Raw genomic sequence first — 54,639 nt, forward strand, 5'->3', positions numbered from 1 at the left:
GTGCTTGGCCTTCCTCGGACTGAAGCCGGTGCGCATCCAATGCACATCGCGCCCGCTTTCGTAGGTCGTGCGGTAATCGCCGTAGCCGATAATGCTCGGCCCCCACATCTTGGGCGCTTCGCCCGTCACCCGACGGAACATCGCGTCCAGCACGCGGGCCTCTTCGCGCTTGGCCGGCGGTTCGACCGCGGCGAGAAAAGCCTCGACCGGCGTTTCGGTCATCTGTGTCTTGGCCTCAGTCATGTTCTTCCCCCTAACCGGCCCTTTTGCTGCACCGCGATATTGCGAAAGCTGTCAGGTGCGGTAACCCGGCAGGATTGAACCACGAAAGGAACGCCATGAGCAAGCCACTCCTCGACCGGTTTTTGTCGCGCGCTGTCAAGCTGGGCCACCTCGGCATAGTGTTCGCCGATGGCAGCGCCAGCACCTATGGCACGAGCGCGCCCGGCTTTCCCGAGATCGTGTTGCGCTTTACTGATGCCCGCGTGCCGCGCGACATCGTGCTCGACCCCCGCCTCGGTGCGGCGGAGGCCTTTATCGACGGGCGGCTGCTGATCGAGGAAGGCGACGTGATGGGCCTCGTCAGCCTGCTGCGCGCCAACAATCCGTGGGACAGAGGCGGCGATATCGGCAAGCCAAGCCGGCTGAAGCGCTGGATCAACCGCGCGAGCTTTGCCGCCGAACAGATCAACAACCGCGTCGGCTCCAAGCAGAATGTCGCGCACCACTATGACATCGGCAATCCGCTCTATGCCCTGATGCTGGACGCGGAGCATTGGCAGTATTCCTGCGCCTATTGGCCTGAGGGCGTCACCACGCTGGCCGAAGCGCAAGGCGCGAAGCTGGCGCATATCGCGAAGAAGCTGGCGCTGAAGCCGGGGCAGGAGGTGCTCGATATCGGCTGCGGCTGGGGCGGGATGGCGATCCATCTGGCCAAGCACCACGATGTGCGGGTGACCGGCATCACGCTGTCCGAGGAACAGGCTGCGCTCGCCCGCGACCGGGTGCGCGCCGCAGGCGTCGCCGACAAGGTGACAATCCCGCTGGAGGACTACCGCGACACCGCCGCCAGCGGGCGCCGGTTCGACCGGATCGTCTCGGTCGGCATGTTCGAACACGTGGGCCGCGCGCAGTTCGAAACCTTCTTTGCCGATTGCGCGCGGATGCTGGCGGATGACGGGGTGATGCTGCTCCACACCATCGGCCGCTTCGGCGGGCCGGGCACCACCGATGCTTTCACCCGCAAGTATGTCTTCCCCGGCGGCTATATCCCCGCCCTGTCCGAGACGCTGGCGGCGAGCGAAAAGGTCCGCCTGATCGCCGCCGATGTCGAGACGCTGCGGCTCCACTACGCCAAGACAATCCGCGCCTGGTATGCCAACTGCATCGCCAATCGCGAGGCGATCATCGCGCTGCATGATGAGCGATTCTTCCGGATGTGGACCTTCTACCTGGCCGGCGCGGCGACCGTCTTCGAGAATGGCGGGATGTGCAATTACCAGATCCAGTACATCCGCAGCCGCCATGCTCTGCCGATCACGCGGGATTATCTGATCGGGAGTTCGGGCGGCTCGCCCGATGATCCCGGACGGTTGCGCGGGCGATAGACAGGGCCAAAGCCCATCAGCGCCGCGCCCACCAGCGGCAGCGCGATTACCCACCAGCGAACACCGGATACGCCTTCAGGGCTGGCAATCGTCAGCCCTGCCGTCGCTCCGAGCCCTGCGCAGATTGCCACTACGCCTAGCACTGCCCGCAGACGCGGCACGGTGCGACCGCCGCGGATCGGGCCGAAGCTGCGCTCATGCCGCGCGAAGATGGCGATCATGGGGAGCAGCGCGAGGATATAGACCGCGATCCAAAGCGGACGGCTCGCCCACCATGCGCCCGTGCCCGGAACAGTATCGAGGCCCACCCCGCCCAGTACCAGCCAAGCGACGGTCATCACCAGCACAAAGGCGGTAAGGTGCCACAGGAACACGGTCATGATCATCCCGTTCATGAGCACCGTCGCAGTCCAAATGCCGACGTGGTCGAGCATACGCCGCCCCGCCGGCTCCAGCGCCAGCACCAGCCCGATCTGCACCGCTCCCAGCGCAAACAGCGCCAAGGTCGGCGGAAGCGAGTTGGAAAAGCCGCCCGGCGCGGACACCATGGAGACGGGGTAGAAGCCAAAGACCGTGATCGATACGAGGATCGCCAGCGACACCGCGAACCACACCCATGCAAACCACGTCGCTGCAAACTTGCCCGCGCGCCAGGCAAAACCGAGCTGGTGGATACCGAGGAACACCCAGAGGAAATTGGTGAAGTTGACCCACGGCACCTTGGCCGTGAAAGTCAGCCAGTCGGTCAGCATTGCGGCAGGGATGAAGACGGCAAAGCTCAGCCACCCGAACCGCTGCCACGCGCGGTAGGCGATCGGCGTGAAGGCCGTCACCAGCAGATAGACCGCAAGGAACCACACCGGGATCAGGGCCGCCTCGGTCGCCATTCGGATCTGTTCGCGCGGCAGGCCGGCCTGCGTCAGGATCAGCGCCAGCGCAGCCCACAGCAGCAGCACCGGGAACGTCGGCGTGATCAGGCGCTGCACCCGGCTCGCGAGCCAATCGCGATAGACGCCGTCCTGGTCGCGCGGCGCCTTCGCGGTGGTCGCCGCCCAGCTCACCGAATTGGAATAGCCGCCGACCAGGAAGAACACCGGCATCACCTGAAAGCCCCAGGTCAGCCAGTGGGTCCATTCGGCCACTGACAGCAGGTCACCGCGCCGCAGTTCGCCGGAGGCATCGACATAGAGACCAGCCATCAGCCAGTGGCCGATAACCACCGCCATGATCGACACGGCGCGCAGAAAATCGACCCAGCGGTTACGCTCGGGCGGGGTCAGTTCCGCCAGTTCGCGCGCCTTGCTCCACATAGTCAGCATGCAATCCCCTGTCTGGCCGCGCTAATGACGCCATCCTTCGGGGACTTAGCAGCAAATTCTGAAAGGAGGATTGCTGCCACGGCGTCCATCCCCAGCCACGAAAGGCCGATTGCCCCCGCGCCTGCGCGCTGATAGGGGCGCGCGCACGTCATTTCCAAGGAAACCACCCATGGCCCAGCCCCAGAAAGTCGTCCTCGCCTATTCCGGCGGTCTCGATACCAGCGTGATCGCCAAGTGGCTGAGCGTGGTGCGCGGATTGGAGGTCGTGACCTTCACCGCCGATCTCGGCCAAGGTGAAGAAATCGAGCCAGCGCGAGCCAAGGCCAAGGCTATGGGCATCCCGGACGATCACATCTTCATCGAGGATGTGCGCGAAGAATTCGTGCGCGATTTCGTCTTTCCGATGATGCGCGCCAATGCGCGCTATGAAGGCGATTACCTGCTCGGCACCAGCATCGCCCGCCCTCTGATCTCCAAGCGCCTCGTCGAAATCGCGCACCAGACCGGCGCCGATTTCATCGCTCACGGTGCGACCGGCAAGGGCAATGATCAGGTGCGCTTCGAGCTTTCGGCCTATGCGCTTGATCCCGACATCAAGGTGATCGCTCCGTGGCGCGAATGGGATCTCACCAGCCGCACCGCGCTGATCGCGTGGGCGGAGAAGCACCAGATCCAGGTGCCCAAGGACAAGCGCGGCGACAGCCCGTTCTCGACCGATGCAAACCTCCTCCACACCTCCTCGGAGGGCAAGGTGCTGGAAGACCCGTGGGAGGAAACCCCCGACTACGTCTATTCGCGTACGGTCAATCCCGAGGACGCGCCGGACGTGCCGGAATACATCACAGTCGATTTCGAGCGCGGTGACGGCGTGGGGCTAAATGGTGAGGCGATGTCGCCTGCGACCTTGCTGACGGCGCTAAACGAGCTTGGCCGCAAGCACGGCATCGGGCGGCTCGATCTGGTCGAGAACCGTTTCGTCGGCATGAAGAGCCGCGGGATGTACGAAACGCCCGGCGGCGAAATCTACGCCCGCGCGCATCGCGGCATCGAGCAGATCACGCTGGATCGCGGCGCAGCGCATCTCAAGGACGAGCTGATGCCGAAGTATGCAGAGCTGATCTACAACGGCTTCTGGTTCTCGCCCGAGCGAGAAATGCTGCAAGCCGCGATCGACCACAGCCAAGACAAGGTCACCGGCACGGTGCGGCTCAAGCTCTACAAGGGGATGGCCAGCGTGGTGGGCCGCAAGTCGCCCTATTCGCTCTACTCCGAAGCGCACGTGACCTTCGAGGACGACGCCGGGGCTTACGATCAGAAGGACGCCGAGGGCTTCATCAAGCTCAACGGTCTGCGCCTGCGCCTGCTCTCGCGCCGCAACCGCGACGCCTGATCGCACTTCAGAACGGGGAAAACCGAGTCGGGCCGCTGGGTGCAGCGGCCTGAAGCCCCTATTCTGACAGCTTGGCGGCGGTTTCGTTTCCGCTCTTTGCATCGCTTCGTGACTATTGCGACGAAGCGTTGAGTTATCCACTAGTGTCCACAGGACAAATCGCGCGAAGTGGAAAAGTCGCCGGTTGGAATGTTGTCAGATCGCCGATTCAGGCGCACCTTCAGCTTGTCTTCGGGACACGAAGCAACCGGAACGGAAAGCCGCAAGGCCTTGAAGTTACCGGGGTTTTGATCCCAAGGATGGCGGTGGCATCTGTCCACGCGCTCAGCTGGAGACGGCATGCAGGAGGCTTCGGCCAAAGGCAAGTCAGCTCATTATCGGGTGAGAGCGACGCGATGTCACCGGACAGGCCAAGAACCTGGCCGAACGGAAGAGCAGCGGAAACGGCGAAAGCCCCCAAGCCGCCGCGCTTCAGATCGGTAAAGGAACGCGGTCTCGGCCGAGCAAATGCGCAAGGCGGCGAAAATCGACAGGCTTCGGCCGGACGATGGACGCAGCTGGCAGGAGCAAAGCCGGATGCCGGCGCGAGCGCCGGTGACGAAGCTCTGGCAACGCCAGTCGCAAGACCGGGCAGCGAGAGGTTAGACATCGGGCGCCAAGTATGGCCCGGAGCGAAAGGATGCCGAAGGTTCGCCGGACGCATCATGAGCGAGGGTCATCCACACGCCGGTGAGAGTGGGGTCGGCAGCAATGCCGGCCCCATTTGCATTGTACGGCGCCGCCAGATCCGTCCCCTGGCATCGCCGTTCGCCCGAGTCGCTGGGCACCAAAGTCGCGCGGGAATGGCAGCTGGCTGACCTTGGCGCCAACGGTTCATCGCATTTCCGGGGCAACTCACTCCCCACCGGAACCCTCCCGGCGACGAAATGCTAACCTGGTTTGCTTTTGGGAAGGCCGCCGCCTTAACGGCCCGATCATGCGGACGGGAAATCGCATACATGGCCTCGATGCCCGCAGCGCCGCTACGCGGAGCCTGCAAGCCCTTGCAGTAGCCGGCTTGCTCGGGCTTGCTCCGCTTGCTGCGTCCTCGGCCGCCACGCCGGATGGCGGCGCTTCGGGGATCGAGCCTGCCACCAGCGCTGCGATCATTGAACTCGTGCCGCTCCAGCCCACCGCTGACGTCGCCGCACCCGCATCCGTGATCGAAGAGCCCGCTCCCTCGGCGCCGCAGGAAACTGTCCTCGGCCGCGGCAGCGCATCTTACTACGCGTCCAAGTTCAACGGCCGCCGCACCGCCAGCGGCGAGCGGTTCGACAACTCCGACCTGACCGCCGCCCACCGCAGCCTGCCGTTCGGCAGCCGCGTGCGCGTCACCAACCCAGCCAATGGCCGCAGCGTCGTGGTCCGCGTGAATGATCGCGGCCCCTTCACGCGTGGTCGCCTGATCGATGTCAGCCGCGCCGCTGCCGAAGAACTTGGCATGGTCGCACGCGGCCACGCTGATGTGGAACTGGCGCTGATCGCCGACTGATCGGCCTAGGGATTATCGGCGTAGCCCATCCCGAGGCTCGAAGTATCGCCGGTAACCTTCAGCTTCAGCCGCGCCGTCTTTTGGCTGGACGTGTTGCGCAGCAACGCCATCTCGCCCGGCGCAATCTGCGCATCGACCGCTCCGCCCGGCGCGACAGTCCCGCGCTCCACGGCTGCGGCGCCATCGGCCTTGCTCAGCACCACCACAGCGACCGGCCCGGTGTTTGTGCCGGTCACGACAAAGCCGCCCTCCTGCCCGCCGCCCAGCTCGAAGGTCTGGCCCGGATCGATCTGGAGGTTAGAGTTGATCGTCCCCGCGTGCACCGCCGCGCCCAGCGCTACTAGGGTCAGAGCAGCAGCCATCACCGAGGCGGGACGGACAATCTTGAACGGCATCATGCGGCACTCCTTTGCGCTGTTCCACATCCTCCTCCAGTAACGCGCACACCTTCACGCCGGATGCAGGCAGCCGACGATTGCGCCCCTTCGCCTCTTGCGTTCCGTTTCTGCCCGATTAGGACGTCGCTCGGTTTGCAGGGGGAACGCCGCCATCACGCTCACGCTGATCGTGCTCTATGTCGCTGCCCAGATCGCACTTGCGGTGTGGGCCGGGCGCGGGGCGAAGTCCGATGCCGACTATCTCGTGGCCGGCCGCAGCCTCGGCCCCTTCGCGGTCGGCATGAGCCTGTTCGCCACCTGGTTCGCCTCCGAAAGCCTGATCGCCACCTCGGGCGAGGTCGCGCGTGACGGGATCGCGGGCGCCCGGGCCGAGCCGTTCGCCTACGCCATCGGCATCCTCGCGATCGCGCTGTTCTTCGCCTACCGGCTGCGCGCGGGCGGCTTCATCACCATCGCCGACTTCCTCAGGAGCCGCTTCGGCCCCGCGACCGAGAGCCTCGCCGCGGTCGTCATCGCGCTCTCCGCCACGACCTGGTCCGCGGCGCAGCTGTTCGCCTTCGCCACCATCATCGCGAGCGCATCGGGGCTCGACTTCACCACCGGCCTCATCGGCGCGACGCTGCTGGTGATGACCTACACCCTGTTTGGCGGGCTCGCCGGAGACGTTGTCACCGACATCGTGCAGGGCATCGTCATCGTCATCGCGATCCTCATCCTGTTCGCGCTGATGGCGGACGCATCGGGGGGCCTGCCTGCCATGTGGGCCGCTGCCCCGCCCACCATCTGGAGCTTCACCGCGCCCGGCGAGAGCTGGACCCAACGCATCGAGCTATGGCTCATCCCCATCGCCGGCACCATGGTCAGTCAGGAGGCGCTGTCCCGCACGCTCGCCGCCAAGTCGCCCGAGGTCGCGCGGCGGGGCGCCTTGTGGGGAGCGGCGATCTACCTCACCGTCGGGCTGATCCCGGTCAGCTTCGGCCTGTTCGGCCCGCAGCTCGCCCCCATTCTCGGCGTCACCTTCGGCGCGGATGAGGCGTACCTCCCCAGCCTTGCCACCGCCCTGTTCCCGCCGTGGCTACACATCGTCTTCACCGGAGCGCTGGTGTCCGCGATCCTCTCCTCGGTCGACTCCGCCCTGCTCGCGGTCTCGGCCGTGGTGACCGAGAGCGGGTATCGCCGCCTCCGCCCGGAGGCCTCCCCCCTTGCCATGCTGCGCGCCGCGCGGTTCGCGACGGTGGCTGCGGCGGCGGTCGCGGCGCTGCTGGCAATGCAGGGGGAGAGCCTGCGCAACCTCGTGCTCGATGCCGGAGCCATCGCGGCGGTGCTGGCGGTGCCGATCATCGCCGGGCTCGCCGGCTCCACCGCCCGCCACGCGGCGCTCGCGGCGATCGCGGCGATCGTGGTGCAGATGGCGGTGCTGGGCGTGCTCGACTGGGGGCTGGGCGTGCCCGGCGCCTTCCTGTGGATGCTGGCGAGCGGCACCGCGACCTTCGCCGCCGTCGCAGCCCTGTCAGCCCGCCGCAGCGCCGCGCCGCGCGCTGTTGGAGACACATGAGACACTGTCCAGGAACCAAAAACCGGCCCCCGCACGGCCCCGCTTAGGGGGTGTTCCCGCGCAGCCTTGCGATAAAGGCGTCCAGAGACTCCTCCACGCCGTCATCCCCCTCCGCAGGCTCGCCCTCATCCCCGTCCGCCCAATCGTCCTCGTCGTATTCCTCGTAGTCCTCGTCATCCCACTCCATCACCGCCGGCGGATCGAGCAGCAGCGCCACCCGCTCCTCAAACTCCGCCGCGACCTTGTGGACCTGATGCGAGGCTTCGATCCGGTCGAGCCGCGCGAGGTGCGCCAGCAGCAGCCGCCCATCGTACCGGGTGCGGGTCGCCACCTCCTCGCCGTGATAGAACACGGTCTCCTGCACTCCGTTGAGCGCGCGGTCGGCCAACACCTCCTCGACCTGCGGCCGCGCCAGCACCAGCGCCGCATCCCACAATTGTCGGAACTCAGTCGAGGCGCGCCGCATCCGGTACAGATGCGCGCGGCTCACCCCCGCCTGCTGCGCCGCCGCCCGCACATTGCCCCACTGCGCCAGCGTCTGCACAAAAGCCGCCTGCACCTCGCGCGACAGATCGGGGGCAAGGCCCGCCGGATCGACAATCTGCGTTGACGGCGCGGACGGGGGAGAATGATCGGACATAAGGCAGCTCCTCGGCAAAACCACGCCGCAGCGGGCGCAAGGCGCAGGAGCGTATCAGCCGCAAGTCGCTGTAGGAAAATGGAGTTTTGTGTTCCGCATCGCCTCCGCGATGCGAAATCCTCGCTCACACGCCCTACGGGCGCGTCGCTGCGGGCGGCCGGTCGGCCTTGCGGGCCTGCGGCCCGACGATCCTCCCCGGCACGGGGAGGGGGACCACCGCAGGTGGTGGAGGGGCAGGCGCGGCTGAACCGAGTTCCCCCTCCCCCCGCGGGAGGGGAGCGAGACTTGGGTCTGCGCAGCAGGCCCTAGTCGCAGCAGGGAGGGGGGATTTTTTGCGCCCTACCGCTGCGCTACTTGAGGGAGTCTTTGCTGCCCTATCGCTGCGCTACATGAGAGCGGGCACCAAAATCACCAGATCGGCAAGCGCCCATCCCCGCAAATCAACCGCTCATTGGCGAGCGTGACGGCGCGGATGTCGTCAGGCGTTTCAAGCCCGGCCTCATGTAGCGCAGCGGTAGGCCGACAAGGACTCCCGATCCGCCCGGCCTCCACATGGGCGAGCCAACTGGCGATAAACGCCTCCCCGCCCGGATCGCGCAGATCGGTCGGCCCGACAGGCAGCTTGCGCGTCGGATCATAGGGCGACGGGTTGGTGAGATAGAGCTCGTGACACGTAATCATCCGCGCGGGTCTCCTACGAGAGAGGACAAGACGCACCGAACGGCCCGAGCCGCCGCAAGAACGCCCCCGCCGCGTCAGGGCTGCGAGGAGCCGAGGCACGCGGGAAAGCGGATGCGGCACGAGAGGGCTGGTCGGCGCGGGCGGGACGGTAGTGGGGTGTGGGGGGTGTAGGAAAGGGGGCATGATTACTAGAATTCCGGCCCCGATTACGATTAAGCTTGTCGACACTGTGAACAATAGTGGAAAAGCTAATCATCGGGTCCGCAAAGCTTGACACTCAGTCGGATATTTACGCTACTAATTTTATGATAGAACCACCCTCTTTAGAATCAAAAGTCCTTGCCTCCGTCTTTGTGGCGACGAGCTCTGGCGACGTCTCTTTGACTCTCGCTCGTGGCGAAGTACTTATGGTGGCTGGTCCAAATGGGGCTGGTAAATCCGCTCTGCTTTATTCAATTTATAGGTCAATCGGCAAAGGTCTAGCGGATTATTATGCCGGACACAGGCAGATCACATTTAACCATGGTTGGGAAAATGTATCTTCTGATAAAGATCAACTAGCAACATATCAGTTTGAAAATTTTTCATCATCAAATAGGTATAAGAACCATTGGTCTGAAGACGTTTTCAATTCAATAATCAAGAGACTTTTTCAGGATGAAGTAAAGTACAACTCTGATTTAGTCGAATTGCTTGATCATGACCCGATAAATGCTCAAAAATTTAAGAAAACAAACCCAAGCCCAATTGCGAAATTAAATTCAGTGTTTGATGCTGCTCGAATGGCTGTTCGCTTTGAGGTCGATGTCCGAGGACTTCGCGCCACACGGGGTATTGGAAAGTACGATATTGATCAACTTTCGGATGGTGAACGGGCAGCCCTCTTCATCGCTGGTGCAATTTTAATTCAAGATCCCGCTTATCCCCTTCACGCATGTGTGCATAATGTTCCACAATAACGCACACCGCAAGGTGCAACGTTACGTTGTATGACGCGTGTGCGGTGAGGGCTTCCCCTGACGGCTGAATTGGATTACAACGCAGTGTAAGACACGCGAGGGCCGATTCTCATGCACGCCGATATCATCAAGCAAATGCGCGACGAGGAAGCGGGGCTTCTGCTCAAGTTGAATGCCGTCCGCAATCTTCTGTCAGTGTACGGTGAAGCGCCAGTCGCAACCAGTGCGGCGTCAACGCAATCCGTCAAACGTACCGCGCCCGCCTCCCGTGCCCGTGAGAAGGTCGCCATCACCAGCTTCACGATGCAGACACGTATGTCTGTTTTGCTTTCGCTGGATGCCATGGTGCATGCACCGGGTCTCCTGAAAACCAGCGCTCTCGTCGAGTACATTGAGAAGCGCGGCCATGAGATTACCGGAAACAACAAGGTCAATGCGCTTGGAGCGCTTCTCGCACGTAGTGAGGACGTTCAAGGGCATGGCAAGTCGGGTTGGACGGTTGCGGATCGTGAGCGTGCGCTTTCGATCCTGGCCGAACACCTGCACAACGAGAAAGGGCCACACAGCGTTTACGCCGGTGGCCCCGAAACCGCGCCCTACGCGCTAACAGAGGAGGCCATGGAATGAATGAACATTCCTTCGGGTCGCGGGGGTTGCAGCCCCTTAGCTACCCATTGCTCTTGTTAAAGAACTAGGCCGTCTGCGCCGGGGGCTCTCGTCCCCGGTGCATTCGGTCTAGCAAATCTAACGGGATTCGTCTAGTCCGATTGCGTACTTACACGCTTTTCGGGAGGCCTTCCTATGTCCATCAAAACGATGTCGTCTAGGAGAGGAATGGGACATCGACCACTGAAAGGAACGGGTCGAATGTACGCTATTGCCTACGACCTGAATAATGAAGCTGCCGAACGTCATGGTGCTTGGGCTAAGATTGCTCGTGTTCTTGAAGGCCATGGCTTTCGCCGCCAGCAAGGCAGTGTTTTCTATGGTGACGAAAACACATCGGCTATGACGTGTGCGCAGGCGGTTCTGGAACTGTACGACAAATACCCTTGGTTCTGGGAAGTCGTCCGCGACATGCGCATGCTTCGTATTTCTGAACAGGACGACTTGTTGTCTATCGTGCCGAACAGGCTGCGCTTCGAACAGCAGGACGTCGCCTAATGGCAACGGTCGCCCGCTTAACTCTCTCTGAGGCGTTAGCGGGCGACCGCTTGTCTGAGTTCGTCGAACAAGCCGAAGCCGAAGGCATCGGCCCCGCAGATCGCGCTCAATTTGAAGGCCTGTTAGGACGCGTCACAGCGCCCCAACCAGAAGATCAAACATCCCGTTTACCCGCCCACGGTTCGAAGCGCGGAAAGTGAACTCGTCCAGATAGCGCTGCATGTGCTTGCCGCTGATCTGGATATGCGTGGAGCGAACCGAAGCCTTGAACAGCTTCCAGAAGCCTTCAACCGTGTTCACGTGGAAGGTCTCGCCAGCGCGGTAATTATAGTAGGCGTATTCCTTGGCACCGTGCTTGACGCGGCCATGCTTGAAGCCGTCACCAGTGAGTAAGCCATAGCTGTAGAGTTCGTCCGTTGAGACGGTCGCACCCTTTTCCACGTTCTTAAGCACCACTTCGCGCAGTGTATCGGCCTTGACGTTGGGGATAACGACCGCCTTCATGCGTCCGTTCCGCTCTGCAAGGCCCATCACAATAGTCTTTCCCGGCGCGCCACGCCCACGCTTGCCGCCCGAACGGCGACCACCGACATAGGCCTCGTCCAGTTCAATATGGCCCGCCAGCAGTGCGTCAAAGCCCTGCGCCTTGCTCATAAGGTCGCGGATATGTTGGCCAATCCGGTAGGCGGTCTTGTAGGTCACACCAAGCTGGCGTTGCAGTTCCTTGCCGCTCACACCGTGGCGCGTCGTGCAGAAGAGATACATGGCGTAAAACCACGAAACGAGCGGCGTGCGCGTGTCGTGAAGGATGGTGTTAGCGGTAGGGTTCACATGGTGGCCGCAGTTGGCGCAAACGTAGGTGCGGCGCGCTGCAAGCTTGTGGTGCGTGCTTTCCTTACCGCATGACGCGCAAACGAAACGGGTTCCGCCAAAGCGCACTTCCATGATGTGCGCGAGGCAAGCGTCGTCATTCGGGAAGCGCGCGAAGAACTCGCGAACGCTAAACTCGGGACTGGCAGAGGGGCTTTTGCTGGTCATGCCATCTTAATGGCAGAACTCACTACATGCGTCAAGGGGATAATCGGGTTCAAGATTCAAATAAGATCGTTGCTATAGATGAGCCTGAAAGAAATCTTCATCCAAGTATAGTTGCTCCCTTTATAAATGCCCTTATCCTTGCACGTCCTGACATTGGATATATTTTTGCAAGCCATGATGTTAATTTAATTTCTGGGGGACATATCAATACCCTAGTCCATGTACGAGACTCGCAAGTTATATCCCTTGATCCAGAAACTAGGAAGTTTGACGCGGAAGTTGTTGTCGATTTTGAGGCGATTGATGAAGGCCTGAGGCGTGACCTCCTCGGAGCGAGGCAAAAATTGCTGTTTGTCGAGGGAACACCAAACTCAATCGATTATCGCATATACAACGTGCTGTTCCCGGATTGGAAAGTCACTCCGAAGGGTGGTGCGCAAGAAGTCATTGAGGCGGTTAAATCTCTTCGAAAAAATAACCAACTGCACTGGATCGAAGCGAAGGGGTTGATAGATCGAGATGGAAGGCCTGATCCTGAAGTTCAGGCACTCGAAGCAGACGGGATACATGCGCTTTTATGTCCAACCTCGGAAAATCTCCTCTTCTTGCCCAAGGTTGTTGAGGCTGTTGCCAAACTTCTTTTCGAAGCTGAGGGTGGCCTAGATGTTCACGCGCGGATGCAATCCGCTAAGGCCGAGCTTAGGGCGTCGCTCTGCCAATCAAGCGCTGATATATCAGCACGATTGGCAACTTGGCGTATAAACCGAATGTTGGCGGAAGCGAAAGTGAGTGTGGCTAACGTCAGACAATTAAGCTCTCCAGCGATCACGTTCGCCCTTGGTCAGATTTTGACAGAAGCCGACTCAGAGATTGCCGAGCTATGCGCAATCGCTGACGGTTTGGAGAGCATTCAAACTATCCCAATAAAGAATACGTCGATCGGAAGTCGTATTGCCGTGGCTATGGGTTGTGATGCCAAACGGTATAAAAATATCGTCTTCCGTCAAATCGGACTTACCACTGAATGCGGTGAGACGATTAAAAGTACCATGTTAAAATTCCTTCCAGCGCTGGACGCTGGGTCAAAATGAAGGCATTAAAATAAATCACAGTCTGATACGGCAATCGCTGTCACACGAATCGCCAACCTTGATTTAATGTCTTGGCCCCACACTTTTTCCCGCGAATTTACTTGTGCGCCCAGTGCGCCCCGCAGCATGGATGCTGAAACACGTTCAGCATGGCGGATAGACAGGGGCGTTGCGGTTGCGCACCCTGACGCGAAGCGCTCACAAATGTCCGTAGGTTGGCAGGCCCCCTCTGCGCCTCTCCTTCCCTCTGCGGTCTCTGCGTGAAACACACTGTCTTTGCCGGGGTGCGAGGGTGTGCAGGGCTTCGGGCGTCGGACACCCACCCCCGGCCCCGATACCTGCCCCGGCGGAGCCGAAGGCGTGGCGAAGCCACAACGCCGGGGTCGAGGGAGGGGAAAGGAGCGGTTCGGGATTGCGCTGCCCTCTTCGTGGCTTTGTGTCTTTGTGTGAGCCATTGCGGGGGCTGCTACACTTTGAGGGGGTGTTGGGATCGGCCTCGCTTGCCCCTCCACCATCCTACGGATGGTCCCCCTCCCCTTGCAGGGGAGGATTGCCTCGCCTGCCCCTCCACCATCCTGCGGATGGTCCCCCTCCCCGAGCGAGCTCGGGGAGGATTACTTCAGCAGCAACGGCGCCAGATACTGCCCCGTGAAGCTGCGCGGTTCCTTTACCACTTGCTCCGGTGTGCCTTCCGCGACAATCTCCCCGCCGCGCACGCCGCCCTCGGGGCCGAGGTCGATGATCCAGTCGGCGGTCTTGATCACGTCGAGGTTGTGTTCGATCACCACGACCGAATTGCCGCCCTCCACCAGCCGGTGCAGCACTTCGAGCAGTTTGCGCACGTCCTCGAAATGCAGGCCGGTGGTCGGCTCGTCGAGGATGTAGAGCGTCTGGCCGGTGCTGCGGCGCGCGAGTTCCTTGGCGAGTTTCACGCGCTGCGCCTCGCCGCCGGACAGCGTGGTCGCCTGCTGGCCGACCTTGACGTAGCCGAGGCCGACCTCATTCAGCATCCGCATCTTCTCGCGGATCGGGGGGACGGCCTTGAAGAATTCCTCGGCATCCTCGATCGTCATGTCGAGCACGTCGGCGATGGAGTGGCCCTTGAACTTCACTTCGAGCGTCTCGCGGTTGTAGCGCTTCCCGTGGCATTCCTCGCAGGTGACGTAGACGTCGGGGAGGAAGTGCATCTCGATCTTGATGAGGCCGTCGCCTTGGCACTTCTCGCAGCGGCCGCCCTTGACGTTGAAGGAGAAGCGCCCGGGCTTGTAGCCGCGGGCGAGGCTTTCGGGGAGGCCGGCGAACCAGTCGCGGATCTGGGTGAAGGCGCCGGTGTAGGTGGCGGGGTTGGAGCGCGGGGTGCGGCCGATGGGGGACTGGTCGATCTCGATGACCTTGTCGCAGTATTCGAGCCCGGTGATGGCGTCATGTGCCCCCGCGATGACCCGCGCGCCGTTGAGCGCGCGGGCGGCCCCGGCCTGCAGGGTGTCGATGGTGAGGCTGGATTTGCCCGAGCCGGAGACCCCGGTGATGCAGGTGAAGGTGCCGAGCGGGATCTTGGCCGTCACGCCCTTGAGGTTGTTGGCGCGCGCGTTCTTGACCACGATCTTGTGGCCATTGCCCTTGCGACGCTTGGCCGGAACGTCGATCTTGCGCTTGCCGGTGAGGTAATCGGCGGTGAGGCTGCCCTTGGCCTTGAGTATCTGCTTCAGCGTGCCTTGCGCGACGATCTCGCCGCCATGCACCCCCGCACCGGGGCCGAGGTCGACGATGTAATCGGCGGTGCGGATGGCGTCCTCGTCATGCTCGACGACGATGACGGTGTTGCCGAGATCGCGCAGGCGCTTGAGGGTTTCGAGCAGGCGGTCATTGTCGCGCTGGTGGAGGCCGATGCTGGGCTCGTCGAGGACGTAGAGCACGCCGGAGAGGCCGGAGCCGATCTGGCTGGCCAAGCGGATGCGTTGGCTTTCGCCCCCCGACAGCGTGCCCGAGGTGCGGTCGAGGTTGAGGTAGTCGAGCCCGACGTTGTCGAGGAAGCCCAGCCGCTCGTTGATCTCTTTCAGGATCGCCTTGGCAATCTGGCTCTGCTGCGAGGTGAGCTGCGCGTCCAAGGCGAGGAACCACGCTTTGGCATCCGCGACACTCATGGCGACGGGGGTGGCAATATCGGTCTGGGCGATGCGGACGCTCAGCGCCTTTTCGTTGAGGCGCTTGCCGCCGCAGGTCTCGCACGGCTGCGCGGTCTGGTACTTCGACAGCTCCTCCTGCATCCACGCGCTCTCGGTCTGCATCATGCGGCGGTTGAGGTTGCCGATCACGCCTTCGAAGGCCTTGTTGACGGTGTATTCGCGGCGGCCATCCTTGAAGGTCAGCGGCACCGGCATCCCGCCCGTGCCGTAGAGGATGATGAGCTTCTGTTCGGGGGCGAGGTCTTTCCACGGCGTTGTCAGGTCGAACCCGTACGCCTTCGCAAGGCTGGCGAGCACCTGCATGTAGTAAGGCGACGGTGGGTTGGACTTGGCCCACGGCACCACCGCGCCCTGCTTCAGCGTCAGCGCCTCGTTGGGGACCACCAGCTGCGGATCGAACAGCATCTTCTCGCCGATCCCGTCACACGCGGGGCAGGCACCCTGCGGGGCGTTGAAGGAGAAGAGGCGCGGTTCGATCTCTTCGATGGTGAAGCCGCTGACGGGACAGGCGAACTTCTCGGAGAAGACGATGCGGTTGGGCGGCAGGCCCGCGCCCTTCATCGCGCCACCTTGCGCCTCGTCCTCGCGCCCCGGCACCACGCCATCGGCCAGATCGACATAAGTCAGCCCCTCGGCCAGCTTCAGCGCCTGTTCGAAGCTTTCGGCGAGGCGGGTCTCGATGCCTTCCTTCACCGCGATCCGGTCAACCACCACTTCGATGTCGTGCTTGAACTTCTTGTCGAGTGCGGGGGCTTCCTCGATCGGATAGATCTCGCCGTCGATCCGCACGCGGGTAAAGCCGCTGCGCTGCCATTCGGCCAGTTCCTTGCGGTATTCCCCCTTGCGCCCACGCACCACGGGGGCGAGCAGATAGAGGCGCGTGCCTTCGGGCAGGGCCATCACCCGGTCGACCATCTGACTTACGGTCTGCGCAGAAATCGGCAGGCCTGTGGTCGGCGAATAGGGCGTGCCGACCCGCGCCCACAGCAGTCGCATATAGTCGTAGATCTCGGTGACGGTCGCCACGGTTGAGCGCGGGTTGCGGCTCGTCGTCTTCTGCTCGATGCTGATCGCAGGGCTTAGGCCGTCAATATGCTCGACATCGGGCTTCTGCATCATTTCGAGGAACTGGCGCGCATAGGCGCTCAGGCTCTCGACATAACGCCGCTGGCCCTCGGCATAGATCGTGTCGAAGGCGAGGCTCGACTTGCCGCTGCCCGAAAGCCCGGTGACAACGATCAGCGCATCACGCGGCAGATCAATGTCGATACCCTTGAGGTTATGTTCGCGCGCGCCGCGCACGGAGATGGTGGTGAGGCTCATGGGTGCAATCTGTTCCGGAAATGTTCGCGTGGGTCAAGGGCGGCACGGCGGGGTTATCCGCAAGGCACCACAGATGGGGACGGGCTATAGCGGGTGCAACGGGCGAAGCGCCTTGCGGTTTCCCGGCCCCTGCCGCAATGGCCCGAACCGCCGGACCCGAAAAAGCGAATCGAATTATGTTATGGTGACACCAAATCGCATCCAATTCGCGCGGTGTCCGGCGCAAAACGCTTACCGGCTAAGCAAGCCCGACGATTCCGCCTCTACTTTTCAATATGTTAAGTAGGCCTACAGAAAAACTGAAGTCGTCCGATCAACGCGGATCAATCAGATGGAGGCTCTCTTTGCGGTTCCTCGGCCGGGTCCCTTCAGGGTCGCAACCTGGCTCTTCGCAAAGACGTGGCCGGGGGCCGGAACATGGCTGACAGGGTTACCCCTAACCCCCATCAGCCTGTTCCGGTTCCTCACCCACAATCAGCGCCTGCGCTCCGGGATCGCCGAGCCACCGCGCCCGCACTCCCCATCCTTGCGCAATCACCTGCGGCGCCAATGCGATGTTCGGCGGGCCGTCTGCGATCAGGTGCCCGTCCTTCATCACCAACACCCGGTCGGCATGGTTCATCGCCAGCCCGAGATCGTGGAGCACTACCACCACACCCTGCGCAGCCCCGTTCTCTGGCCGCGCGCAGGCCTTGAGGTGGGCGATCAGGCTGAGCTGATGCGCCAGATCAAGCGCGGCGAGCGGCTCGTCAGCGAGAATCCAGCGCGGCTCTCCGGCCAGCACGCGCGCGAGCAGCACCCGTGCGCGCTCTCCGCCTGAAAGCTGGCTGACGGGACGATGGCGCAGGGGCTCGAGATCGAGCGCGACCAGCGCCGCCTCAATCGCAGCAGTCCCCCGGTCGCGCCACGGCAGGCGGCCCAGCGCCACCAGCGCCTCGACCGCGACGTCCCACGCGATGTCGGGCGCTTGCGGCAGATAGCCGATGCTCTGCGCCCGGACGCGCGGATGCAGGCGGGCGAGGATTTCGCCATCCAGCGTGACGCTGCCCGATGCTGGCGCGAGCAATCCGGCAAGCCCCAGCAGCAGCGATGATTTGCCTGCGCCATTGGGGCCAACGATAGCGGTGATGGTGCCGGGCTTGAGCGCGGCGGACAGGCCCGTCACGACCTCGCGCCCGCCGCGCATCAGCGCGAGGTTGTCTGCCGCCAGCATCTACAGCCGCCCTTGCCGCATACGCAGTAGCAGCCAGCCGAAGAACGGCGCGCCGATCAGCGACAGCGCGATGCCGAGCCGCAGCTCCGTCACCAGCGGCAGGACCCGCACCACGCTGTCGGCGGCCAGCACCAGACAGGCACCCGCAAGCGCGCTTGGGAGGATCAGGCTTGATGGCAGGCGATTGGTGAAGGGGCGCACCAGATGCGGCACCACTAGGCCGACAAAGCCGATGATCCCGGCCACCGCCACCCCCGCACCCACGGTCAGCCCGATGCCGACCACCAGCAGCGCCAGCAGTCGGCGCGGCTCTATACCCATCGAACGCGCCGCCTCCTCGCCCAGCGTCAGCGCGTCGAGGCTGCGCGCGGCGAGCGCCAGCACCGCGATCCCGGCGGCGGTGAGCGGCGCGGCAATCGCGACTTCCCGCCACGACCGGTCGGTCAGTGCGCCGTTGAGCCACATGACGATCTCGCTCAGGGCAAAGGGATTGGGGGCGAGTGTGATCGCCAGCGCAGTCAAAGCGCCCGCAAGGCTCGCCAGCATCAGACCCGCCAGTGTGAACAGCGCGATGCCGCCGCCCGCCCCGCCTGCAGCGTCCGACGATGTGCGCCCGGCGATCAGCGCGAGCAGCGCCATGCCGAGGCCCGCTCCGGCCAGAGCCATCAGCGGCAGGCTCCACGGGGCCCATGCGGGCGGGATCGCCGCGCTGAACCAGAAGCTTGCCACCGCGCCGAGAGCGGCCATCGGGGCAATGCCGAACAGGCCGGGATCGGCGAGCGGGTTGCGCAGATAGCCTTGCATGGCCGCTCCCGCCGCACCGAGGCCCGCGCCGATGGTGATCGCCAGCACCGCGCGCGGCAGGCGCAGTTCGGCAAGGATCAGCAGCGTGTTGCCGGGGCCGAAATCGGCGGGCGCAATCCACACTCGCCCGGCCAGCAGCGACAGGGGCACCAGCACCGCGAGCAACACCGCGAAGATCAGGCTCGCACGGTTCATGGGCGGCGCTCCGCCTCAGCCCGGATCGCGCGCAGCCGTTCGCGCGCCTTGGGTATGGTCGGCCCGCCGCAATAGATCAGCGAGGGGTTGAAGTCGGCGATCAGCATCCGCTTGTATTGCCCTTCCAGCAACGGATGACGCTGGCCCGGCGCATCGCCTGCGATCAGCAGCATGCGGGGCGGATCGCTGAGCACCCGCTCAAGGCTGACCCGGTCCGCCTGCCCCAATCCGCGCGCGGCGGCGTGGCTGGTGAAGCCCTCTTGGCGGAGCAATTCGACGATCAGCGTCTGCTCGCCCGCGACAATCTCGCCCTCCTGCCACAGCAGCGCATCGATCGGTGCGCCGGTTTGCGGCGGGGGAGCGGCGATGCGGGCGGCGAGCGCCTCGCCGTTTCCGGCACGGCCCGCGAGCGCGGCAACTTCGCGCACCTGCGCCACGCTTTCGGCAACGGTGACGGGGCTGCCAAAGGTCGCGACCGTGAGGCCCGCACGCTCCAACGCCGAGCGGGTCGGCTGCGGCAGGAAAGTCGAGGCGAGCACCAGATCGGGCTGGAGCGCAATCACCTCCTCCGCCGTCCCACCGGTGGACCCATAGCTTTGCGCTACGCCCGCCGGGATCGAACTCCCACCCGGATCGCGGCTGTAATGCGATAGGGCTAGCACCTGCTCCGGCCCCGCAATCTCGACCAGAATTGCGTCAAGGCAGGGGTTGAGGCTGACGATTGTAGGGGTATCCGATTGCGGCCTCGCCACGGGAGCATCGGGCGCGCAGGACGACAGCAGCAGCGCCGCCGCCAGCACCGCCAATCTCCCGTTCAAGCTGATGCGATCCCGCGCCATATCCGGCCCCGGCGATAGGGCGGCGCGCTCGCTGGTGCAACGAGTTAAGGTGCTGTGCCCACCTGTCCGGAAACGGGACGCAGGCGTCCGCCGCCCTCGCCGTTGCCGCGCCGCGCGCGTAAGGCCTCGAACACCTTATGGCTTCTGCACGCACCTCCTTTCCCTTCAAGGCCTCAGCCAGCCACGGATGGACGCTGCCCGTCGCTACTCTCCCCCGCAAAGCCTGGCGCAAGCGCCTCGCGGTGCTGTTTGCCGCGATCGCCGTGCCCGCGATGGCCGCATCCGGCGGCGTAGGCACTCTGCCGGGCAATGCGATCGAAAGCACTGCCGCACTCGCCACCCGTCAGGCCGCCGAGGCTGCCCTGCCGTTTGAGCGTCCGGGGATGAGCTTTCCGGGCTCTGCCTTCTTTTACATGGCCGATCCGGCGGGAACCGCGCTGGTCGCGCTGCCCACCGCCGATCCGCTCGCTTCGGGCGCGGAAAGCGGGCGCGAGCTGGGCGCGCTGATCGATGTCGGCGCGGCGGCGCGGCCGTTCTATTCGCCCGGCACCGGCATCACCCACGCCCGCGCAGCCGAATGCCTCGCGCAGGCAATCTGGTACGAAGCCGCCAGCGAGAGCGAGGCGGGCCAGCGCGCCGTGGCGCAGGTGGTGCTGAACCGCGTCGCTCACCCCTCGTGGCCCTCCAGCGTGTGCGGCGTGGTCTATCAAGGCTCGGAACGCTCGACCGGGTGCCAGTTCACCTTCACCTGCGACGGTAGCTTGGCGCGGCGTCCCTCGGGCGTCAGCTGGGCACGCGCGCAGCGGATCGCGTCCGAAGCGCTGGGCGGCAGCGTCTATGCGCCGGTCGGGCTGGCGACGCATTATCACACGCTCTGGGTCAATCCCTACTGGGCCAGCACACTCGACCATATTGGCAGCATCGGCGCGCACCGGTTCTACCGCAATCGCGGCGCTGGCGGGCAGGCTGCGGCGTTCAGCAACGCCTATGCGGGTCTTGAGCCGGTGGTGAGCGGGCGCACGACCGCCGTCCCGGTCACTGCGTTCGCGCCGGTCACAGCCACGCCGGGCCGTCCGGTGATCGCCTACGAACTCGACCCCGTCCCGGTCCGCCAGCAGGCCGCACGCGGCGGCGCTGCCAAGGCTGATGCCGCCCCGCTTCCCCCCTCTGTGCCGAGCGAAGCCTATACCGGCACCGGCACGGTCAAGGCCGAATATGCCCGCGCCGGACAGTGGAAAGCCCAGCCAGGCGCGGCGCCCTCTGCGGGTCAGGCACCGGCCGCCAAGGACTAGGCGCAAGCCTACGCGCTGGCCCGAAACAGGGTTAAGCTGTTCTCAACCCTGTTATCACACCAAGCCTTAGCGGCGGATCGCTAAAGCGTTCGGGAACGCCGCGCACCTGATGACGCGGCGACGATAACGGGAATTGCCGCGCTTCATGTCTGTTCGCTTTGCTTCTACCAATCACCCGGTCCGCCGTCTCGGCTGGCGCGCTGCGGGGCGCGGACTGCTGGCTCCGGCGCTGGCGCGGGCGGCCAATGATAACCGTCGGCTCGGGGCAGACGGTGTGGCAGAGCCCGCCCCGTTTGACCCGCTCCTGACTGAAGCGCTGCGGCATTTTGCCGCCCACGGTCTCGCCTCAGCCGAAGCCGCCGTGGATGCCGCTGCCGATGCGGCTAAGCGCGGGGATGCCGATGCCCAGGATCACTGGCTCGCGATCACGCGGATGTTCGACCGCCGCCTCGCCGCGCGAGCAGGCAGGGAGCTTATTCCCGCCTGAACAGCGCCCTGCCCTTACGGCACCTGCGCTAAGGGGTTCCCCCGATCGGCTGACCCGCCGCATTAATGCAATTGCGAACTGTTTGCAAAGATAGTTGCCGCATCCGACCTTTTGACGGTTGCAATCCCATTTTGAGCGGCCTACCGCCCGGTTTGTAACGGGTGCCATGCCGCTTGGGACGGGGGTTGGCGCCAGCATTCTGTGCGCGTTTTTGTCGTCCCGATGAATAAGGGAAGGACGTCCTCACAATGGCCCGCAAGAAAATCGCCCTCGTCGGCGCCGGTAATATCGGCGGCACGCTTGCCCACCTCGCCGCGCTCAAGGGCCTTGGCGATATCGTGCTGTTCGACGTGGTCGAAGGCGTGCCGCAGGGCAAGGCGCTTGATCTCAGCCAGTGCGGTCCGGTCGAAGGCTTCGACGCCAGTATCACCGGCACCAATGACTATGCCGACATCGCCGGCGCCGACGTCGTGATCGTCACCGCCGGTGTCGCGCGCAAGCCCGGCATGAGCCGCGACGACCTGCTCGGCATCAACCTCAAGGTGATGAAGGCAGTCGGCGAAGGCATTGCGGCTAACTGCCCCGATGCCTTCGTGATCTGCATCACCAACCCGCTCGACGCGATGGTCTGGGCGCTGCGCGAGTTCTCGGGCCTCCCCGCCAACAAGGTCGTCGGCATGGCCGGCGTGCTGGACTCGGCGCGCTTCGCCACCTTCCTCGCGTGGGAATTCGGCGTTTCGGTGAAGGACGTGAATGCCTTCGTGCTCGGCGGCCACGGCGACACCATGGTGCCGGTGCTGTCCTACTCGACGATCAACGGCATCCCGGTCGCGGACATGGCCAAGATCAAGGGCATCTCGGAAGACCGCCTCGGCGAAATCGTCCAGCGCACCCGTTCGGGCGGCGGCGAAATCGTCGCGCTGCTCAAGACCGGCTCGGCCTTCTATGCCCCCGCCACCAGCGCCATCTCGATGGCCGAAGCCTACCTCTACGACCAGAAGCGCATCCTGCCCTGCGCGGTGCAGGTTGACGGCAAGTACGGCGTCGACGGGCTTTATGTCGGCGTGCCGGTGGTGATCGGCGCGGGCGGCGCGGAAGAGGTGATCGAGATCAGCCTGACCGACGAAGAAAAAGCCAACCTCGGCGTCAGCGTCGATGCGGTCAAGGAACTGCTCGACGCGTGCAAGGCGCTGGATAGCTCGCTGGCGTGATGGACAACTTCGTCCCCGGTCTAATTTCGGGCCTGTTCGGGCTAGCAATCTACATCGGCCTGGTGTTCTGGGCCGGTCGAAAACGTTGGTGGTGGCTTGCCTTGTTGGTCAGCCTTCCGGCAATCATGGCGGGCATGATGTCGGCCTTCATCATCGACATGTCGCGGTCGAGCAATCCACTCTTCCAGAATTTCGGGTGGCTTGTTCTAGGCCAACTCACGATTGGAATTGTCACTTATCTTGCGGGCCGTATCGGCTCACGTCCCGCCACCGAGAAGTAGAAGGATAAAAGAATGTCCATCCTCGTAAACAAAGACACCAAGGTCATCACCCAAGGCATGACTGGCAACACCGGCACCTTCCACACCCAGGCCGCGCTCGATTACGGGACGCAGATGGTTGGCGGCGTGACCCCCGGCAAGGGCGGTACCACCCATATCGGCCTGCCGCAGTTCAACACCGTGCGCGAAGCCAAGGCGGCGACCGGCGCGACCGCCTCGTGCATCTACGTGCCGCCGCCGTTCGCCGCTGACGCGATCTGCGAAGCCATCGATGCCGAGATCGAGCTGATCATTTGCATCACCGAAGGCATCCCGGTGCTCGACATGGTCCGCGCGAAGCGCGCGCTGTCGGGTTCCAAGTCGCGCCTCATCGGCCCCAACTGCCCCGGTGTGCTGACGCCGAATGAGTGCAAGATCGGTATCATGCCGGCCAACATCTTCAAGAAGGGCTCGGTCGGCATCGTCAGCCGCTCGGGCACGCTCACCTATGAAGCCGTGCACCAGACCACCATGGCGGGCCTCGGCCAGACCACTGCGGTCGGCATCGGCGGCGATCCGGTCAACGGCACCAACTTCATCGACGTGCTCGACCTGTTCCTCGACGATCCGGAGACCGAGTCCATCATCATGATCGGCGAAATCGGCGGCTCGGCCGAAGAAGAAGCCGCTGCCTTCATCAAGGCTGAACGCGCCAAGGGCCGCGCCAAGCCGATGGTCGGCTTCATCGCCGGGCGCACCGCCCCTCCGGGCCGCCGCATGGGCCACGCGGGCGCCATCGTCAGCGGTGGTCAGGGCGGCGCGGACGACAAGATCGCGGCGATGGAAGATGCGGGCATCCGCGTCTCGCCCTCGCCTTCGCTGCTGGGGGAAACCCTCGCCGCGATGCTGAAAGAGCTGGCGTAAGCTTCGAATACCGGCCCCTCGCACCCGCGCGGGGGGCCATCCTTCCTCCTCCCCAGGAGTCCCATGATGGGCAACGAACCGCAGAACTTCATCCCCGCCTTCACCGATCAGGAAGGCCCCCAGCCCGGTCCGTCCTGGGCGAAGCGCGGCTGGCTCGACACGCTGGCCGATAGCGCGTCCGATCTGACCGCCGCGATGGACCCGACCGAGATGAAGCTCGCGGTCAAGGCTGCGGCGAAGGATGTGGGCAAGGCGATGGACCCCAAGGCGGTCGAGAAAGCCGCCGCCCTGTCGATTGCGGCGATGACGCTGGTGCGGCTCTATCGTGTGCGCGGCCACATGGCAGCGCAACTCGATCCGCTTGGCCTGATCGACCGTACCGGCCCGGCGGATCTCACGCTCGAATGGCACGGCCTAGCGGGCAAGGAGAATGAGGACGTCTATGTAGGCGGCGTGCTCGGCATGGAGTGGACCACGGTGGGCAAGCTCCACCAGCGCCTGCGCGAAGTGTATTGCGGCAAGGTCGGCCTCGAATACATGCACATCGCCGACACCGAGGAACGGCGCTTCCTTCAGGACAAGTTCGAAAAGCCGGGCGAGACGATCCAGTTCACCCCGGAAGGCAAGAAGGCGATCCTCGCTGCCGTGCTGCGTGGGGAGCAGTACGAAGAATTCCTCGCCCGCAAATATGTCGGCACCAAGCGCTTCGGGCTCGATGGCGGCGAGTCCATGATCCCCGCGCTGGAAGCCGTTATCAAGCACGGCGGCAGCGCGGGCGTGCGCGAGATCATCTACGGCATGGCCCACCGCGGCCGGTTGAACGTGCTCGCCAACGTGATGGCCAAGCCTTACCGCGTGATCTTCCATGAATTTTCGGGCGGCTCGGCCAACCCCGATGATGTCGGCGGTTCAGGCGATGTGAAGTATCACCTCGGCACCTCGACCGACCGCGAGTTTGACGGGATCTCGGTGCACATGAGCCTTGTGCCCAACCCTTCGCACCTTGAAGCGGTGAACCCCGTGGTGCTCGGCAAGGTCCGCGCGCAGCAGGCGATCCGTGACGATCTGGCGAAGAAGGAGCAAGTGCTCCCGGTGCTGATCCACGGCGATGCGGCCTTCGCGGGTCAGGGCGTGGTGTGGGAAAGCCTCTCGCTGTCCGGCGTTCCCGGATATGATACCGGCGGCTGCATCCATTTCATCATCAACAACCAGATCGGCTTCACCACCTCGCCCAAGTTTGCGCGGTCCTCGCCGTATCCGTCAGATGTGGCCAAGGGCGTCATGGCGCCGATCCTGCACGTCAACGGTGACGATCCCGAAGCGGTGACCTTCGCCTGCAAGCTTGCGGTCGAATACCGCCAGACCTTCCACCGCGACGTGGTGATCGACATGTGGTGTTACCGCCGCTTCGGCCACAACGAGGGCGACGAGCCCAAGTTCACCCAGCCGCTGATGTACGACAAGATCCGCGCGCACCCCAAGGTCAGCGTCGCCTATGAAACGCGGCTGGTGCGCGAAGGCGTGGTCGAACCCGGCACGCGTGACCGGATGGCGGGCGAATTCGTCGCGCTGCTCGAAGAAGAATTCGAGGCCGGCAAGAACTACAAGGCCAACGAGGCCGACTGGTTCGGCGGACGCTGGGCGGGCCTGAACAAGCCCGCCGATCCCGAAACAGCGCGCCGCTCTGTCGAGACCGCGATCGAGCCCAAGATGCTGGATTCATTGGGCCGCGTGCTCACGGAAGTCCCCGCCGATCTGGACGTTCACAAGACGCTCGACCGCGTGCTCGCCGCCAAGCGTGAGATGTTCAGCACCGGCGAAGGCTTCGATTGGGCGACGGCTGAGGCGCTCGCATTCGGCAGCCTCGTGATGGAAGGCTACGGCGTGCGCCTGTCGGGGCAGGACTCCGGCCGCGGCACCTTCTCGCAGCGTCACGCGGTGTGGGTCGATCAGAAGTCGGAACGCAAATACGTGCCGCTCAGCACCCTGCCGCACGGCAAGTTCGAAGTGCACGATTCCACCCTGTCGGAATATGGCGTGCTCGGCTTCGAATACGGCTTTGCGATGGCCGATCCGCGCTCCCTCGTGCTATGGGAAGGCCAGTTCGGCGACTTCGCCAACGGCGCGCAGATCATGATCGACCAGTTCGTCGCCAGTGGTGAGAGCAAGTGGCTGCGCGCCAACGGCCTCGTGATGCTGCTGCCGCACGGCTATGAAGGGCAAGGGCCAGAACACTCCTCGGCCCGCCTCGAACGCTTCCTCCAGCTGTGTGCCGACGACAATATGTGCGTCTGCAACGTCACCAGCCCGGCGAACTATTTCCACCTGCTGCGCCGCCAGATGCTCCGCAGCTTCCGCAAGCCGCTGATTATCATGAGCCCCAAGTCGCTGCTGCGCCACCCTCTGGCGAAGAGCAGCCGCGCGGAGTTCCTCGGTGATCGCCAGTTCCGGCGGATCCTGTCGGACTCGACCACGATTGCCGACGAGAAGGTGCGCCGTCTGGTGCTGTGTTCGGGCAAGGTCGCCTATGACCTGATGGAAGCCCGCGATGCGGCCGGGATCGACGATGTCTCGATCGTCCGCATCGAACAGCTGTTCCCCTTCCCGGGCGATCCACTGGCGATCCGTATGGCGCGCATGCCGAACCTCAAGGACGTGGTGTGGTGTCAGGAAGAGCCGCGCAACAACGGCGCATGGTTCTTCGTGAACGAGCGGATCGAGGATTCGCTCACCGCCGCCGGACACACGGGCAAGCGCCCGATCTATGCGGGCCGCGATGCCTCTGCCTCGCCCGCGACGGGTCTCGCCAGCCGCCACAAGGCCCAGCAGGAAGCGCTGATCGCTGCCGCGCTGGGGCTGTAACGGCCCGCACCAGTTCACACGATATCGAATCAAGTTTCAGGAACCCACCCCAATGGCCACCGAAATCAAAGTCCCCGCGCTCGGCGAATCCGTCACCGAAGGCACCATCGCTGAATGGCTCAAGCAGCCCGGCGAAGCGGTCGCCGCGGACGAGCCGATTTGCAGCCTCGAAACCGATAAGGTCGCGGTCGACGTGCCCTCACCGGTCGCAGGCATCATGTCCGAACACCGCGTGGCCGTGGGCGACACGGTGGAAGTCGGCGCGGTGATCGCGGTGATTGAAGCGGGCGCGACCGCCACCACCGCTGCGGCGGTGACGGCTGCCGCCGCGACGGCGCCCAAGGCTGACACTCCCGCTCCGGCGGTCAGCGAGGAAGTGCCGGGCGCGGCGCAGACCATGTCGCCTGCCGTGCGCCGCGCGGTGCTGGAGCACGGCGTCGATCCCTCGACCATCAAGGGCAGCGGCAAGGACGGCCGCCTCACCAAGGAAGACGTGCTCGCCGCAGCTGAGGCCAAGGCCAAGGGCACCTCTGCTCCCGCACCTGCGCCCACCCCGGCTCCGGCTCCTGCAGCGCCTGTCTCGACCGGCAACGCCCGCGGCGAGGAGCGGGTCAAGATGACCAGGATGCGCCAGACCATCGCCAAGCGGTTGAAGAGCGCGCAGGACAATGCCGCCCTGCTCACCACCTTCAACGATGTCGACATGAGCGCGGTCATGGAAGCGCGCGACAAGTACAAGGACCTGTTCGCCAAGAAGCACGACATCCGTCTGGGCTTCATGGGCTTCTTCGCCAAGGCCGCCTGCCTTGCGCTGAAGGACGTGCCCGCCGCCAACGCCTATATCGACGGCGACGAGATCATCTATCACGACTACGTGGATATCTCGGTAGCGGTCTCGGCGCCCAACGGCCTGGTCGTCCCCGTCATCCGCGATGCCGACAAGAAGGGCTTTGCCCGGATCGAGCAGGACATCGCCGATTTCGGCGCGCGCGCCAAGGCGGGCACGCTGACGATGGAAGACATGAGCGGCGGGACTTTCACTATCTCCAACGGCGGCGTGTTCGGTTCGCTGATGTCGACCCCGATCATCAACCCGCCGCAGAGCGCCGTGCTGGGCCTCCACCGCATCGAGGATCGCCCGGTTGTCCGCAACGGCCAGATCGTGATCCGCCCGATGATGTATCTGGCGCTTTCGTATGACCACCGCCTGATCGACGGGCGCGAGGCTGTGACCGCGCTCAAGATCATCAAGGAAGCGATCGAAGATCCCACCCGGATGCTGATTGATCTTTAAGTTTACGCACTCCCGCGTCACCCCAGCGAAAGCTGGGGCCTAGGGTGGCACATCTTGCCCCCTGAGGCCTGAGACCCCAGCTTGTCCTGGGGCGACGGAGAAGAAGAATGGCTGAGAATTACGATTACGACGTCCTCATCATCGGTGCCGGCCCCGGCGGCTATGTCGCGGCGATCCGTGCGGCGCAGCTGGGGCTGAAAACCGCCTGCGTCGAAAGCCGCGCCACGCTCGGCGGCACCTGCCTCAATGTCGGATGCATTCCGTCCAAGGCGCTGCTGCATGGTTCGGAGCTGTTCGACGAGGCATCGAACGGCCACTTCGCCACCTGGGGCATCACCGCCACCCCGACGCTCGATCTCGGCAAGATGATGGCCGAGAAGACCAAGGCCGTGGGCGAACTGACTGGCGGGATCGAATTCCTGTTCAAGAAGAACAAGGTCACCTGGCTCAAGGGCCATGCCGCCTTCGAAGACGCGCACACCGTCAATGTGGCTGGCGAGAAGGTCACTGCCAAGGACATCGTGATCGCGACCGGTTCGTCAGTCACTCCCCTGCCCGGTGTCACCGTCGACAACGCGGGCAAGCGGATCGTGGATTCGACCGGCGCGCTGGATCTGGATGAAGTGCCCGAACACCTCGTGGTGATCGGCGGCGGCGTTATCGGGCTGGAGCTTGGCTCGGTGTGGCGTCGTCTCGGTGCCAAGGTCACCGTGGTCGAATTCCTCGACCAACTGCTCCCCGGCATGGATGGCGATGTGCGCAAGGAAGCGCAGAAGGTGTTCAAGAAGCAGGGCATGGCGATGATGCTCGGCCACAAGGTCACCGGGGCGAGCGTTGCGGGCAAGACCGTCACCCTCACCATCGAAAAGTCCGCAGGCGGCGATGCGCAGACGCTCGAAGCGAGTCACGTGCTGGTCGCGATCGGCCGCCGCCCCAACACCGATGGTCTTGCGCTCGACAAGGCTGGTCTCAGCACCAACGCACGCGGGCAGATCGAGATCGACCATGATTTCCGCACTTCTGTGCCGAACATTTGGGGCATCGGCGATGTCGTCCCCGGCCCGATGCTTGCGCACAAGGCTGAAGATGAAGGCATCGCGGTGGCCGAGAACATCGCAGGCCTCACCGGCATCGTGAACCACGATGTGATCCCCAGCGTCGTCTACACCGCGCCGGAAATCGCAGGCGTGGGCATCACGGAGGAACAGGCCAAGGAGCGCGGGCTCAACGTCAAGGTCGGCAAGTTCCCGATGATGGCCAACAGCCGCGCCAAGGCCAACCGCGACACCGAAGGCTTTGTGAAAGTCATTGCGGACGCGGAAACCGACCGCGTGCTGGGCGTGTGGATCATCGCCAGCCTCGCCGGATCGATGATCGCCGAGGCCTGCGTCGCGATGGAATTCGGCGCGACCGCTGAAGATATCGCCTACACCTGCCACGCGCACCCGACCCATGCCGAAGCGCTCAAGGAAGCGGCGATGGCGGTGACGGGCAAGCCGATCCATATGTGATCCGGCAGAGGTGAGCGCCCGCGCCTTTGATCGCTGGCGGCTCACCCTGCCCTTGTTGCTCCCGTCATTGGGCGGGTTGGCATACCTCTACGCCTTTGAAGCACCCACCCGGCTGATCGCTGTCAATGCGGGCGCTTTGGCGTTGGCGGTGGTCTGGGTGCTGTTCGGGCGGCTACCGGCTGAGCGCAACCCGCGCCTTGTGCTGGCGAGCGGCGCTATATTGGCGCTGTTTCTCCCGCTGCTGACCGGGCCTGAAATGGGCGGGGTTGCCCGGTGGCTTCCCGCCGGTCCGGTGAGCCTGCATTCGGGCGCGTTGCTGCTGCCGTTCGTTACCATTATCGCCGCGCAAGAACGGGCCTTCGGTCCAGCACTGTTCGCGATCGCAGGCGCGGCGCTGGCGCTGCAACCGGACGCGGCGGCGCTGTTCGCTCTGGCGGCCGCGAGCGCGGTGTTGGCATGGCTCCATCGCAGTGCGAGCTTCGCTCTCGTCGCCGCCGTGGCGGTTTCACTGTCCGCCATCACCTTCGGCGCGGGCACGCTGGAGCCGCAGACCTTTACCGAGAACGTGCTGCCACACGCAGCCGAACGGTCGGCACTGAGGGCAGCCGCTTTGGCGCTGATGCTATTCGTCCTTCCGCTCTGGCATCTCATCATCTTCCCGCAGACGCAGCGGGCAGAGGGCGCCGCGTTGGCCGCACTGCTTGTCGCACTTGGCGCGATGGCGGTCATCGCCCCCTTCCCCTACCCGCTGATCGGCTACGGCGCGGCGCCCATCCTCGGCTTTGGGCTCGCCCTCGGCGCAACCGGGCGCAAGGCTGGCCATAGCGCTCGCAATCTGCCAACATCCTGATCTGTTGAGACAACGCCCGAAAGCAGGCGAGAAGGGGCGTCAGTGAACGCGGTTCGCAGAGCCATGACCGCATTGGCAGCCGCCAGCTTGATCTTGCTGGTGGGCTGCGGCGCGTCCGACGATGCCGCTTCCGTTGCGCCGCCGCGCGGAGACGACCCGATCGTCTTCCAGCAGCAGGCATCGGAGATCGCGGTCGACCTGAAGCTCGATCTGGCTGAACTCGAACGCACGCTCGAACGCGAATTGCCGCGCGAATTGTGGCAGATTGACCGTCCGGGGAGCGAATGTGTCGCCTCCCAGAAGGTCGATCTGGCGCTGTTCAAGGTCAAATCGCCCAAGATTGAATGCCACATTGTTGGTAAGGTCACGCGCGGCAGGCTGCGGCTGAGTGGCAAAGGCGAGGTGCTGACGGTCAATTTGCCAGTCAAGGGCACACTGGCGGCGCGTGATGTTGCCGGGATGTTCAAGGGCGAGACCGGGACAGGCGCAGCCGAAGTCGCGCTGTCACTGCGGCTTGATCTTACGCCGGACTGGAAGCTCGCCAGCACCGCGAAGCTCAATTACCGCTGGACGCGCCAGCCGGGGATCGACTTCCTCGGGCGGCGGATCACCTTCACCAGCGAAGCCGACCGCGAGCTGCGCCCCGTTAAGCGCGAGGTCGAACGCATTGTCGCGCGCGAACTGGCCCGCCTGCCAGTCAGGGCAACCGCGCAGGATGGCTGGACCAAGGCGCACGGCGTGTTCGTGCTCAACCGCGAGAACCCGGCAGTGTGGGGGCGTATGACGCCGCAGCGGTTCCGGTTCGGAGGTTATACGGTGAGCGGGCGTGAGCTTGTGCTGCGTCTGGGGCTTGATGCCATGTTTGAAAGCTTCGTCGGCATCAAGCCCGATGCGCCCGAGCCCGCCCCGCTTCCTCCGCTGGCGCGGCGCGACAAGGCTCAGGCGAAGTCAATCCTACACGTGCCGGTGGTCGCCGATTACGCGGTGCTTGAGCCGGTGATCGCCAAAGCGCTGGCCAAACGCGCCCAGCGGCCGTTTGTGATCGCGGATTACGGCTCTGTCACAGCGCAGTTCGACAAGATCACCGTCTATGGCACCGGCGAGGGCCGCATCGCGGTGGGGGGCGAGTTTACCGCCAACTCGGACCTGCCGGTGATCGAGCAGGCCATGGGGATGATCTGGCTGACCGCGCGCCCCGTCAACACCCCCGGATCGCGCGCAGTGAAGTTCACCGAGGTAAGGATCACGGGCGACACCGACATCGTGGGCGAGGAATTCCTGTTCGCGCTCGCCAATTCGCCCGATTTCCAGGGGGCGATCACCGATGCTCTGGCGCAGAATTTCGAAGGCGACTTCACCAAGCTGCGCGGCAAGATCGACCGCGCGCTGGCGAAACGCACAGGCCGCCTCACCGATTACAGCATTACGATCGAACGGGTCGAGACGGGGATCATCACCGCGCACGGCCAGGGCCTGTACCTCCCGGTCGACATCACCGCGCAGATCGATGCCAGGCTGCGGCGGCTTAATTGAACAGCTAACTTTTCAGGCAGGGTGTTGCGCAAGCCTCTGTCTGGGTAGACCCCTGCCCGAGAGAGAGGAACGCACGCATGGCCTATCCGCAATTGACCGACAAAGCCGGGGTGCTCGCGACCGCGCTGGCGATCCGCACGCGCAAGATCAGCGTGGCCGAGGCGGTCGATGCGGCGATCACCCGGGCCGGGCGGGATGATGCCGCGATTGATGCACTCGCCGTCCCCGATTTTGAGCGGGCGTACGAAACCGCGCGGGCAATGGACAGCGCGCCCCGACAGCTGAACCAGCCGCTGTTCGGCGTCCCGATGACGATCAAGGAGAGCTTCGACGTCGCCGGGCTGCCGACCACCTTCGGCCACCCGGAGTTCCGCGATCAACTTGCCACCCGCGATGCGGCACTGGTGCACCGGTTGAAAGCGGCGGGCGCGATCATCATCGGCAAGACCAACGTGCCGGTGGATCTCACCGATTGGCAAAGCTTCAACCCGGTCTATGGCCGCACCTCCAACCCGCATGATCCTGATCGCTCCCCCGGCGGATCGTCAGGCGGCAGCGCGGCAGCGGTGGCGAGCGGGATCGTGCCCGGCGACTTCGGCACCGACATCGGTGGATCGGTGCGGGTGCCGGCACATTTCTGCGGGGTGTGGGGGCACAAGACGACCTGGGGCCTCATCCCCAAGCACGGCCACGATTTCCCCGGCATGTCGCGCCGCGACGGCTTTATCGCCGCGCATGACAGCCCGCTGAGCATCGCCGGGCCGCTGGCGCGCAATGCGCCCGATCTTGCCGTGCTGACCGAAGTGGGGGCCGAGGTGCCGCTGCGCCGCCGTCCCAAGCCGCTGAAGGAATGCCGCCTCCTCGCGATCACTGTGCTGCCCAATGCCCCGGTCGATGCCAGCGTCATGGAGCCGACCGAAGCCGCGCTCGAAACCCTTGCCCGCGCGGGTGTGCGGATTGACCGGACGAGCGACCTTCTGCCCGATCAGGCGCAGCAGTATCGCCACTATCTCAAGATGATGAACGTGGTGATGGCGCGCGGCGCGCCTGCGCCGGACGGCAAACGCGCGAGTGCGACCGACTGGTTCGACCTGCTCGACGCGCAGGCCGCGTGCATCGCGCAGTGGGAGGCGCTGTTTGCGGAGTATGACTTCGTCCTCGCCCCGCCCGCTCCGGTGCTGGCGGTGCCGCACAGTGACAAAGCGGTTTTCCGCAGCACATTGATGATCAACGGTAAGGAGGAGCCGGGCGGCAACGGGCTTGTCTGGGCCGGGCTGGCGACCTTCCCCAACCTGCCAGCCACCGTGCTCCCGATCGGCAGCGGCAATTATCTCGGCAGCGAGTTGCCCTGCGGGATGCAGGTGATCGGGCCGCGCTGGAGCGATCTCGATTGCATTGCGGCGGCCGAAGCCATCGGGAATATCTTGCACGGCTGAGCTGGCTTGGTCATGGCGGCGGCATGAAGACGCTCTCGATGCTCACCCTCGCAAAGTGGCACATCTGGCTTGGCTGGCTGATCGGCGTACCGATCGTGATGTGGCTGGCAACCGGCCTGTTGATGGTCGCGCGCCCGATCGAGCAGGTGCGCGGCGAGCATTTGCGGCGCGAAAGCCCCCCCGCCGCATTGGTGCTGCCCGGCAGCAATCTCGCAGCACCCGAAGCCAAGCTGGCCGAGATGCAGGTGCTGATGCAGGGAGACCGACCCGTCGCGATCCTGACCGGGCTGGATGGCAGCGTCCGCCGGGTCGACTTCGCCAGCGGCGCGGCCCTCCCGCCGCTGGATGCCGCTGCCGCGCAGGCGCTGGTGGCGCGCGAGATTGCCGGAGGCGATGCGGCGGAGCGTGTCACGCTGTTCCCCGCTGACCGCACGCCGTTCGATTTCCGCCGTCCGCTGGCGGTGTGGCAGGTGGCGCTGGCCGACGGCACCAATGTCTATGTCGGGCGCGATACCGGCGCGATTGAGGCGGTGCGCACCCGTTGGTGGCGCGCGTTTGACCTCGCATGGGGCCTGCACATCATGGACCTGTCCGAGCGGGAGGACACCAGCCACCCGGTGCTGATCATCTTCGCTGCGCTCTCGCTAACTGGCGCGCTAATCGGCTGCGTCCTGATGTTCCGCCGCCGCAAAGCGCGCCCGGCCGCCAAGCCCTTATGACCCCGACTGTCCTCACCCCGATCCTCGACTGGCTCGACCTTGCCGGGATTGCGCTGTTCGCGCTGTCTGGTGCGGTGCTGGCAGCACGGCTCAAGCAGACCTTTGTCACCATGGCGTTCTTCGCACTGGTGACGGGCGTGGGCGGAGGAACGGTGCGCGATCTCCTGATCCGCGCGCCGGTTTTCTGGATCGACGATCCGTGGGTGGCGGCGGTGTGCCTCGGCACCGCGCTGATAGCATGGTTCACGCCGGTCCGGTGGTGGGAGGGCAAGGGCTTCGATTATGCCGACGGCGCGGGCCTCGCCGCCTATGCCGCCATCGGCAGCGCCAAGGCGCTCGCCTATGGTATCCCGCCGATCCCGGCGGCGCTGATGGGGGTGATCACCGGCTGCGTTGGCGGGATCATCCGCGATGTGGTCGCTGGGCGCCCGTCGATCATCATGAGCCCCGAACTTTACGTCACCCCCGCCGCGCTCACCGCGGCGTTGACGGTGGCGGGAATGCTGGCCGCGCCGCTGCTAGGTGTAAGCGACCAATGGGCTTGGGCGCTGGGATTTGCCTGCGGCTTTGCCCTGCGCACGGCGGCGATCCGCTGGGAATGGGGCCTGCCAAGCTATGGCGAGAGGGAGGGCGCCTAGGCCCCCTCCCCCGCTTTCGCCTTACAGATCGCTATCGACGGTCTCAGGAATGACTTCGCCCGGGATCGGCCCGCCGGGATAGGCCGGCATCGCCATCGTCGTGGCGCGTGCGGCCGGAGCCTGCGCCATTGTTATCGTGGCTTCCTGCACCGCAATGTCCGGGCGAACCGTGCCGCCGACCGACGCGCGGGCGTTGGCGTAGCCCTGATCGTCCCACTGCCCGTCGGCGCGCGGGTCAGCGTTGCCAGTGGGTGCCGACGAATATCCGATATCCCGGAACCCGTCGCCATAGTCGATTGCGTCGATCTGGCCGCCATTGCCGATCCGGCACTGGAAGGACGCGCCGTTGAACAGCGTGCCGCTGACCAGCCAGCCAGCCCCGGTGCGATCGACATTCTCGACGGTATCGACCCGCACATCACGCTCGATCCGGTCAAGGCACTGGTTCACGGCGTTATCGAGACCCGACGCGCCGGTGCCGCGCGGCGCGCTGGCGCGGCGATCATCGCGGCGGTCATCATAACGGCGGTCATCATTGCGCCAGTCGGGATTGCGCACATCGCGGTCAACGATCACGACATCGCGTTCACGCTCGCGGCGGTTGTTTGAACTGACGATGGCGGCGATCCCGCCGATGATTGCGGCGCCGATCAGGACGTCGCCCGCATCGACCCGGTTGCGCCGCCATCCGCGCCGGTGCCCGCCCCAGCCACAGCCCCAGCGGCAGCGCCGCCATTCGGTCGTGGCGCTGACGGGATCATAGCGGCTGAAATCGAAGGTGCCCAAGGCCGCGGCGGCCAGCGCAGCGCCCGAAGGCATCGGTGCGGCGGCCGCAGGGGCGGCGATCATGGTGGTACCGGCAAGCGCGCCCGCCAAGGCCAGCGCGCGGAATGTCAGAGCCATTGCTGCTCTCTCCTGTTGCTATACGAGCGGCCACCAATCGCCCCAATAGCCGCAGGATTAACCGTGCGAGGCTTGCGCCAGGCTGAACCAACCGGGGCAAAACAAAACCGCCCCGCCATCCCTGATGCGGGAGGCGGGGCGGCAGGTTCACGCTCAGTCGTGAAGGAGACAGGCTGCGCGTCGCTCGACCGGGTCAACGCAGGCCGCGGATGCCGCTGAAGTCAACGAACGGCGCGCCGCGACCGTCGAAGCGGCAGGTGAAGTTGCCGCGATCATTGCCGCGGTTGTTCCAGCCTCCGCCCACGTCGATCCGGCCCTTGACCCAGAAGCCATCGCGGGTGCGGTCGATATCGCGGATGTCGATCACGTCAGCAAAGCGATAGCCGCCAAAGCGTCGCGCCTGGTTCTCGGCTGCGCGGACGCAGCGATCCACCGCCGTGCGCGGGTTGCCGAAGCCGCCGCGATCCCAGCCACCGCGGACGTCGCGGTCGCGGTCGCGGTCGCGGTAGTCATAGCGGCGGTCGTCGCGGTCATTGTCGAACGCACCAGCAAGCGCCGCAAGGCCGCCGATCACGACCGCGCCGGCGATGATTTCGCCCGCGTCGATCCCACCACGGTCGCGGCGGTCATCAGCCATAGCAGGGGTGGCAGAGGCCGCCGTCAGCGCAGTCGCAGCGACCGCACCGAAGACAAGCCGGGCTGCTTTGCCGGAGGCCAGCAGGTTGGTCTTGGTCGTCATCGAAGCATTCCTCGTCAGGCACCGCGGGCGGGATTGCTTGCGGTGTCGAGGATGCTTTTGCGCGATTCGGGGTGTGGCGAAGCTGAATTGAGATGACAGGTTTCGTTAATCTAAAACCCATCCAATATGAACGATTGTCGCTTATTTGGTCGGAAGTGCCGCCAGCACATCGCGGGTGAAGGCCGCGATGTCGAAGCCCGAACCCGCCGGATCCTCTCCGCGTCTGACGATCACAACACCGCGCGAAGGGACAATCACCACATATTGCCCACGATTGCCGAAAGCGGCGAAGGTATCGGCGGGCACACCCTCGACCCGGTTCATCAGCCAGAACCCGGCCCCATAGCCGAATGCGCCGTCAGGCTGCGGACCGCTCGGGGTCGACACGTACTTCGCCCAGTCTTCGGGCAAAATGCGTTCGCCGGAAGGGAGCACGCCATTGTTGAGGTAAAGCTGGCCGAAATCCGCAAGGTCGCTCGCCGTGCTCCAAACCTGCGATGACATCACGTGATCGCCGCGAATATCGGTCTCGGCCACCGTCTCCGCCATCCCTAGCTTGGCGAAAAACAGGTGCGGCGGGTAAAAGGACAACCATTGGGCGATCCCCTTAAGCGCCAACAGCGTGTCATTATTGGCATAGCGAAACACTGTTCCCGGCGCATGGAGCACGGGCCAATTCACCACCGTCTCGTCAATGGTCGATCCGCCGAAATAGAGCGCATCGGTGCGGTTGCCCGGGGTGTCGGAATAGCGGCCGCTCGCCATGCGCAAGGCGTGATCGATGGTGATGGCATTGCGCGGATCGGTCCCCCCGCCGGCGGCCCAGTAATTGAGCGCGATGGGGTCCGCGACGTTCGCCTCGCCCGAATGCACTGCCGCCCCGATCAGCGTTGCCGCGATGCTCTTCGCGACAGACCATGTGCGCTGGGGAGTCTTCTCGCCAAAGCCGGGGGCGTAGGACGACTGTTCGACCAGACCGCTCCCGCTGCGGTTGGAGCGCACCAGTGTGGCGGTTGTGCGGGTGCCGTCGCCATATTGCCCCGCCAGCGCGCTGGCGAAGACTCGGTCTAGCGGGTTGGGCGCCTTGGCTTTGCTGCGAGGCGCTGCCGGGAGGGCGCCTGTGCCGAGCGCTTTTGCATCGGGCAGTGCCGCCACCGGCAGCGGTTGGTCCGCATTGCTCGAATCTTCCGGCGCGCCGATCGGCAGCACCGAACAGCCCGTCTCTGGCCCAAAATTGGCTGCGATCCGTGACGGCATGTCGTCTGCCCAGCGTACCGCCACATGGGCAATCTGGCCGCTCGGACGGCGGACGATTTCGTAAGGCAGCGTGCCGATGATCGCATCCAGCGGCGCCTGAATGCCGGTTAGCTCCCATTGCTCGACGCTCTCGGGCGTACGGGTCACCCCATTACGCTCGGCGTTGGCGATCGCCCCGCACAGCATCAGCGCCTTGTATCCGGCCGCCAGCGCGCGGTCGTAGCGGGCGTCGAGCGCGTCCTGCTGGGCTTGCGCAAAAGCCGGTACGGCGGCGAGGAGCAACGTGGAGGCTGCAAGGACTGTGCGGATCATGGCTGCGACACTAAGCTGCGCGGCTCAAAAGGAAAGGGCCGGAAGCGTTTCCGCCCCGGCCCTTTCGCTAAGAGTGCGCGTGACGCGGCTTACGCGTCTTCGTAGTCTTCAGCCGACTGCACCGGGCCAGAATCCTGACCCTTTGCCGCTTCGTCGCGGTCGACGAGTTCGATGATCGCCATCTGCACCGCATCGCCAGCGCGCACGCCGGCGCGCAGCACGCGGGTGTAGCCGCCTTGGCGGTCCGAATAACGCTCGGCCAGAACTTCGAACAGCTTCTTCAGCTGCGCTTCGTCACCCAGACGGCTCATGGCGAGACGACGGTTCGAAAGCCCGCCGCGCTTGGCCAGCGTGATCAGCTTTTCGAGATAGGGGCGCAGTTCCTTCGCCTTCGGCAGCGTGGTCTTGATCTGCTCGTGCTTGATCAGCGCGGCAGCCATGTTGCGGAACAGGGCGTTGCGGTGACCCGTCTTGCGGCCCAGCTTGCGGCCAGAAATACCATGACGCATATTCTTTACTCCGTTCGAAAAGGGCCCGTGTCAGGTAGCCCAGTGCCGGTGGCTGTTGAGGGCCGCCACCTTCGCCTTATGGTAAGCCCCCGCTTACGCGAGGGCTCACGAATTCATCAACCGAGAAGCTCTTGCTCAAGCTTCTTGGCCATCTCTTCGATGTTCTCGGGCGGCCAGCCCGGGATATCCATGCCGAGACGCAGGCCCATGCTGGACAGCACTTCCTTGATCTCGTTGAGCGACTTGCGGCCGAAGTTCGGCGTACGCAGCATCTCGGCTTCGGTCTTCTGGACCAGATCGCCGATGTAGATGATGTTGTCGTTCTTGAGGCAGTTGGCCGAACGCACCGACAGTTCCAGCTCGTCCACCTTCTTGAGCAGGTAACGGTTGAGCTGGTTGGCGTCGCTTTCTTCCGGCTGAACGGCGTGGCCGATCATGGTGCCAACCGGCTGCGGGATGCCATCCTCGAAGTGGACGAACAGCGTCAGCTGGTCCTGAAGAATGCGCGCAGCATAGGCCACGGCGTCTTCCGGAGTGACAGTGCCATCGGTTTCGACGGTCAGCGAGAGCTTGTCATAGTCAAGCTCCTGCCCGACACGGGCGTTCTCGACCTTGTAGCTCACCTGACGGACGGGCGAGTACAGCGAGTCGACCGGGATCAGGCCGATCGGCGCATCGGCCGGACGGTTCTGCACGGCAGGCGAGTAGCCCTTCCCAGTGTCAGCGGTCAGCTCCATGTTGAGCGTCGCGCCTTCATCGAGCTGACAGATCACCAGATCCTTGTTCATGACTTCGATGTCGCCGGTAACGGCAATATCGCCGGCCTTGACCGCACCCGGACCAGTGGCCGAAAGTTGCAAACGCTTGGGGCCTTCGCCTTCCATGCGCAGGGCGATCTGCTTCACGTTCAGCACGATGTCGGTGACATCTTCACGCACGCCAGCGAGGCTGGAGAACTCGTGCAACACGTTCTCGATCTTGATCGAGGTGATCGCCGCGCCCTGAAGGCTCGACAGCAGCACCCGGCGCAACGCGTTGCCGAGCGTCAGACCGAAGCCGCGCTCGAGCGGTTCGGCCACGAAAGTCACCTTGCGCTGACGATCGCCGCTGTCCTTGATTTCGAGGGTGTTGGGTTTCTTGAGTTCCTGCCAGTTCTTGGTGTTGACGGACATGGATTTCCCCTAATGCGCCCGGAGGGGGCGGTTCAAACTTGGGCGGGCCCGATGCGAACGCGAAACGCGGCATCAGACCCGATCGGGCGGCGAGAGCGCGCAGCGCCCACGCCATCCCGGCGGATCAGACGCGGCGACGCTTGGAGGGACGGACCCCGTTGTGCGGGATCGGAGTGACGTCGCGGATCGAAGTAATGTTGAAACCCACAGCCGCAAGACCCCGAAGCGCGCTTTCGCGGCCCGAGCCCGGACCCTTCACTTCGACTTCGAGCGTACGGACGCCGTGTTCGGCAGCCTTCTTGCCCGCATCGTCAGCAGCAACCTGAGCAGCATAGGGAGTCGACTTGCGGCTGCCCTTGAAGCCCATCGCGCCAGCGCTGGACCAGCTGATCGCATTGCCCTGCGCATCGGTGATGGTGATCATGGTATTGTTGAAGCTGGCGTTGATATGCGCAACGCCGCTGGTGATGTTCTTTTTGTCACGGCGCCGAATACGGCCTGGTTCGCGTGCCATCGTTATCTGTCCTCTAGATCGTCAGAAGGAAAAAGCGTGCAAAGGGGGTGAGCCCCGCTCGCTTACTTCTTCTTGCCCGCGATGGGCTTGGCCTTGCCCTTGCGGGTACGGGCGTTGGTGTGGGTGCGCTGGCCACGGACGGGGAGACCCGAACGGTGACGCAGGCCGCGATAAGCGCGCAGATCCATCAGGCGCTTGATGTTCATCGCGGTGTTGCGACGCAGGTCGCCTTCCACGGTGAAATCGGCGTCGATGGTTTCGCGGATCCGCAGCACTTCCTCATCAGAGAGGTCCTGCACACGCGCAGAATGCGCGATACCCAGCTTGTCAGCGATCTGGACGGCGGTGGTACGACCAATACCGTGAATATAGGTCAGCGCGATGATCACGCGCTTGTTGGTGGGGATATTGACCCCGGCAATACGAGCCACTTATTTCTCCATGCTCCACAGGGACTTAGGCCATTTAAAGGCCACCCCTATCTCAACGCTCAATTCATTCTCGTGTTCGCTTGCCGAGTGATTTGCACAATGGCAGGATCACAAACGGCAAAAAGCCCGGTTGGCACGCGCAAGGGCGATGCCTGCCGAACTTGCTTCGAACATGTCGAATGAGCCGCGCGCATAGGCTGATTCGTCCGGGCCGTCAACCGCAAGCCGAAGGACTGCGGTCCGGTCGCAAAGCGGAACGCGGTCCAAGGCTTAGCCCCCAGCCCCGTCCCACTGCTCAACCATTGGCGCTAGCGCGGCGGCTCGTCCGCCAGATCCCTGAAAGCGTCCGCTACGGAAGGCGACTTGGGTGCGGGCTTGGGCGCTGGCTTTGGTTCCGGCTTCGGCGCAGCCACAGGCGCAGCAGGCTTGGCAGCGGGCGCGGAGACCGGCTTCGGAGCCGTAAGTGGTGCGGACGTGGGGGCAGCGGGCTTCGGCGCGGGCATTGTGACAGCCTTCGCCGCTGGTGCTGTGGCTGGCTTCGCCGCAGCAGGTGCTGGCATAGCGGCGGGCGGGCCTGCGGCGGGTCTTGCAGCAGACGATGACGGCATTGCCACGACAACCAACGGCTTCGTCAAAGCGGCGACCTGAACACCCATGACCCCATCGACCGCCTTGGAAATCACCGGCACTTCATAGCGCATCGGCCCACCGACATTATACTCCCATACGATCCGGGTGCCCTTGTCGACCTTGCTGATTGCGATGGTAAGAACCCCGGTCACCGGCTCGCTCTGGAGCGGACCGAGGTTACCCACCATCCGCAGCGCGGATTCCGGATAGGCCTGCACCACCCGCATATGCTCGACACTGCCTTCAAGGGTAAAGCGGCCCGGCTCGTCGACCTCAGGGATGGTCTCGCAGAAGCAGCCCCCGGCCTGGGGGACAAGCCTCAGGTTCTTCGAACTACCTGACCAAGTGTGTTCTGATGTCCACCAGGTTGCGGGCGAGATCAGCGCGAGCCACACTTCCTTGGGGCTAGCCTTCACCACAACTTCGTGGCGCGAGACGAAACTATCGTCCGTCGCGCGTGTAACCTCGGCCGAGGCGGATACGCCCCAAGCTAGCGAGGCGAGGCCAAGCAGCGCCGTGCGCGCGCCCAAGTGAAGCTTCATGGCAAGACCCTCCCGTACGATCCGCGCCGGACGCTGGGCCAAAAGCGTGGGGGACACAAGTCCCGCTCGGCTCAGCTGGCGAGGATCGCGTCGATCTGACCCGCGACGGTGTCGATCGCGGCCATCCCGTCGATGCGCGAGACAATGCCGCGCGCTTCGTAGCCCGGCAGGATTGGCGCGGTCTTGGCCCGGTACTCCTGCATGCGCGTGCGCACGGTTTCTTCGTTGTCGTCGGGCCGACGCTTGAACTCGGTGCTGCCGCAGGTGTCGCACACGCCGTCAGTCTTGGGCGGGTTCGCAGTGTCATGATACAGCGCGCCGCAATTGGCGCAGGAGAACCGCCCGGTGATACGCTCAACCAGCGCGTCCTCGTTCACTTCAAGTTCGATCACATGGTCGAGCAATCGGCCATTGCGCGCCAAGATAGCGTCAAGCGCGTCAGCTTGGGCAGCCGTGCGGGGATAGCCATCGAAGATCGCACCCGTTTCCGGCGCCATAGCAGCAAGTTCAGCGTCGATCAGGTCGGAGACGATTTCATCCGAGACCAGCTCGCCGCGCTCCATCACTTCCTTGGCGCGGAGGCCGACCGGCGTGCCGGCTTTCACCGCGGCACGCAGCATGTCGCCAGTCGAAAGCTGGCGCATGCCATGCCGCTCGACCAACCCTGCGCTTTGTGTTCCCTTACCCGCGCCGGGAGGGCCAAGAAGAATGATGTTCACGAACCGTCCCCCAATATCGCCGCGGGTCTTCGCCCGGCGCGTTCATTCAGACTAGTGGGTTCAACCAAGCACGGACCTGCGTCAAGCCGACTAATGTCGGATATCAGCGCATCCGCCCCTTGAGCTTCGCCTTCTTGATGAGATCGCCATATTGCAGGGCCAGCAAGTGCGACTGGATCTGGCTGATCGTATCGACCGTCACGTTCACAACGATGAGCAGGCTGGTGCCGCCGAGGAACAGCGGAATCCCGGTCTGCGCGATCATGTATTCCGGCACCACGCAAACAACGGTGAGGTAGGCCGCGCCGATCACGGTGATCCGGGTCAGCACATATTCTAGATAATCCGACGTGCGCTTACCGGGACGAATGCCAGGGATCGAGCCGCCATTCTTCTTCAAGTTATCCGCTGTTTCCTCGGGGTTGAACACCACCGCAGTGTAGAAGAAGCAGAAGAAGATGATCCCGATCGCATAGAGCGTCATGTAGAGCGGCTGACCATGCGCTAGATACTGGTTGAGCGCCTGCAGCACCGAATAGAAGCTGCTGTTGGTGTCAACCGAGCTGCCCGCAAACTGCGTGATCGTCAGCGGCAACAGCAGCAGCGAGCTGGCGAAGATCGGCGGGATCACACCCGCCGTGTTGATCTTGAGCGGCAGGTAGGACCGCTCCGCCTGCATCATGCCGCGCTGGGTTGCGCGCTTGGGATACTGGATCGTCAAGCGGCGCTGGGCGCGTTCCATGAAGGCGATCAGCAGGATCAGCGCGACCACCATCACGAGAAAGGCGATGATGATCCACGGCGCAATCGAGCCGGTGCGGCCGCCTTCGAACAGGTTGGTGGCAAAGCTCGGGAACTGGGCCACGATGCCGGCCATGATGATCAGCGAGATGCCGTTACCGATGCCGCGGCTGGTGATCTGCTCACCCAGCCACAGCAGGAACATGGTGCCGCCGACGAGGTTGATGACCGCAACGACGCGGAACATGTAGCCGGGGTTCACCACCGCCGCGAGGCCGTTCTGCGCGGCGAAGCTTTCAAGCCCCACCGCAATCGCATAGCCCTGGATAATGCACAGCAGCACCGCGCCATAGCGCGTGTACTGGTTGAGCTTCTGACGCCCACTCGCGCCTTCCTTCTTCAGCGCAGACAGCGCTGGGTGCAGGGCCGACGCCATCTGCACCACAATTGAAGCGGTAATATAGGGCATCACGCCGAGCGCGATGAGGCTCATGCGCTCAAGGCTGCCGCCCGAAAAGGCGTTGAACAGGTCGAGGATGCCGCCGCGGGTCTGTTGGTACAGCTCGCTCAGGATCAGCGGATTGACGCCAGGCAGCGGCACGAAGCTGAGGAAACGGAAGACAATCAGCGCCCCGATCGTGAACCAGATGCGCTGCTTGAGCTCGGTCGCCTTGGCAAAGTTGCCGAGGTTCAGGTTGCTCGCGATATTGTCGGCGCGTGATGCCATGTCGTTCTGTCAGTCCTAGCTCTTGATCCGGTGGTGATGGCTGACCTGCAACCATCCCGAACCATCCAATGCGCGCCTATGCTGCAAGAGCTGGCCCTGCATCAGAAGGGCCCATCCGGCGCGCGCGAGCGTAAATAGGGAGCGCGGGGGCACTTGTCGAACCCCCGCGCATCACCTTTTGTCGATTACTTCGCGCGTGCAGCCGCAGCGGTAGCCTTGTTAGCGTCGCGGCGAGCAAGCTTCTTCTCATGCTCGGGCGTCGGTGCAGCCGCCACTTCGACGCTGCCACCGGCCTTTTCGACCGCAGCAATCGCGCCCTTGGTCGCGCCAGTCACGGCGAAGGTCACCTTGGCAGTGATCTCACCCTTGCCCAGCAGACGCACGCCGTCCTTGCCATCACGCACCAGACCGACAGCGCGCAGGGCGTCTTCGGTGATGGTGGCCTTGATGTCGATCTTACCCGCGTCGATGAACTTCTGGATCATGCCGATGTTCACTTCGGCGTAGTCCTTGGCGAAGGGGTTGTTGAAGCCGCGCTTCGGCAGGCGCATGTGAAGCGGCATCTGACCGCCTTCAAAGCCCTTGATCGCCACGCCGGAACGAGCCTTCTGGCCCTTCTGACCGCGAGCCGAGGTCTTGCCCTTGCCCGAGCCGATACCACGGCCCACACGCATCCGACCCTTACGGGCACCGGCATTGTCGCGGATGTCATTCAGTTTCATAGTCGTGCACTCGCTGAAGTTTATCCCAGCGAAAGCTGGGACCTGAGGTTAGCTCTGCCGCAGAGAGGACGCGCTGACCACCCTGGATCCCGGCTTTCGGCGGGATGACGGGGGAGGACGAATTCCTCCCCGCCACAGTATCTTAGTCGATCACCTGCACCAGATGCGGGACCTTGGCGATTGCGCCGCGCACCTCGGGGGTGTCCTGACGCTCGACGATCTTGTGCATCTTGTTCAGCCCCAGACCGATGAGGATCTGGCGCTGACTGGCGGGGCGACGGATCGGCGAACCGATCTGCTTGATCTTGATGGTAGCCATCTCGAATTACTCCACAATCGCCGCAGCGTCGGCTTCAGCCTCAACTGCGCTGGCCCCGCCACGACCCAGAAGGTCGACGACCTTCTTGCCACGACGCTGAGCAACCGACTTCGGCGAAGTCTGGTCGGACAGCGCGTCAAAGGTGGCGCGGATCATGTTGTAGGGGTTCGAAGTGCCGACCGACTTGGTCACCACGTCAGCGACGCCCAGGCTCTCGAACACAGCGCGCATCGGACCACCGGCGATGATGCCGGTCCCCGGAGGCGCCGTACGCAGAGTGACCTTGCCCGCGCCAAAACGGCCGTTGCCGTCATGGTGCAGAGTGCGGCCTTCCTTGAGCGGAACGCGGATCATCTTCTTGCGAGCCGCGGCAGTTGCCTTGGTGATCGCTTCGGGCACTTCGCGAGCCTTGCCGTGGCCGAAGCCAACGCGGCCCTGACCATCGCCAACCACGACCAGCGCGGCAAAGCCGAAGCGCTTGCCGCCCTTTACGGTCTTGGAGACGCGGTTGATGTGCACCAGCTTTTCGATGATGCCGTCATCTTCTTCCTGCTTGCCGCCGCGACGGTCATCGCGACCGCCACGACCACGTCCGCGATCGCCGCCACCGCCTTCACGGTTGCCGCCACGGCCACGGCCACGACGGCCCTGCGCTTCACCGGCATCGCCAGCAACTTCGCTGACCACTTCGGGGGTTTCGATGGTGTTCTCGTCAGCCATAATCAGAACTCCAGCCCGCCTTCACGGGCGGCATCGGCCAGCGCTTTGACGCGACCATGGAACAGGAACCCGCCGCGATCGAACACGACAGTGGTCACGCCCGCCTTCTTGGCAGCTTCGGCAATCGCCTTGCCGACCTCGACAGCGGCATCGACATTCGCGCCGCTCGCCTTGGCACCGAGCGTCGAGGCCGCAGCGACAGTCTTGCCGGCTGCATCATCGATGATCTGGGCGTAGATGTGACGGCCGGTGCGGTGCACCGACAGACGGGGCTTGCCACCGGCACGTGCACGCAGAGCGGTGCGAACGCGGCGACGGCGCCGTTCGAAAAGGGAAAGCTTTGCCATCTTATCTCTTCTTCCCTTCCTTGCGGAAGATAAACTCGCCCTTGTAGGCAATCCCCTTGCCCTTGTAGGGCTCGGGCTTGCGCCAACGGCGGATTTCGGCGGCAAACTGGCCAACGGCCTGCTTGTCGGTCCCGGAAATCTCGATCGTGGTCTGATCCGGAGTCTTCACTTCAAGACCCTCGGGCACAGGCAGGTCGACATCATGGCTGTAGCCAAGCTGCAGCTTCAGATTGCGACCCTGCGCGTTGGCACGGTAGCCGACGCCCTTGATGACGAGGACCTTGGTGAAGCCGTCAGTGACGCCTTCGACCAGGTTCGACACCAGCGTGCGCTGCATGCCCCAAAAGGCCCGCGCCTGACGGCTGTCATTGGCCGGCTTGACCGAGATCTCGCCCTCTTCGACCTTGTAGTCGATGAGGTCGGACAGACCCAGGGTCAGAGTGCCCTTGGGCCCCTTCACCGTAAGGGTGCCGTTGTCGATCGTGGCGGTAACACCGCCCGGGATCGCCACCGGCTTTTTACCGATGCGGCTCATCAGAACACCTCCGCCAGGACTTCGCCGCCGACGTTGTGGCTGCGTGCTTCGGCATCCGAGAGCACGCCGCGCGGCGTCGAGACGATCGTGATGCCGAGGCCATTACGGATCGTCGGAAGTTCCTTGGAACCCGAATAGACCCGGCGACCCGGCTTGGAGACGCGGGCCACGTGCTTGATCGCGGGCTCGCCTTCGAAATACTTCAGTTCGATCCGCAGCGCCGGATGCTTACCCGAATTGTCTTCGCTGTAGCCACGGATGTAGCCTTCACGCTGAAGCACTTCGAGCACGCTTGCGCGAAGGTTGCTCGCGGGCGTGAGCACGGAGTCCTTCTTCGCACGCTGGCCGTTGCGGATGCGGGTGAGCATATCACCCAGAGGATCGGTCATAGCCATTGTTCAGTCCTCACCAGCTCGACTTGGTCAGACCGGGAATCATCCCGCTGTTGCCGAGTTGACGCAGTTCGATGCGGTTGATGCCGAACTTGCGGTAATAGCCGCGCGGGCGGCCGGTGGTGGCGCAACGGTTGCGGACCCGGGTCGGGTTCGCATTGCGCGGAATCTCTGCCATCTTGAGCCGAGCGACCAGGCGCTCAGTCTCGTCGAGGGACTCGTCATTCGCGATCGCCTTCAGCTTCTCGTACTTCGCAGCGTACTGCTTGACGAGCTTCTTGCGACGCTCATTCTTGTTGATGGAACTCAGTTTCGCCATGGACTTAAGCTCTCTTGCCTAGTGTCGTTTGGGGGAAGCGGCTCACGCCGCCTCCTTCTGTTCGGTTGCCTTTGCGCCCGGTGCTTCGCCCTGGAAGGGGAAGCCGAACAGACGCAGCAATTCGCGCGCCTCTTCATCGGTCTTGGCGGTGGTGGTGACGATGATGTCCATCCCGCGCACCTTCTCGATCTTGTCGTAGCTGATTTCGGGGAACACGATCTGTTCCTTCAGCCCCATCGCGTAGTTGCCGCGGCCATCGAACGACTTGGCGTTCAGCCCGCGGAAGTCACGGATGCGCGGCATGGCCACGGTCACGAGACGATCAAGAAACTCGTACATACGTTCACGGCGCAAGGTGACCTTGCAACCGATCGGCATGCCTTCACGCAGCTTGAACTGCGCGATCGACTTCTTGGCGATGGTGATGACCGGCTTCTGGCCGGCGATCAGCGCCATTTCTTCGGCAGCGGTCTGGACCTTCTTCTTGTCCTGGCTCGCTTCGCCGACGCCCATGTTGAGCGTGATCTTCAGAAGCTTGGGGACTTCGAGACGGTTCTTGTAGCCAAACTTCTCGGTCATCGCTTTCACGATTTCCTCGTCGTACTTGGCCTTCATCCGGGCGGTATAATCAGCCATCGATGGTCTCCCCACTCTTCACGGCGACGCGGACCTTCTTGCCGTCCTTCATTTCGAAACGGACGCGCGTGGCCTTGCCGGTCTTGGGATCAGCGAGCGCAACCTTCGAGATGTGCATCGGGGCCGGGAACCGGTCGATGCCACCCTGGGGGTTGGTCTGGCTGGGCTTGCGGTGGCGGGCAGCGATATTCACGCCCTCGACAACAACCTTGCCGTCCTTCGGCATGACCTGAGCGACCGTACCGGTACGACCCTTGTCCTTGCCCGACAGCACGACGACGCTGTCACCCTTCTTGATCTTCGCGGCAGCCATCACAGCACCTCCGGAGCGAGCGATATGATCTTCATGAAGCCGCGCGAACGCAGTTCACGCACCACCGGGCCAAAGATACGGGTGCCGATCGGCTCCTCGTTCTTGTTGACCAGCACGGCAGCATTGCTGTCGAAACGGATCACGGTGCCGTCGGGACGACGCACTTCCTTGCGGGTGCGGACGATCACGGCGCGATGGACATCGCCCTTCTTGACCTTCGCGCGCGGCTGCGCCTCCTTGATGGAGACGACGATCACATCGCCGACGCCCGCGGTACGACGCTTCGACCCGCCCAGCACCTTGATGCACTGGACGCGCTTGGCGCCGCTGTTGTCCGCGACGTCGAGATTGGATTGCATCTGGATCATTGATCCGTCTTCCTTCTCACTGGCTTACCAGGACACCCGATCCGACCGGGGCCTGACAGTTCCGATTACGCCTAATTCAGTTACCCGCAGCTGCCACGTCAAGGTCGGCTTCCACCGCCTGCACGCCGCCTGCCACAACCCGGTCCTTGACGATCCAGGTCTTGGTCTTGGACATCGGGCGGGTCTCTTCGATCCGCACCACGTCACCCACGGTGTATTCATTGGTTTCGTCGTGCGCGTGATACTTCTTCGAACGACGGATGATCTTCCCGTAAAGCGGGTGCTTCACCTTGCGTTCGACCAGCACGGTCACGGTCTTGTTGGTCTTGTCGGAGGTCACAGTCCCGACGAGGATGCGCTTGGGCATTGTGCTACTCCTTACGCCTTGGCGGCGGCGGTTTTGGCCGCACGCTCGTTTTGCAGCGTCTTGATCTGCGCGATGGTCCGGCGCACCTGACGGATGCGCGAGGGAGCCTCGAGCTGGTTGGTCGCAGCCTGGAACCGCAGATTGTACTGCTCACGCTTCAGCTCGGTGAGCTCGGCGGTCAGCTGATCATCAGTCTTGGTGCGAAGGTCCGCAAAGTCGGCCATTATTCGCCTCCCAGGTGGCTGGTGTCGCCGAGACGGGCAACAACCTTGGTCTTGATCGGCAGCTTCATGGCTGCACGCTCGAACGCTTCGGCCGCGAGCGGCCCGGCAACGCCGTCGAGTTCGAACAGGATGCGACCCGGCTTCACGCGGGCTGCCCAATATTCGACCGAACCCTTGCCCTTACCCTGACGGACTTCAGCAGGCTTCTTCGTCACCGGCACATCGGGGAAGACGCGGATCCAGAGACGGCCCTGACGCTTGATGTGACGCGTGATCGCGCGGCGAGCCGCTTCGATCTGACGTGCGGTAATCCGCTCGGGCTCCAGAGCCTTCAGACCATAGGAGCCGAAGTTAAGGGTGGTGCCACCCTTGGCTTCGCCCTTGATCCGTCCCTTGAACTGCTTGCGGAACTTGTGCTTTTTCGGTTGCAACATGGTCTGTTACCTCAACGAGCCGGCCGGACGCCGGAAGTCTGAGCTTCCATCATCAGGCGGTCCTGGGCGGTCGGATCATGAGCGAGGATCTCGCCCTTGAAGATCCACACCTTGATACCGATGATCCCGTAGGCGGTGAGCGCCTCACACTCGGCATAATCGATGTTGGCACGCAGCGTGTGCGCCGGAACACGACCTTCACGATACGATTCAACCCGGGCGATTTCCGCGCCGCCAAGACGGCCGCCGCAGGTGATCTTGATCCCTTCGGCACCGAGCCGGATGGCCGACTGCATCGCGCGCTTCATCGCCCGGCGGAACGCCACACGGCGAACCAGCTGGTCAGCGATGCCCTGCGCAACGAGCTTGGAGTCGATTTCCGGCTTGCGGATTTCAACGATGTTCAGCTTCACGTCGCTCGGCGTCATGGTCGCCAGCTTCGAGCGCAGCTTTTCGATGTCTGCACCCTTCTTGCCGATGATCACGCCGGGACGCGCCGCATAGATCGACACGCGGCACAGCTTGGCCGGACGCTCGATCACCACCTTGGAAACTGCAGCCTGCGGCAGATTCTTCATGATGTACTTGCGGATCGCGACATCTTCCTTGAGCAGCTGCGCATAGTCACGCCCTTCGGCGTACCAGCGGCTGTCCCAGGTGCGGTTGATCTGCAGGCGCAGACCGATCGGATTGCTCTTCTGGCCCATCTTACGCCTCTTCTGCTTCGCGAACGACGATCCGCAGCCGTGAGAACGGCTTGAGGATCCGGGTCGACTTGCCGCGGCCGCGGGTGTGGAACCGCTTCATCGTCACCGACTTGCCGACCGAAGCTTCCGCCACGATCAACGCATCAACGTCGAGGTTGTGGTTGTTTTCAGCATTGGCGATTGCGGAGGCGAGCACCTTGCTCGCATCGCGCGCCATTGCCCGCTTCGAAAAGGCGAGAATGTTCAACGCCTCTTCAGCCTTCTTGCCACGGATCAGGGCAGCAACGAGGTTGAGCTTCTGCGCCGAACCACGGATCGTGGTGCCGACGGCCAGCGCCTCGTTATCGCCCACGCGGCGGGGTGCCTTTGCCTTGCTCATCAGCGCTTGCCCTTCTTGTCGGCAGCGTGACCGGGGAAGGTGCGCGTGGGCGCAAATTCACCAAGCTTGTGGCCGACCATTTCTTCCGAAACCGAAACGGGAATGAACTTGTGCCCGTTATAGACATTGAAGGTGAGCCCGACGAACTGCGGCAGAATCGTCGAACGCCGCGACCAGGTCTTGATCGGCTTGACGTTGCTCGCTTCCTGCGCGCTTTCAGCCTTCTTCAACAGGCTCAGCTCGACAAACGGACCTTTCCAGACGGAACGTGCCATCGTCTCTTACCTCTTCTTCTTCGCGTGACGCGAACGGATGATCATCTTGTCCGTCTGCTTGTTATGGCGCGTACGGGCACCCTTGGTCGGCTTGCCCCACGGGGTCACCGGATGGCGACCACCTGAGGTCCGGCCTTCACCACCACCGTGCGGGTGGTCGACCGGGTTCTTCGCAACACCGCGGGTCAGCGGGCGGACGCCCATCCAACGCTTGCGGCCAGCCTTGGCAAAGTTCTGGTTGCCGTTGTCGGGGTTCGACACGGCACCCACAGTGCCCATGCAATCGGCGCGCAGGTATCGCTGCTCACCCGAATTCAGGCGAACGATGACCATGGCGCGGTCACGACCGACGACCTGCACATAAGTGCCGGCCGAACGGGCGATCTGACCGCCCTTGCCCGGCTTCATTTCCACATTGTGGCAAATGGTACCTACCGGCATCTGACCCAGCAACATGGCGTTGCCCGGCTTGGTGTCGGTCTTCTCACCGGCCACAACAGTGTCACCAACGGCGAGACGCTGCGGAGCGATGATGTAGGCCTGCTCACCATCTTCGTACTTCACGAGTGCGATGAAGGCGGTGCGGTTGGGGTCATATTCCAGACGCTCGACGGTGGCCGGCATGTCCCACTTACGACGCTTGAAGTCGATGAAGCGGTACTTCTGCTTGTGACCACCGGCGATGCCACGCGAGGTGACATGGCCCTTGTTGTTACGGCCACCGGTCTTGTGCTTACCTTCGGTAAGCGCCTTAACCGGCTTGCCCTTCCACAGGGCCGACTTGTCGACCAAAATCAGACCGCGGCGAGCGGGACTGGTCGGTTTATAGTTCTTGAGTGCCATTGTTCGTGTCCTGTCCCTTGGCCTCAGATACCGCTGGTGATGTCGATCATTTCACCCTCAGCGAGGGTGACAATGGCCTTCTTCACGTCGCTGCGCTGATAGGCCTTGCCCTTCCAGCGCTTGGTCTTGCCCTTGACCACCAGGGTGTTCACGGCGACGACCTTCTTGTCGTAGATCGCCTCGATCGCTTCCTTGATCTGGGGCTTGGTCGCCGAGTTGGCGACCTTGAAGACCACTGCGTTGTTCTCGGACGCGAGGGTCGACTTTTCGGTGATGTGCGGCGCGATGATCACGTCATAGTGACGCGCATCGACAGTCTGCTTCTTAGCCATTGAAGCGCGCCTCCAGCTTTTCGACAGCAGCCTTGGTCAGCACCAGCGTGTCGTGGTTGAGGATGTCGTAGACGTTGGCGCCCATGGCCGGCATCACGTTGATGCCCGGCAGGTTACCAGCAGCCTTCTTGAAGCCTGCATCAACCTGTTCGCCGTCGATCACCAGCACCTTGCCCGCAAAGCCGGCCTTGGCGAGGTGGCCCTTGAGGACCTTGGTCTTGGCTTCGGCGAGTGCCAGCGTATCGACCACAATGAGACCGTCCTTGGCCTTGCTCGAAAGCGCCATCTTGAGACCGAGCGCACGGATCTTCTTGTTGAGCGACTGCTCGAAGTCACGCTTGCGCGCGCCGTGGGCCTTACCGCCGCCGATGAAGATCGGAGCTGCACGGTCGCCGTGACGAGCGGTACCGCCGCCCTTCTGCTTGCCGAACTTCTTGCCGGTGCGGGCCACGTCCGAACGCTCACGCGTCGGACGGGCAGTGCCGCGGCGGTTCTCAAGCTGCCAGGTAACGACCCGGTGAAGGATGTCAGCGCGCGGCTCAATGCCGAACACGTCGTCCGAAAGCTCGATGTCTGCGCCCTTGACCGCAGTGCCGTCGATGTTCTGAACCTTGATCTTCATGGCTCAGCCTTCCTTGTTTTCTTCGGTGGCCGGAGCGTCGGTTTCGACGGCTTCGGTCACGACCACGTCTTCGGCGGCAGGTTCGATAACCGAGGGGGTCTCGTCAGCCAGCGGGGCGTGCTTCGAGAGCACAGCGCCGGGGAACGGCACGCCTTCGGGAAGCGGAAGCTTCACGGCGTCACGCACGAGCAGCCAGCCATTCTTAGCGCCCGGGACCGAACCCTTGACGAAAAGGAGACCGCGCTCAGCATCGGTGCGGACGATTTCGAGGTTCTGCTGGGTGCGCTGACGGTCGCCCATGTGGCCGGCCATCTTCTTGCCCTTGAACACGCGGCCCGGATCCTGACGGTTACCCGTCGAACCGTGGGCACGGTGGGAGATCGACACACCGTGGGTGGCGCGCATACCGCCGAAGCCCCAACGCTTCATGGCGCCGGCAAAGCCCTTACCCTGTGTGTGGCCGGTGATGTCGACCATCTGACCAGCGATGAAATGCTCGGCGCTGATGGTCGAACCAACCGGCACGAGGCCATCGGCGTTTTCGACGCGGAATTCAGCGACGCGCTTCTTCAGGCCGACATCGGCCTTGGCGAAATGTTCACGCTGCGGCTTGGCAACGTTCTTTTGCTTGGCTTCGCCAGCGCCGAGCTGGACGGCAAAGTAGCCATCACGGTCTTCGGTGCGGTGCGAAACCACCTGGCAATCTTCCAGCGCGAGAACGGTCACAGGCACGTGCCGTCCGTCCTCCTGGAAGAGGCGGGTCATCCCGACTTTCTTTGCGATAACGCCGGTGCGCATCGTCAGTTACTCCTCAACAGAGGCACCCTACGGACCATCCGCAAGGTGCATGGCAGGCCACAGCGTCAGACGCCGCAGCCCAATTCAGCCCAAATTGTCATGCATCGCCCCGTCCGGGCTGAGTGCTCCTGCTGGCCGGGTGGCCGCTGGAGCGAGACGGGGGACGCAGCCCGGATGATTTTCATCCGGCGGTATCCACCCTATCGTCAGGTGAGGCGCATATGGCCTCAACGATAGAGGCCCCTGCCGAAGCAGGGGCATTTCGGCTGGCTTAGGCCAGCTTGATCTCGACGTTTACGCCAGCTGCCAGATCGAGCTTCATCAGCGCGTCGACGGTCTGGGCGTTGGGCTGCACGATATCGAGCAACCGCTTGTAGGTGCGAACTTCGAACTGCTCGCGCGACTTCTTGTCGACGTGCGGACCGCGGTTCACGGTAAACTTCTCGATACGCGTCGGCAGGGGAATGGGGCCACGAATAAGAGCGCCAGTGCGGCGGGCCGTATCGGCGATCTCACCAGTTGCCTGGTCGAGAACGCGGTGGTCAAACGCCTTGAGGCGAATACGGATATTCTGAGCTTCCATGTCCTACTACCGATGCGAAAGAGCCAAGGAGCAACCGGTTACCCGGTATTTCCCAAAAACAAAGGCCGGCCCCGCTCAATTCCGGTTTCCCGAGAGCGGGCGGCCTTCTTCAAAACTCGTGACAGACGGGACGAATCTCGTCTGCGGATGCGCGCCTATACGGAGCGTGCGGGATTCTGGCAAGGCCCAAGTGGAAGGAAATTGCGCGTGGGTGAAATGACCACGCCCAACCGCCAAAACTGCCCTGCCCTCACCCCT

62 protein-coding genes (1 of these 62 running past the window's edge) are annotated in these 54,639 nt (G+C 63.8%); 21 read left to right on the plus strand and 41 right to left on the minus strand.

Annotated features, from left to right (window positions below; all coding sequences use genetic code 11):
• A protein-coding gene (locus GRI59_RS11205) for a DUF1801 domain-containing protein (RefSeq protein ID WP_160761238.1) crosses the window boundary here: on the minus strand, positions 1-243 show its 5' portion. 198 nt of this gene lie to the left of the window's left edge; the window shows 243 of its 441 coding nt (coding positions 1-243); it begins with the start codon at positions 241-243; its stop codon lies beyond the left edge, outside the window.
• Between the two features lie 95 nt (positions 244-338).
• Here GRI59_RS11205 and GRI59_RS11210 point away from each other — a divergent pair, with 95 nt between their 5' ends.
• Entirely contained in the window at positions 339-1,607 is a 1,269-nt protein-coding gene (locus GRI59_RS11210; RefSeq protein WP_160761239.1) for an SAM-dependent methyltransferase, read from the plus strand.
• Here GRI59_RS11210 and GRI59_RS11215 read toward each other — a convergent pair.
• A complete protein-coding gene (locus tag GRI59_RS11215; RefSeq protein ID WP_160761240.1) occupies positions 1,547-2,926 on the minus strand; it encodes an acyltransferase family protein in 1,380 nt (459 codons plus the stop codon). The genes GRI59_RS11210 and GRI59_RS11215 overlap by 61 nt on opposite strands.
• Positions 2,927-3,095: 169 nt before the next feature.
• Between GRI59_RS11215 and GRI59_RS11220 the strand changes: the two genes are divergently transcribed.
• Complete coding sequence (locus GRI59_RS11220; protein ID WP_160761241.1) at positions 3,096-4,316, plus strand: argininosuccinate synthase; 1,221 nt, start codon at positions 3,096-3,098, stop codon at positions 4,314-4,316.
• A gap of 976 nt (positions 4,317-5,292) precedes the next feature.
• Positions 5,293-5,847: a septal ring lytic transglycosylase RlpA family protein gene (locus GRI59_RS11225; protein ID WP_160761242.1), complete on the plus strand. Its 555-nt coding sequence runs from the start codon at positions 5,293-5,295 to the stop codon at positions 5,845-5,847.
• Positions 5,848-5,852: 5 nt separating this feature from the next.
• On the opposite strand, the gene GRI59_RS11230 is transcribed toward GRI59_RS11225, so the two are convergent.
• Complete coding sequence (locus GRI59_RS11230; RefSeq protein WP_160761243.1) at positions 5,853-6,245, minus strand: hypothetical protein; 393 nt, start codon at positions 6,243-6,245, stop codon at positions 5,853-5,855.
• A gap of 169 nt (positions 6,246-6,414) precedes the next feature.
• Here GRI59_RS11230 and GRI59_RS11235 point away from each other — a divergent pair, with 169 nt between their 5' ends.
• Positions 6,415-7,800, plus strand: a complete 1,386-nt coding sequence (locus tag GRI59_RS11235) for a sodium:solute symporter family transporter (RefSeq protein WP_160761244.1) — start codon at positions 6,415-6,417, stop codon at positions 7,798-7,800.
• Between the two features lie 43 nt (positions 7,801-7,843).
• Here GRI59_RS11235 and GRI59_RS11240 read toward each other — a convergent pair whose 3' ends face one another.
• Both GRI59_RS11240 and GRI59_RS11245 read right to left on the minus strand, forming a co-directional pair.
• Positions 7,844-8,440: a hypothetical protein gene (locus tag GRI59_RS11240; protein WP_183363601.1), complete on the minus strand. Its 597-nt coding sequence runs from the start codon at positions 8,438-8,440 to the stop codon at positions 7,844-7,846.
• A 408-nt stretch (positions 8,441-8,848) separates the two neighbouring features.
• The gene (locus tag GRI59_RS11245; protein ID WP_160761245.1) at positions 8,849-9,121 is read right to left on the minus strand and encodes a hypothetical protein; all 273 of its coding nucleotides are present in this window, start codon (positions 9,119-9,121) and stop codon (positions 8,849-8,851) included.
• 305 nt (positions 9,122-9,426) lie between these two features.
• On the opposite strand from GRI59_RS11245, the gene GRI59_RS11250 reads away from it, so the two are divergent.
• From GRI59_RS11250 to GRI59_RS11260, 3 genes are all read left to right on the plus strand, one after another.
• Complete coding sequence (locus GRI59_RS11250) at positions 9,427-10,080, plus strand: ATP-binding cassette domain-containing protein (RefSeq protein WP_160761246.1); 654 nt, start codon at positions 9,427-9,429, stop codon at positions 10,078-10,080.
• Between the two features lie 111 nt (positions 10,081-10,191).
• The gene (locus GRI59_RS11255; RefSeq protein ID WP_160761247.1) at positions 10,192-10,707 is read left to right on the plus strand and encodes a hypothetical protein; all 516 of its coding nucleotides are present in this window, start codon (positions 10,192-10,194) and stop codon (positions 10,705-10,707) included.
• A 240-nt stretch (positions 10,708-10,947) separates the two neighbouring features.
• The gene (locus GRI59_RS11260; protein ID WP_160761248.1) at positions 10,948-11,244 is read left to right on the plus strand and encodes a virulence factor; all 297 of its coding nucleotides are present in this window, start codon (positions 10,948-10,950) and stop codon (positions 11,242-11,244) included.
• A 132-nt stretch (positions 11,245-11,376) separates the two neighbouring features.
• On the opposite strand, the gene GRI59_RS11265 is transcribed toward GRI59_RS11260, so the two are convergent.
• Positions 11,377-12,282 carry an IS1595 family transposase gene (locus GRI59_RS11265; RefSeq protein ID WP_160761249.1) on the minus strand — a complete coding sequence of 302 codons (906 nt, stop codon included), beginning with the start codon at positions 12,280-12,282 and terminating at the stop codon, positions 11,377-11,379.
• A gap of 26 nt (positions 12,283-12,308) precedes the next feature.
• Here GRI59_RS11265 and GRI59_RS11270 point away from each other — a divergent pair, with 26 nt between their 5' ends.
• Positions 12,309-13,373: a DUF4435 domain-containing protein gene (locus GRI59_RS11270; RefSeq protein WP_160761250.1), complete on the plus strand. Its 1,065-nt coding sequence runs from the start codon at positions 12,309-12,311 to the stop codon at positions 13,371-13,373.
• A gap of 614 nt (positions 13,374-13,987) precedes the next feature.
• Here GRI59_RS11270 and uvrA read toward each other — a convergent pair.
• The 4 genes from uvrA to GRI59_RS11290 form a co-directional block, all read right to left on the minus strand.
• A complete protein-coding gene (gene uvrA, locus GRI59_RS11275; RefSeq protein WP_160761251.1) occupies positions 13,988-16,882 on the minus strand; it encodes an excinuclease ABC subunit UvrA in 2,895 nt (964 codons plus the stop codon).
• A 436-nt stretch (positions 16,883-17,318) separates the two neighbouring features.
• The gene (locus tag GRI59_RS11280) at positions 17,319-18,095 is read right to left on the minus strand and encodes an ABC transporter ATP-binding protein (protein ID WP_160761252.1); all 777 of its coding nucleotides are present in this window, start codon (positions 18,093-18,095) and stop codon (positions 17,319-17,321) included.
• Positions 18,096-19,094, minus strand: a complete 999-nt coding sequence (locus GRI59_RS11285; protein WP_160761253.1) for a FecCD family ABC transporter permease — start codon at positions 19,092-19,094, stop codon at positions 18,096-18,098.
• On the minus strand, positions 19,091-19,912 hold the full coding sequence (locus GRI59_RS11290) for an ABC transporter substrate-binding protein (RefSeq protein WP_237440781.1): 822 nt from the start codon (positions 19,910-19,912) through the stop codon (positions 19,091-19,093). The genes GRI59_RS11285 and GRI59_RS11290 overlap by 4 nt, the downstream gene beginning before the upstream one ends.
• 158 nt (positions 19,913-20,070) lie before the next feature.
• Here GRI59_RS11290 and GRI59_RS11295 point away from each other — a divergent pair, with 158 nt between their 5' ends.
• From GRI59_RS11295 to GRI59_RS11355, 13 genes are all read left to right on the plus strand, one after another.
• Positions 20,071-21,225, plus strand: a complete 1,155-nt coding sequence (locus tag GRI59_RS11295) for a cell wall hydrolase (RefSeq protein ID WP_237440782.1) — start codon at positions 20,071-20,073, stop codon at positions 21,223-21,225.
• 145 nt (positions 21,226-21,370) lie between these two features.
• Positions 21,371-21,712, plus strand: coding sequence for a hypothetical protein (locus GRI59_RS11300; RefSeq protein WP_160761255.1), 342 nt, complete (start codon positions 21,371-21,373; stop codon positions 21,710-21,712).
• Positions 21,713-21,960: 248 nt separating this feature from the next.
• On the plus strand, positions 21,961-22,923 hold the full coding sequence (gene mdh, locus GRI59_RS11305; RefSeq protein ID WP_160761256.1) for a malate dehydrogenase: 963 nt from the start codon (positions 21,961-21,963) through the stop codon (positions 22,921-22,923).
• Positions 22,923-23,204, plus strand: a complete 282-nt coding sequence (locus GRI59_RS11310) for a hypothetical protein (RefSeq protein ID WP_160761257.1) — start codon at positions 22,923-22,925, stop codon at positions 23,202-23,204. The genes mdh and GRI59_RS11310 overlap by 1 nt, the downstream gene beginning before the upstream one ends.
• Before the next feature lie 12 nt (positions 23,205-23,216).
• On the plus strand, positions 23,217-24,107 hold the full coding sequence (gene sucD / locus GRI59_RS11315; RefSeq protein WP_160761258.1) for a succinate--CoA ligase subunit alpha: 891 nt from the start codon (positions 23,217-23,219) through the stop codon (positions 24,105-24,107).
• Positions 24,108-24,173: 66 nt separating this feature from the next.
• Positions 24,174-26,969: a 2-oxoglutarate dehydrogenase E1 component gene (locus tag GRI59_RS11320; RefSeq protein WP_160761643.1), complete on the plus strand. Its 2,796-nt coding sequence runs from the start codon at positions 24,174-24,176 to the stop codon at positions 26,967-26,969.
• 52 nt (positions 26,970-27,021) lie between these two features.
• Positions 27,022-28,263 carry a 2-oxoglutarate dehydrogenase complex dihydrolipoyllysine-residue succinyltransferase gene (gene odhB / locus GRI59_RS11325; protein WP_160761259.1) on the plus strand — a complete coding sequence of 414 codons (1,242 nt, stop codon included), beginning with the start codon at positions 27,022-27,024 and terminating at the stop codon, positions 28,261-28,263.
• 107 nt (positions 28,264-28,370) lie between these two features.
• Positions 28,371-29,774, plus strand: coding sequence for a dihydrolipoyl dehydrogenase (lpdA, locus tag GRI59_RS11330; protein WP_160761260.1), 1,404 nt, complete (start codon positions 28,371-28,373; stop codon positions 29,772-29,774).
• Between the two features lie 10 nt (positions 29,775-29,784).
• Positions 29,785-30,624, plus strand: a complete 840-nt coding sequence (locus GRI59_RS11335) for a hypothetical protein (RefSeq protein WP_160761261.1) — start codon at positions 29,785-29,787, stop codon at positions 30,622-30,624.
• Positions 30,625-30,687: 63 nt separating this feature from the next.
• Positions 30,688-32,157 (plus strand): DUF4403 family protein, encoded by a 1,470-nt coding sequence (locus GRI59_RS11340; RefSeq protein WP_160761262.1) that lies wholly within the window; start codon positions 30,688-30,690, stop codon positions 32,155-32,157.
• A gap of 77 nt (positions 32,158-32,234) precedes the next feature.
• Complete coding sequence (locus GRI59_RS11345) at positions 32,235-33,593, plus strand: amidase family protein (RefSeq protein ID WP_160761263.1); 1,359 nt, start codon at positions 32,235-32,237, stop codon at positions 33,591-33,593.
• Positions 33,594-33,616: 23 nt separating this feature from the next.
• On the plus strand, positions 33,617-34,312 hold the full coding sequence (locus tag GRI59_RS11350) for a PepSY domain-containing protein (protein ID WP_160761264.1): 696 nt from the start codon (positions 33,617-33,619) through the stop codon (positions 34,310-34,312).
• Positions 34,309-34,950, plus strand: coding sequence for a trimeric intracellular cation channel family protein (locus GRI59_RS11355; RefSeq protein WP_160761265.1), 642 nt, complete (start codon positions 34,309-34,311; stop codon positions 34,948-34,950). Before GRI59_RS11350 ends, GRI59_RS11355 begins: the two co-directional genes overlap by 4 nt.
• A gap of 21 nt (positions 34,951-34,971) precedes the next feature.
• Here the strand turns inward: GRI59_RS11355 and GRI59_RS11360 are convergent, their stop codons facing one another.
• From GRI59_RS11360 to rpsJ, 31 genes are all read right to left on the minus strand, one after another.
• A complete protein-coding gene (locus tag GRI59_RS11360) occupies positions 34,972-35,853 on the minus strand; it encodes a hypothetical protein (RefSeq protein WP_160761266.1) in 882 nt (293 codons plus the stop codon).
• Positions 35,854-36,046: 193 nt separating this feature from the next.
• Positions 36,047-36,592: a hypothetical protein gene (locus tag GRI59_RS11365; RefSeq protein ID WP_160761267.1), complete on the minus strand. Its 546-nt coding sequence runs from the start codon at positions 36,590-36,592 to the stop codon at positions 36,047-36,049.
• A 141-nt stretch (positions 36,593-36,733) separates the two neighbouring features.
• Positions 36,734-38,161, minus strand: a complete 1,428-nt coding sequence (locus GRI59_RS11370) for a serine hydrolase domain-containing protein (RefSeq protein ID WP_160761268.1) — start codon at positions 38,159-38,161, stop codon at positions 36,734-36,736.
• A gap of 89 nt (positions 38,162-38,250) precedes the next feature.
• Entirely contained in the window at positions 38,251-38,670 is a 420-nt protein-coding gene (gene rplQ / locus GRI59_RS11375) for a 50S ribosomal protein L17 (RefSeq protein WP_160761269.1), read from the minus strand.
• 116 nt (positions 38,671-38,786) lie between these two features.
• Entirely contained in the window at positions 38,787-39,842 is a 1,056-nt protein-coding gene (locus GRI59_RS11380; RefSeq protein WP_160761270.1) for a DNA-directed RNA polymerase subunit alpha, read from the minus strand.
• Between the two features lie 124 nt (positions 39,843-39,966).
• The gene (gene rpsK, locus GRI59_RS11385; RefSeq protein ID WP_101791853.1) at positions 39,967-40,356 is read right to left on the minus strand and encodes a 30S ribosomal protein S11; all 390 of its coding nucleotides are present in this window, start codon (positions 40,354-40,356) and stop codon (positions 39,967-39,969) included.
• A 62-nt stretch (positions 40,357-40,418) separates the two neighbouring features.
• Positions 40,419-40,787 (minus strand): 30S ribosomal protein S13, encoded by a 369-nt coding sequence (gene rpsM, locus GRI59_RS11390; protein ID WP_160761271.1) that lies wholly within the window; start codon positions 40,785-40,787, stop codon positions 40,419-40,421.
• A 308-nt stretch (positions 40,788-41,095) separates the two neighbouring features.
• Positions 41,096-41,959, minus strand: coding sequence for an SRPBCC family protein (locus GRI59_RS15640; RefSeq protein WP_183363600.1), 864 nt, complete (start codon positions 41,957-41,959; stop codon positions 41,096-41,098).
• Positions 41,960-42,030: 71 nt separating this feature from the next.
• Positions 42,031-42,678: an adenylate kinase gene (locus GRI59_RS11400; RefSeq protein ID WP_160761272.1), complete on the minus strand. Its 648-nt coding sequence runs from the start codon at positions 42,676-42,678 to the stop codon at positions 42,031-42,033.
• A 103-nt stretch (positions 42,679-42,781) separates the two neighbouring features.
• Entirely contained in the window at positions 42,782-44,146 is a 1,365-nt protein-coding gene (gene secY / locus GRI59_RS11405) for a preprotein translocase subunit SecY (RefSeq protein ID WP_160761273.1), read from the minus strand.
• A gap of 185 nt (positions 44,147-44,331) precedes the next feature.
• A complete protein-coding gene (rplO, locus tag GRI59_RS11410; protein WP_160761274.1) occupies positions 44,332-44,868 on the minus strand; it encodes a 50S ribosomal protein L15 in 537 nt (178 codons plus the stop codon).
• Between the two features lie 142 nt (positions 44,869-45,010).
• Positions 45,011-45,187 carry a 50S ribosomal protein L30 gene (gene rpmD / locus GRI59_RS11415; protein ID WP_086609111.1) on the minus strand — a complete coding sequence of 59 codons (177 nt, stop codon included), beginning with the start codon at positions 45,185-45,187 and terminating at the stop codon, positions 45,011-45,013.
• Between the two features lie 6 nt (positions 45,188-45,193).
• Positions 45,194-45,907, minus strand: coding sequence for a 30S ribosomal protein S5 (rpsE, locus tag GRI59_RS11420; RefSeq protein WP_160761275.1), 714 nt, complete (start codon positions 45,905-45,907; stop codon positions 45,194-45,196).
• 2 nt (positions 45,908-45,909) lie between these two features.
• Complete coding sequence (rplR, locus tag GRI59_RS11425) at positions 45,910-46,254, minus strand: 50S ribosomal protein L18 (RefSeq protein WP_160761276.1); 345 nt, start codon at positions 46,252-46,254, stop codon at positions 45,910-45,912.
• A 1-nt stretch (position 46,255) separates the two neighbouring features.
• Positions 46,256-46,789 carry a 50S ribosomal protein L6 gene (gene rplF, locus GRI59_RS11430; RefSeq protein WP_160761277.1) on the minus strand — a complete coding sequence of 178 codons (534 nt, stop codon included), beginning with the start codon at positions 46,787-46,789 and terminating at the stop codon, positions 46,256-46,258.
• Positions 46,789-47,184, minus strand: coding sequence for a 30S ribosomal protein S8 (gene rpsH, locus GRI59_RS11435; protein WP_160761278.1), 396 nt, complete (start codon positions 47,182-47,184; stop codon positions 46,789-46,791). Before rpsH ends, rplF begins: the two co-directional genes overlap by 1 nt.
• A gap of 10 nt (positions 47,185-47,194) precedes the next feature.
• Complete coding sequence (rpsN, locus tag GRI59_RS11440; RefSeq protein ID WP_160761279.1) at positions 47,195-47,500, minus strand: 30S ribosomal protein S14; 306 nt, start codon at positions 47,498-47,500, stop codon at positions 47,195-47,197.
• A gap of 42 nt (positions 47,501-47,542) precedes the next feature.
• Complete coding sequence (rplE, locus tag GRI59_RS11445; RefSeq protein ID WP_160761280.1) at positions 47,543-48,136, minus strand: 50S ribosomal protein L5; 594 nt, start codon at positions 48,134-48,136, stop codon at positions 47,543-47,545.
• Positions 48,129-48,449: a 50S ribosomal protein L24 gene (gene rplX, locus GRI59_RS11450; protein WP_160761281.1), complete on the minus strand. Its 321-nt coding sequence runs from the start codon at positions 48,447-48,449 to the stop codon at positions 48,129-48,131. Before rplX ends, rplE begins: the two co-directional genes overlap by 8 nt.
• Positions 48,449-48,817: a 50S ribosomal protein L14 gene (gene rplN, locus GRI59_RS11455; RefSeq protein ID WP_101791177.1), complete on the minus strand. Its 369-nt coding sequence runs from the start codon at positions 48,815-48,817 to the stop codon at positions 48,449-48,451. Before rplN ends, rplX begins: the two co-directional genes overlap by 1 nt.
• Positions 48,818-48,893: 76 nt before the next feature.
• The gene (gene rpsQ / locus GRI59_RS11460) at positions 48,894-49,184 is read right to left on the minus strand and encodes a 30S ribosomal protein S17 (protein WP_160761282.1); all 291 of its coding nucleotides are present in this window, start codon (positions 49,182-49,184) and stop codon (positions 48,894-48,896) included.
• Positions 49,185-49,195: 11 nt separating this feature from the next.
• Positions 49,196-49,408 carry a 50S ribosomal protein L29 gene (rpmC, locus tag GRI59_RS11465; RefSeq protein ID WP_160761283.1) on the minus strand — a complete coding sequence of 71 codons (213 nt, stop codon included), beginning with the start codon at positions 49,406-49,408 and terminating at the stop codon, positions 49,196-49,198.
• A complete protein-coding gene (rplP, locus tag GRI59_RS11470; RefSeq protein ID WP_160761284.1) occupies positions 49,408-49,842 on the minus strand; it encodes a 50S ribosomal protein L16 in 435 nt (144 codons plus the stop codon). Before rplP ends, rpmC begins: the two co-directional genes overlap by 1 nt.
• 11 nt (positions 49,843-49,853) lie before the next feature.
• On the minus strand, positions 49,854-50,549 hold the full coding sequence (gene rpsC, locus GRI59_RS11475; protein WP_160761285.1) for a 30S ribosomal protein S3: 696 nt from the start codon (positions 50,547-50,549) through the stop codon (positions 49,854-49,856).
• Between the two features lies 1 nt (position 50,550).
• Positions 50,551-50,928, minus strand: a complete 378-nt coding sequence (rplV, locus tag GRI59_RS11480) for a 50S ribosomal protein L22 (protein ID WP_054118161.1) — start codon at positions 50,926-50,928, stop codon at positions 50,551-50,553.
• A complete protein-coding gene (gene rpsS / locus GRI59_RS11485) occupies positions 50,928-51,203 on the minus strand; it encodes a 30S ribosomal protein S19 (RefSeq protein WP_160761286.1) in 276 nt (91 codons plus the stop codon). Before rpsS ends, rplV begins: the two co-directional genes overlap by 1 nt.
• Before the next feature lie 6 nt (positions 51,204-51,209).
• Positions 51,210-52,046 carry a 50S ribosomal protein L2 gene (gene rplB / locus GRI59_RS11490; RefSeq protein WP_160761287.1) on the minus strand — a complete coding sequence of 279 codons (837 nt, stop codon included), beginning with the start codon at positions 52,044-52,046 and terminating at the stop codon, positions 51,210-51,212.
• Between the two features lie 23 nt (positions 52,047-52,069).
• On the minus strand, positions 52,070-52,378 hold the full coding sequence (locus GRI59_RS11495) for a 50S ribosomal protein L23 (RefSeq protein WP_160761288.1): 309 nt from the start codon (positions 52,376-52,378) through the stop codon (positions 52,070-52,072).
• Positions 52,371-53,000: a 50S ribosomal protein L4 gene (rplD, locus tag GRI59_RS11500; RefSeq protein ID WP_160761289.1), complete on the minus strand. Its 630-nt coding sequence runs from the start codon at positions 52,998-53,000 to the stop codon at positions 52,371-52,373. Before rplD ends, GRI59_RS11495 begins: the two co-directional genes overlap by 8 nt.
• A gap of 3 nt (positions 53,001-53,003) precedes the next feature.
• The gene (rplC, locus tag GRI59_RS11505; RefSeq protein WP_160761290.1) at positions 53,004-53,798 is read right to left on the minus strand and encodes a 50S ribosomal protein L3; all 795 of its coding nucleotides are present in this window, start codon (positions 53,796-53,798) and stop codon (positions 53,004-53,006) included.
• Positions 53,799-54,069: 271 nt separating this feature from the next.
• On the minus strand, positions 54,070-54,381 hold the full coding sequence (gene rpsJ, locus GRI59_RS11510; RefSeq protein WP_017665146.1) for a 30S ribosomal protein S10: 312 nt from the start codon (positions 54,379-54,381) through the stop codon (positions 54,070-54,072).
• Between the last annotated feature and the right edge of the window lie 258 nt (positions 54,382-54,639).

Source organism: Erythrobacter ramosus (assembly GCF_009828055.1).
GTDB lineage: Bacteria > Pseudomonadota > Alphaproteobacteria > Sphingomonadales > Sphingomonadaceae > Erythrobacter > Erythrobacter ramosus.

What these genes read in the sequence shown, in the direction of transcription:
- GRI59_RS11210 (WP_160761239.1), top strand. Translation starts at nt 339, where the DNA reads ATGAGCAAGCCACTCCTCGACCGGTTTTTGTCGCGCGCTGTCAAGCTG.
- GRI59_RS11215 (WP_160761240.1), bottom strand. Translation starts at nt 2,926, where the DNA reads ATGCTGACTATGTGGAGCAAGGCGCGCGAACTGGCGGAACTGACCCCG.
- GRI59_RS11220 (WP_160761241.1), top strand. Translation starts at nt 3,096, where the DNA reads ATGGCCCAGCCCCAGAAAGTCGTCCTCGCCTATTCCGGCGGTCTCGAT.
- GRI59_RS11225 (WP_160761242.1), top strand. Translation starts at nt 5,293, where the DNA reads ATGCGGACGGGAAATCGCATACATGGCCTCGATGCCCGCAGCGCCGCT.
- GRI59_RS11230 (WP_160761243.1), bottom strand. Translation starts at nt 6,245, where the DNA reads ATGATGCCGTTCAAGATTGTCCGTCCCGCCTCGGTGATGGCTGCTGCT.
- GRI59_RS11240 (WP_183363601.1), bottom strand. Translation starts at nt 8,440, where the DNA reads ATGTCCGATCATTCTCCCCCGTCCGCGCCGTCAACGCAGATTGTCGAT.
- GRI59_RS11245 (WP_160761245.1), bottom strand. Translation starts at nt 9,121, where the DNA reads ATGATTACGTGTCACGAGCTCTATCTCACCAACCCGTCGCCCTATGAT.
- GRI59_RS11250 (WP_160761246.1), top strand. Translation starts at nt 9,427, where the DNA reads ATGATAGAACCACCCTCTTTAGAATCAAAAGTCCTTGCCTCCGTCTTT.
- GRI59_RS11255 (WP_160761247.1), top strand. Translation starts at nt 10,192, where the DNA reads ATGCACGCCGATATCATCAAGCAAATGCGCGACGAGGAAGCGGGGCTT.
- GRI59_RS11260 (WP_160761248.1), top strand. Translation starts at nt 10,948, where the DNA reads ATGTACGCTATTGCCTACGACCTGAATAATGAAGCTGCCGAACGTCAT.
- GRI59_RS11265 (WP_160761249.1), bottom strand. Translation starts at nt 12,282, where the DNA reads ATGACCAGCAAAAGCCCCTCTGCCAGTCCCGAGTTTAGCGTTCGCGAG.
- GRI59_RS11270 (WP_160761250.1), top strand. Translation starts at nt 12,309, where the DNA reads ATGCGTCAAGGGGATAATCGGGTTCAAGATTCAAATAAGATCGTTGCT.
- uvrA (WP_160761251.1), bottom strand. Translation starts at nt 16,882, where the DNA reads ATGAGCCTCACCACCATCTCCGTGCGCGGCGCGCGCGAACATAACCTC.
- GRI59_RS11280 (WP_160761252.1), bottom strand. Translation starts at nt 18,095, where the DNA reads ATGCTGGCGGCAGACAACCTCGCGCTGATGCGCGGCGGGCGCGAGGTC.
- GRI59_RS11285 (WP_160761253.1), bottom strand. Translation starts at nt 19,094, where the DNA reads ATGAACCGTGCGAGCCTGATCTTCGCGGTGTTGCTCGCGGTGCTGGTG.
- GRI59_RS11295 (WP_237440782.1), top strand. Translation starts at nt 20,071, where the DNA reads ATGGCTTCTGCACGCACCTCCTTTCCCTTCAAGGCCTCAGCCAGCCAC.
- GRI59_RS11300 (WP_160761255.1), top strand. Translation starts at nt 21,371, where the DNA reads ATGTCTGTTCGCTTTGCTTCTACCAATCACCCGGTCCGCCGTCTCGGC.
- mdh (WP_160761256.1), top strand. Translation starts at nt 21,961, where the DNA reads ATGGCCCGCAAGAAAATCGCCCTCGTCGGCGCCGGTAATATCGGCGGC.
- GRI59_RS11310 (WP_160761257.1), top strand. Translation starts at nt 22,923, where the DNA reads ATGGACAACTTCGTCCCCGGTCTAATTTCGGGCCTGTTCGGGCTAGCA.
- sucD (WP_160761258.1), top strand. Translation starts at nt 23,217, where the DNA reads ATGTCCATCCTCGTAAACAAAGACACCAAGGTCATCACCCAAGGCATG.
- GRI59_RS11320 (WP_160761643.1), top strand. Translation starts at nt 24,174, where the DNA reads ATGGGCAACGAACCGCAGAACTTCATCCCCGCCTTCACCGATCAGGAA.
- odhB (WP_160761259.1), top strand. Translation starts at nt 27,022, where the DNA reads ATGGCCACCGAAATCAAAGTCCCCGCGCTCGGCGAATCCGTCACCGAA.
- lpdA (WP_160761260.1), top strand. Translation starts at nt 28,371, where the DNA reads ATGGCTGAGAATTACGATTACGACGTCCTCATCATCGGTGCCGGCCCC.
- GRI59_RS11340 (WP_160761262.1), top strand. Translation starts at nt 30,688, where the DNA reads ATGACCGCATTGGCAGCCGCCAGCTTGATCTTGCTGGTGGGCTGCGGC.
- GRI59_RS11345 (WP_160761263.1), top strand. Translation starts at nt 32,235, where the DNA reads ATGGCCTATCCGCAATTGACCGACAAAGCCGGGGTGCTCGCGACCGCG.
- GRI59_RS11350 (WP_160761264.1), top strand. Translation starts at nt 33,617, where the DNA reads ATGAAGACGCTCTCGATGCTCACCCTCGCAAAGTGGCACATCTGGCTT.
- GRI59_RS11355 (WP_160761265.1), top strand. Translation starts at nt 34,309, where the DNA reads ATGACCCCGACTGTCCTCACCCCGATCCTCGACTGGCTCGACCTTGCC.
- GRI59_RS11360 (WP_160761266.1), bottom strand. Translation starts at nt 35,853, where the DNA reads ATGGCTCTGACATTCCGCGCGCTGGCCTTGGCGGGCGCGCTTGCCGGT.
- GRI59_RS11365 (WP_160761267.1), bottom strand. Translation starts at nt 36,592, where the DNA reads ATGACGACCAAGACCAACCTGCTGGCCTCCGGCAAAGCAGCCCGGCTT.
- GRI59_RS11370 (WP_160761268.1), bottom strand. Translation starts at nt 38,161, where the DNA reads ATGATCCGCACAGTCCTTGCAGCCTCCACGTTGCTCCTCGCCGCCGTA.
- rplQ (WP_160761269.1), bottom strand. Translation starts at nt 38,670, where the DNA reads ATGCGTCATGGTATTTCTGGCCGCAAGCTGGGCCGCAAGACGGGTCAC.
- GRI59_RS11380 (WP_160761270.1), bottom strand. Translation starts at nt 39,842, where the DNA reads ATGTCCGTCAACACCAAGAACTGGCAGGAACTCAAGAAACCCAACACC.
- rpsK (WP_101791853.1), bottom strand. Translation starts at nt 40,356, where the DNA reads ATGGCACGCGAACCAGGCCGTATTCGGCGCCGTGACAAAAAGAACATC.
- GRI59_RS15640 (WP_183363600.1), bottom strand. Translation starts at nt 41,959, where the DNA reads ATGAAGCTTCACTTGGGCGCGCGCACGGCGCTGCTTGGCCTCGCCTCG.
- secY (WP_160761273.1), bottom strand. Translation starts at nt 44,146, where the DNA reads ATGGCATCACGCGCCGACAATATCGCGAGCAACCTGAACCTCGGCAAC.
- rplO (WP_160761274.1), bottom strand. Translation starts at nt 44,868, where the DNA reads ATGAAACTGAATGACATCCGCGACAATGCCGGTGCCCGTAAGGGTCGG.
- rpmD (WP_086609111.1), bottom strand. Translation starts at nt 45,187, where the DNA reads ATGGCTACCATCAAGATCAAGCAGATCGGTTCGCCGATCCGTCGCCCC.
- rpsE (WP_160761275.1), bottom strand. Translation starts at nt 45,907, where the DNA reads ATGGCTGACGAGAACACCATCGAAACCCCCGAAGTGGTCAGCGAAGTT.
- rplR (WP_160761276.1), bottom strand. Translation starts at nt 46,254, where the DNA reads ATGGCAAAGCTTTCCCTTTTCGAACGGCGCCGTCGCCGCGTTCGCACC.
- rplF (WP_160761277.1), bottom strand. Translation starts at nt 46,789, where the DNA reads ATGAGCCGCATCGGTAAAAAGCCGGTGGCGATCCCGGGCGGTGTTACC.
- rpsH (WP_160761278.1), bottom strand. Translation starts at nt 47,184, where the DNA reads ATGGCTATGACCGATCCTCTGGGTGATATGCTCACCCGCATCCGCAAC.
- rpsN (WP_160761279.1), bottom strand. Translation starts at nt 47,500, where the DNA reads ATGGCGAAACTGAGTTCCATCAACAAGAATGAGCGTCGCAAGAAGCTC.
- rplE (WP_160761280.1), bottom strand. Translation starts at nt 48,136, where the DNA reads ATGGCTGATTATACCGCCCGGATGAAGGCCAAGTACGACGAGGAAATC.
- rplX (WP_160761281.1), bottom strand. Translation starts at nt 48,449, where the DNA reads ATGGCTGCCGCGAAGATCAAGAAGGGTGACAGCGTCGTCGTGCTGTCG.
- rplN (WP_101791177.1), bottom strand. Translation starts at nt 48,817, where the DNA reads ATGATCCAGATGCAATCCAATCTCGACGTCGCGGACAACAGCGGCGCC.
- rpsQ (WP_160761282.1), bottom strand. Translation starts at nt 49,184, where the DNA reads ATGCCCAAGCGCATCCTCGTCGGGACTGTGACCTCCGACAAGACCAAC.
- rpmC (WP_160761283.1), bottom strand. Translation starts at nt 49,408, where the DNA reads ATGGCCGACTTTGCGGACCTTCGCACCAAGACTGATGATCAGCTGACC.
- rplP (WP_160761284.1), bottom strand. Translation starts at nt 49,842, where the DNA reads ATGTTGCAACCGAAAAAGCACAAGTTCCGCAAGCAGTTCAAGGGACGG.
- rpsC (WP_160761285.1), bottom strand. Translation starts at nt 50,549, where the DNA reads ATGGGCCAGAAGAGCAATCCGATCGGTCTGCGCCTGCAGATCAACCGC.
- rplV (WP_054118161.1), bottom strand. Translation starts at nt 50,928, where the DNA reads ATGAGCAAGGCAAAGGCACCCCGCCGCGTGGGCGATAACGAGGCGCTG.
- rpsS (WP_160761286.1), bottom strand. Translation starts at nt 51,203, where the DNA reads ATGGCACGTTCCGTCTGGAAAGGTCCGTTTGTCGAGCTGAGCCTGTTG.
- rplB (WP_160761287.1), bottom strand. Translation starts at nt 52,046, where the DNA reads ATGGCACTCAAGAACTATAAACCGACCAGTCCCGCTCGCCGCGGTCTG.
- GRI59_RS11495 (WP_160761288.1), bottom strand. Translation starts at nt 52,378, where the DNA reads ATGGCTAAGAAGCAGACTGTCGATGCGCGTCACTATGACGTGATCATC.
- rplD (WP_160761289.1), bottom strand. Translation starts at nt 53,000, where the DNA reads ATGAAGATCAAGGTTCAGAACATCGACGGCACTGCGGTCAAGGGCGCA.
- rplC (WP_160761290.1), bottom strand. Translation starts at nt 53,798, where the DNA reads ATGCGCACCGGCGTTATCGCAAAGAAAGTCGGGATGACCCGCCTCTTC.
- rpsJ (WP_017665146.1), bottom strand. Translation starts at nt 54,381, where the DNA reads ATGGAAGCTCAGAATATCCGTATTCGCCTCAAGGCGTTTGACCACCGC.